Origin of the sequence: Fodinibius salicampi (assembly GCF_039545095.1) — a bacterium.
GTDB lineage: Bacteria > Bacteroidota > Rhodothermia > Balneolales > Balneolaceae > Fodinibius > Fodinibius salicampi.
In genome coordinates, this window is record NZ_BAABRS010000001.1 from 1,211,103 (window position 1) to 1,268,773 (window position 57,671).

A 57,671-nucleotide genomic window follows, 5' to 3' on the forward strand; every position below is an offset into this window, starting at 1 on the left:
AAATCTGCAGATTACTTTTCTCTTGGTTATGTATTTTTGATGCACCTCTCTATTTAACAAGAGTAAATAACAGGTAAAATGTTACAAAATATTATGAAATATTAGAGTACTTTAATAATAGGTCCTGTATAATAGACTCAAATAATCCGCATAACCTCCCCTCCCTAATGCAAATAATACAAAGGTAGAATCTTAGTCAGATGTGTAACTTTCAACGTTCTCTTCCGACAGCTGCAGCCGCCCCCATTCCCAGCGTTTTGACGTTCACAGGTGTTGAGCTTAATGGACTGCATTCCCTGGATGAGCTGAAATACCGAACCGCTGGTAGTCCAGCTCCCTGCTGCCTTGCTGATGGCCAGCAGCGATACCCCTCCCGGTTGATACCGCTCCGGTTGCGAAGGGTCTCCATGGTATAGCTGCGCCCATGATGCCGAGCCACCATTCGCAGACAGGCCTGCTCTCCATAGTTTTAACGACGAAGGGTGGGGCCGCAGTCCATGGCATCGTGTTGGCGATAATAGGGAAACTTAATCATATCGAAACAGACCTTTATGAAGTTATCGTTCTGTCAGGTTAATGCTATATTTGACAACTTTGCTTTCCCAGTTTTCTGTATCATTGCTGTCGCCTGAATCAAAATATTTTGTGTAAAGGTACCCGTTTTGAATATCGCAGATCGTTTCATTATCGGGAATAATAATCTTTGCGAGGAGTTCTCCTGACTCTGCGAGCATCCACCACTCGTAGGTCGCTGGGTATTCGACCATAACAGATACCCAAATCCTGTTTTTATCATCCACCATTAAATCCTGTATTACAGAGAACGATTCTGGAATCTCAATATTAGCCTCCTCTAATGCATTCTTCAAGGCGTATTGAGACAACATCGGGCCGGATTTCCTTTCAATAAAGGATTCCATATCGAAGGGAGGACCCATTACCGGGTAATAAAATGCGAATTGGTAGGTGCCCTCGCTGTCATATTTTTTTATCAAAAACTCATCGGTCCGGGCCGTATAGAATTCATCATCATTGGTAAGTCCATATAGTATAGAACCCAAAAACGGCAGTGGAATTCTTGCTGAAACCGGAAGCATAAAATCACCCTGACTGTCATTTGCAATGTAAAATGGAGATGGCAACTCTATCAGCGGCTCAGGGTTTAACGCATTCCCATCCGTGTCAACAAGCATAAATTTTGTATTCCCGGTTCTGCCGGAACCGGTCGGGTACCCCTTGAATATGGACAACAGGTTGCCGTCACTCCTGGCATAGAAACCGCTCAATTTCATGTTCCGGACCGCATCAAGGTCTCTGACGTCCCAATCCTCAAGTCTTGTTGCTTTTTCAAATGAGTAATCATCGGTAGTAAACAGACTAAGACGTTTGATTGATTCGTCATGCAGAAAAATCTTGCCAGTATTGATTTGAAAGTTTGATGATATGAATTCGTATTCACCGGGTCCCCTTCCGATTCGGCCGATTTGCGTACGATACGTCCCCTCGGGATTATAGACATGAAGCTCGGTTTTGAAATCGTTTTTCAATCCCCTGATAATCACCCGGTCATTGTCATCCACCGCACAACCGGCAATAGCCATCCAATAGGGCTTGCCAGATCCGCCAAAAGACTGCTCTTGGATAAGATCCACCTCATAGGTCGGCTCCGAGTCGGCCGGGTATACCGTCAGGCTGTCAAGCTCCTGAATATATTCTGCTTTTTCTGATGTGGAATTATTGGAACATTGAATTAGGAAAAAACATAGTAGTATACTCAATAATAAACTTTGGGAATGTTTCATGTATTTCTTTAGATAGCTTTAATTTTCCAGTTTATCCATATGCTGAACCTCACAGGCGCCGTGTTGTCGGAAAACTTGAATCTATTCATACAAAACAGTCCGTTAAATTTTTACCTCATATTGATCTCATACCTTACTACTCTCTCTAAACCTGTCTTTTTGTTTACCTCTATGGTATACACGTATCCATTTTTTATTACTTCTATCTCTCTGTTCCTCGGCCAGGTGAACCGGGCCAGCAACTTTCCATTCTCCTCCAATACCCACCATCGGTACACGTCTAAATCTTTGACAATAGTCGAAATCCATAACCGATTTTGATCATCAATCAGCATTTCATCCAGAGCAGGCCAGGTTGGTGGCAAGTCCATATCTTTTATCCTGTCGTGCATGCTCGGTATATCGGTATATTGATCCAGGTAGGTATCCTCATTAAGTGGCGTATTCTCAAATGGATAATAGAACGCTTGCTGGTAGTTTCCTTTTGGACCGTATATCTTGATGAGAAAATCCTCGGTCCAAGCGGTAAAAAAACGATCGTCAACTCCGATGGCTACCAGGGGATGCCGGAATACCGAACCCGCCTCGAAAAACTTGGGAGCATCCAGTTCAAGAATGTTCCCTGATAAAAACTGTGCCTCCTTGTCAACAAGGAAGTAGTATAAGCCTGGATTATCAAAATCAAAGATAGGAGGAATAAAAAATGCAACAAGAAATGTGTCACCCGCTCTGACATCATCTATCCCTTGCATAGCCATCTCAATTCCCCGGATATCAATATCATCAAAATTGCGCGGCACAAGACTGTACGTAGCCGTATTGGAGAAGTTCGCCAGCGAAAACACTGATATTCTTTCTAACTCACTGCCCCAGACATATAAAAGACTGTCCCTTACGGTAAACACATTTCTTGAAAACTTGATAAATTCACCGGGTCCTTTCCCCTCCCGCCCGAAACGGGTAATATACCTCCCATCCGCATCAAACACATGAATTGTGTGCTGGTCGGCATCCGCCAGAAATACGCGATTGCTATCATCAACAGCTACGTCTGCTATGGTTCCGAGCGCCAATGTGTCATTCTCACTGAAGGTCTGCTTACGTTGCAGAATCATATCGAAAGTTGGTGGTTCATCGGACGAGTATATGGTTAGGCTATCTAGCTTCTTTATATGGTCGGGGATTCCAACTTCCGGTTGGCTTGAGCAGCCTACATATAGAATTGATACAATTAATAATGATGGAAGGTGTCCCAATAATCGTCTCATACTCCCAGCTAATTTTTTTAGAATTTATCTGGAGCTTATATTTACCCGGTAACGTACCACTTGTTGCTCTTCAGTTTCATCAAGGGTTTCGAGTGCATACAAATACCCGTTTTTGACTACTTTTATTTCCTTATTTCGCGGCCATTTGAAACGTGCCAATAGCTCCCCATGCTCGCTTAGCACCCACCATTGGTAGATCTCCATATCATCGACAATTGTGGATATCCATAAGTGATCTTCATCATCAATTAACATTTGCTCCATTACCGGCCAGGTTTCCGGGAAGTCAACTTTGCTCACTCCCTGCCGAAAAGATCCCTTAGGATACCTGCTAATTAATTCCTCCTTATTTAATGGACTTCTTTCATAGGGATAATAAAATGCCTCCTGATAGTCTCCGGCCCGGTCATGAAGCTTTATTAAAAATTCATCCGTCCTGGCTGAATATAGATTGCCTTCAGAAGAAAAAGCTAGTAAAGGTTTTATCGCGAATGGTAACGTAAAGACAATGGGGGTCTGTCCTTTTATCCTTGTTGGGGCTGCTTTTTTTTGTTCAAGTAATTTTTCGGATATCATCTTACCATCCGAATTGATCCAATAATATTTAAGAAACTGGTTTTCAGGATTTTTAAATTCGTTGATCGCTACAAGAAACCTATCATCGCTTAACGGATAAAAGGTGGAAACTGAGTTTACCCCTGCCGGATCTTCAATATTCTTCCAGTTTCTGGGATTCAAGTCAATTTGAGCCATATACTCTTGAGACAATAAAGAATAGATGTTGATTATTTGGGATTGTCTTGCATGTGCATATAACTGATCTGATACTATATTTATATTTCCAATATTTCGAAACTCACCCGGCCCATCCCCTTCTTTTCCCAATGAAGTCAAATAAGAACCGTCTTGCTGATACGAATGAATTATATTTTGATCGCCATCAGCTATGTAAACTTTACCGTTTGTATCAACCGCCACATCAACCATATTCCCCACGACCGTTGTATTGGTTGAGCCAAAAACTTGATCTTGCACCAAGGTAACCGTATCTGGATTTTGTGGTATTGAATTTACCGTCAGGTTATCCAGCTTTTTGATGTGGTCAGGGACTTGCTTCTCTGACTGGTTTGAACAGCCCATGACCATTATAAACAAAGCAATGATTAATGAAATATCTCTTGATTTTAGGGTCATAGGCATTTGTTTTTATCCAAGCTTAGGATTCCAATATTTCAATTCATCTCAATGCGATACCGCTTCACTTGCTGCAATTGGGTTTCTTCATGAGTTTCGAGTGCATATGCATAGCCGTTCTTCACCGTCTCGACAATGAGGTTATCCGGCCATTGAAACCGGGCAATTAATTCTCCATCAGATTGAAGTACCCACCACTCGTAAACTCCATCTTTGTCTATATTCGTCGATATCCATAACCGGTTTCTGTCGTCAGCCCTCATTGAATTGATGACAGGCCAGGTTTCTGGTAAGTCTGCATGTTGGACTAAGTCCCAATTCCATCCATCGTCTTTATTAAACAGAGAGGTAACCTCATCTCTTACTAAAGGTTTATTCTGAAAGGGATAATAAAAAGCATGAAGATAATTGCCGTTCGGATCATAAGCCTTAATTAAAAAGTTTTCGGTCCAGTTTGTATACGTATAATCGTCATCAGAAATGGCTATTAAGGGCCGATCGAGAAAGGGAAAAGGCGCCAGATTAAATAGGTGCTTTCCATCTACATCTGTCACCAGGTCCTCTCTGTCTTTTAATTCAAAGATTTTATCGGAAATAATCTTCTTCTCCTGATTCATAAAGTAATGCTTAATGGGGCGATCCTGGTTGAGATTATATGTGGGTGCCCCTTTCCTTGCATCCGTCGGGTGCTCCATAAACCCTACAAGCAATGTTCCATCGTGCCGGAGCATTCGATAGCTTGAAAACCAGCCCGACAACTCCTCAAATTCATCCAGGTTCACCGGATCGGCTCCAACACCTGCAACCTCAGTGAATTCCAGAGACTCCAACGAATACTTAACTATTTTGGATCGCACATAGTCAAAGACAACAAGGGAATCTGTAACGATTTGCATATTACCTATTCCACCGTATTCTCCCGGACCATAACCTTTGCGCCCCAAACTTCTCAGATAACTCCCATCTATATCAAACACATGAATCCCGTAAGCACGGCTATCTCCCACGAAGATCTTCCCAGACTCAGTGATTTCAATACCGGTCAGCCACAGACTATGCGGGATATAATTGCCATACCAGTTCCGCGAAATACTATCCGGAACCTCTAAAGTAACTTCGTGAATCAGTTCTATTGATGAGTCCGGTTCTGTATCTTCGGAATACACCTTCAGGTTATCGAGGTTACGGATGTGTTCCGGAATTTCGACCTCTGCCTCTGCTGAACATCCGAACATGAATAAGAGCACAGCATAACAAAAACCGCTTTTAAAAACCGTGTTTATAAGCTTCATTAGCTGTCTCATTAATTTTGATTACAATCAAAACAATTAACGTTCTGCTGCCACCCCGGTTAGAGTATCAGACCAGGCCGAATCGGCAGAAAACGTACGAAGCATGGTCCTGAACTGGCGTACAAATCGCCGCTTGTCATATTTGGGAGCAAATTGTCCGAACTCCAGCAGGAACAGGCGATCATTTTCTTCATCGTAGACGGTCATATTCGCAAAGGGTCCCCCCATTGCATCATGGGTCATCTGCCAGGTGCCCAGCGTTTCATATGCCGGGTAGCCATTCAACTGGAAAGATTCGGTTTCAACGGCCCGAGCGTATTCGGTGGTCACATAGGAACTGTCCCGTGTTCCACGGATCCATTGCCTGGTCAGGGAATCGCGTTTTGCGTTAATCCAGTCACTATCCAGAAAAGAAATATCCTTAACGTCATTTTTCCACCATGCCCAAAACCAGCGGTCATTTTCCGGGAGTGGCCGCCGCATTGTCAGGAAGTGTTGCTGCTCTCCGTCTTTGGTGTATGTAGTATCAATCCTCCGTTGCCAGTCGTGCTGAACCCGGATCTTCCATCCGTGGTTGGCCCATATGCTATCTGCCAGGGCCACCTGTTCACCCTGCCCGTAAATATCTTCTTTCCAGCGCTCGAACTCTTTTCGGAGTAGGTTATCCGTCAGCGTCTGCTCCGAGTTATGAATTTGCTCGGCCAGGGCCGAATCACTGGAAGCCGTCAAAATCATCGTCCACTGATCCTGGTACCATTGGTTCTGCATTGGAAAGGCGAACGACTCGCCATTACGCACCTGTTGTTCCACCTCATCGCTTAGCAAGGCACGTATCCACCGGGCCGTATTGGTGGAGTCGTCAATAGGTGCCGCTATAATCAAGTTTTTGTTTCTCTTGAGCTGTTCCAGCTGGTCGTCATTATTAAAATCGGTGAACCGCAGATCATACAGGGGTTCCGGAGGCCGAGTCGGCAGCGTCGCAATATACCGACCATAGGTTTCCTGAATAGCCTGAACGGTTTGACTCTTTAATTCAGAAGAATCCACGACTACCGTTACTTCACCAAAACCGCCCCGGGCATTCGCTCTATAATCTCCCTGACAACCTATCCAGATCGTCACTAAAATCAACAACCCACTCACTTTTAATAGTCCTCTCATATCCATAAATCTTTCTTTATAGTTTTATTTATTATTAAAATCCCTCAACAGACTTTCACTAACTATCCAATAATAAATCTGTCCCTTATCTATGCTGACCTACTACTTAAATTAATTCCCAGTGGCTGATGAGCCTCCGGAATTGCCCAGCTGCAGCCGCGGCTCCACAATTTGCAGGTGACTCAATGAAAAATGACGGTCAATGGCAACGGTGTCTCCCGGCGCAACATCCTCGTGATTTACAATAGCCCACTCACTGTTTTGGCTCTCCGGCTCCACATACACCCATTCCACTTCATTATTTTCCGTATTCAGCTTGAACAGGAGTGTTCGTCCCCCATCACGTGAAAGAATGGCTGAACGCGGTACTCGGGTTTTCCCCTCCTGCCGCAGTGTTTGAATGCGTCCCTCTACCGTCATGCCCGGCCTCAGGAGTCGCTGACGGTTATCCGCCTGTACAATAACGGTACCGGTCTTGGTTTCGGCATTTACCACCGGCTCAATAGCAACTACTTCCCCTTTCAATTCCTCTCCACCCGGGGCGTATAATCGTACATCCATTCCCCGCTCAATTTTTCCGAGCTCCGACTCCAGCACATCAAATCGAATGCGTACCGTACGGTCATCCACCAGCGTGCCCGCTTCGGTACCGGCACCGATATAGGTACCCGGTGCTAACCGTTCCTGAGTGGAAAGTACACCAGAAAAAGGAGCGGTCATCACCGTATAGGACAGATCCAACTGGGCCCTTTCCATCTTTAATTTGGCATTGGCCAGTCCGGAATAAATGCGGACCAAGCTATCATCTCTTGCAATAACCTGATCGCTACTGCTCAAGCTTTCAATAACACCCTGTGACCGATTCTCTATCTTATACTCACTGACTGCTTGTTTGTAATTATTTCGCGCCTCTTTTAGGGCATATTCCCACTCCTTATCTATAAAGGTCAGAAGGGTATCTCCTTTATTCACTGGTTTGCCTTCAACTATTCTTGACCTTTCAACATATCCGCTTATTTTTGGCTTCAACTCAACGGACTTATTGGCCTCTACCACTCCCTGGCTCTCTACATATTGATAAATAGGTTCGTCGTCGGCAATTGCAAAAAGAACTTCGGGATATACTTCAGCGGATTCCTGCTCTTCTTCGGAAACCGGTTCCTCTTCTGTATTGCCTTCCGTCTGGCAACCTCCAAAAAGCAAACCTCCCAAAAGTATGAATAGCGCTATTTGATGAAATGGTGCTGGTATTATTTTCATGATGATGTTTTTCTGTTAATAACCGTTCTCTGTAGTGTCTTTTATACTTTATAATCCCTTAATTTTTGCACTTAAAGTTTCAATGCTGCTCTCCCTTCAAGTGGAACAAAACTAAAATGCAATGTATTGAGAAACATGTTTTAGGGCAAATCATCTATTTACTAAATATTATAATTATAGCGAATAACGGAAGGGAGTCCCTCAGCCGTATCCTGAATACCGTAGGCCCTTCCCTCCGTTACCTCAAAAAGGGTTACGTCGGCCGGCAGCTCAAATTTCCATTGCGGAGCTCCATTGGAATCCAAAACCTGCCAAACCTGGACTTTCTTCCCCGGATGGTGTTGCTGTACCCAGTACCGTCCGGATTCATCTACTGTAAAGCTCTGGAAGGAGGGCCAATAATCCGGCTCTCCCGCTTCATTGACGGCTTTTTTAAAAGTCGACATTCTATCGTTAGCCAAACTATCAAGATCAGAAGAAGTAAAGGGAACCGGCCTGCTTATGCCCTTCGGCTCCCCGATCAGCTCCCCATCCTGATTGTACTGCTGAAAATTAAGGCTGTCGCTTTTACCGATATATAAATTACCTTCCCTGTCTGAGGCCATTTCAATATCCGGGTAAAATTCGGTCGTAAAAACAGTCATACTATTTGACTCAAGATAAACAAGTTTTTGATTTGAAGGGTAAAGCTCCGGCAGCTGCAGTATCTTCAAATCGATAAAGGTACCGTAAGGATTAATTTTAGAAACGGTTATATAATGAGGCTCATCGCCCTCTTCGGGAACCCGGAAGTAGGGGTTGGAAAATGAAACCAGGATATCACCGTTTGGAAGCGGAAACATATTTTGAGGACTTCCGATGGATCTATTATCAAGTTCTGCATCCTTAATATTTACCGTGCGGATATGCTGATTTGAATTCAGATCAAAAAGATCAATTTCACGGGCGTTATTTTGCAGGACATACAACGTATCTGATTTAATTTTGATATTCGAATTAAGCCCTTCGAACTCTTCCGGTCCTTTTCCTTCACGTCCAATAGACTCCCGGTATCTGCCTTCGGATGAAAATTGGTGGATCTTTTGAAGCCTCGTATCAGCTACATACATATTCCCACTTTTATCAACTGATAGTCCTTTGAAATTTCCGATAAGGACATCATCACTCTCGGCCGGTATAACCAAGTCTTCTGTAAGTACTATCGATTCCAGGTTATCTATCCCGGAAGATCCATCGTTTGAAGTGCAACCAACCATTAAAAGCATCAAAAAATAAGCGGGGAACGATCGTTTTATATTTATAAAGGTAAAAGGAAATGATAACCCGGAACTGTTATTCATGATAAAATTTCTGTTCATTAATGTTATTTACGCGTTTAGTGTTTATAAACTAGGTCCTTGTCATCCTGTCCAGATGCCTGTCTTTTTAAGGCCGATTTTATTAGGTTTTTAAAGTTAATAGATCTCTTGTTCATTTTTTTAATCAATAGTATTGTTCCTTTTTGTGTGAACAAAAACGAACCCAAAAAACCACCGGCGATGAAAATGTTGCTGTCGTTTAGGGGCCTTCGTTAAAATCATTTAAAACTCCTCCCGTTGGTCGTCAAACAAAAATGATTTTTTAACACTACGGCCCATGCACTTTTACCAGCAACATATTCAAAGGCCGGATGGGCAATTTTGAAAGCGACACAGCCCACCCCGGACCATTTCTGTGTGACGAAGGGTGGCCCGGAGCGGGAATCAACGTTTCCGGGCGTTGTCCACCCTGAGGAGTTAAATGGTCCTAGAGCTTTTACGAGCCTTTTGGGGCAATGCCAAAAGGCGGATAAGAATTAAAGAACAATTCATTTGTGAAAACCAATGGTTCGTTTCCATATTGGTAAGGTATGATCAATTAAAATTTTATCCAGAACTAAAAAAGCTATCCGCGGAACGCTTTATTACTACCAAAATAGTAATATATATGACTTTTCATAAAATCAATTCTCCATTTAGTAATTATTGAGAAAAAATTATCCTTGTTGGATGGATACCTTATACAACTACTAATGGCAAGGCAAATGCATAAACTTTTAAGATTATCTTCTTTACTCCTGCTCTCCCAGTTTAATATCGTACCGCACAACCTCTTCCAGCCCGGTCTCTTTATCCCTCTCGCGAGTATAGAGCTTGCCACTTTTTATCACTTCGATCTGTTTTTCCTTCGGCCATTCGAATCGGGTCAGCAATTCTCCATTTTCAGCATCCAGCACCCACCATTCATACATCTCCAGGTCATCGGTATAGACAGAAACCCATAGACGATGCTCATCATCCGGTTTTATTGTGTTGAAGGCCGGCCAGGTTTCGGGAAGCGTGTCATTTCGTATAGCTTTTACTACGTTTTCGTCTGAATTTTGATACCGGGCTAGCGCATCTTCCAACTCCAGGGGAATTTCAGGATCCGGATGGAAAAAAGCCCGCTGATATTGTCCCTCTTCATTATATGTCTTGAAATGCAGATCTTCCGTCCATCCATGTATCAGCTCTTTCCCCGAATAGGCGAATCGAGAACTCCGTTTATAGGGTACCCTAAACATTACAGTTTCTCCCTCTTGATCTATAAGTGTTTGTCCTGTCCACGCAAAAGAAAGGAGATCATGCTTCAGGTATTTTTTCTCTAAGAAATCATACAGTGATACTTCGTAAGTACGTCCTTCCACATTATCCACCACCGAACTGACTGCCTCATCACCAAAAAATATCAAATAATTGCCGTCTGAACGGACATAGAAATCAATGGGTTTGTAAGACAGCTTTTTTTTGCGGGTCTGGTCTAGCCAAGATGGAGGAGCATCCGTTTCTTCGTTAAGAGAAAGAGATACATCTCGAATATGATCCATCGCTTGAAGGTCAAATACCGACATTTTCTGATACATATAATCCAGTACATGCAGGTTGCCATTAGCAACTCTGATCTTCCAAATCATCTGGAACTCTCCCGGTCCCCGGCCTTGCCGCCCAATACTATCGAGATATGATCCATCAGCATTATAAGCATGAACGACTTTCGCCTGATAGTCGGGAATATAGACCCTTCCCTGCTCATCTACCTCTACATTTATCAAAATGCTTCCGCGTATCACTTCTGCGTCCTCATAAGTAACCTCCTCTTCCAATACAATCTCCCGGGTCGGTTCCATATCCGGGGAATGCACCGTCAGGTTATCGAGGTCTTCTACATGTTCAGGAATCTCAACGTCTTTTTCCGCCGCACAGCTATATATTACAGCCAGACAAGCAACCCATATCCAAAAACGACTATGTGATATTTCTCTTTTACATTTTTCCATCCTTATTTTCCCTTGGTTTAAATTTTGTTGTTCCATTTTATCCCTTATTGGTTGATCTTGAAAATTTCCTTTAGAGGAAAGCGGTAAATGTACCCTGTAACCCCAGAGGTAACATAAACGGTATCGTCTTTGACAGACATTGCCGTTGGTGGAACTATATTGTTGTCCAATACTGCAAACCATATATTTATAAATGTGAGAACATGGCGCTAAATAGATGCGTGAAGCAAATAATCTAAGATTTATTATAATTTATAAAGGCCATTCCGCCCTGTAAATCACACCCTCAAGTGTACTTGAAAAAAAGATATCGGAATCTTCAGATATCGCAAATCTAAGGGGTACCGGAGAAGGGTTTTCAAGATCCCGAAAAGTAATAACAGTTAATTCTTCACCATCATTGGGAACCCAAGCTATAGTTACAGGACGATTTTCTCGAACATTAAGTAAAACACCTACTCCTTTATTGTTTGCCGAAATGCCAAAAGCATATGCAAACTGCAAAAGGAATTCTCCACTATCTATTCGCGATTTGTTTTCCTCAAATAAATCTTCAAATAACCCATCAATCGCAGGGACTTTTAAATTCTTTTGCCATAACAATGCCCCTGAATGAGAATACTTCTCTAATATGGCTGTTGTTTGCTGGAATGAGAAAAACCCTGATTCATTACTGCTTAATAAAACATTATTTTTATATATAGCCGGGATATTACCTGAATATATAGCCTGACGCCTTTCATCTGGAGACTGAGTAACCATATACTTTTCACTCACCGCATCTCCGACATACTTTTTGCTTTCGGATTCTATATCTACTAATGTTAAAAGAGAACCATCCTTTCCACCGGAGGGCATAACAAATTGACGTGAATTTATGGCTTCTATCCCTGATGGCATACCCGGAAAATCAACGAAGCCCAAGGGTATATCTTTGATTAGATTTCCAGCATAATCATACGTAATTAATTTTTGGCCGTTAATATCATATACAAGAAAAATGTTATCGAACTTCCAGAACTCACCTATGCTCTGAAATTCCCCCGGACCTCTGCCCGAGCTACCAAAAGAAAACGACTTTTGTCCGTAAAGATTAAATTTAGCAATTTCGTCAATTCCCGCATCATAAAGGAGGAAACCGTCAGATACTGATTTTATCCATGCAGGACTGGCAATCTCATTGGTAGTATCTGCATTTAAAAGAATTGAGACTTCCTCGACTTTTTTTTCGTTAAAAGATATATTTTTCTCCTCCTTCTCAGTAGAGCAATTGACAAGAAAGATCAATAAACAAACATTCAAGTATTTAATCATCGTAGTAATAATTTTCATGAGCTAAGTAAAGCATAACTAATCCACCTTTTTACCATTTTATTTTTCTCCATGAGAAATCATTTATTTTCTATTATTTCGACGTTATAGCGCACAATCTCCTCCAGGCCGGTCTCTTCTTTGGTTTCCCGGGTGTACAGTTTTCCATCTTTTACTGCTTCGATAGGTTTATCCCGAGGCCAAGTAAAACGGGCCAGCAGGCTCCCATCAGTGGCGTCAAGTACCCACCATTCATAAACATTCATATTTTCTACTGTCGTGGCGATCCAGAGCCGGTCTTGATCATCGATTTTCATTTCCGTAAGAACCGGCCATGTTTGCGGGAGGTCCATTGATTGCATGCTTTTGATATATATATCCGGAACTTCAGCTTCAATAGCGGATTTTCGCGTTAAAGATATTTTCTTATGTGGATAATAAAACGCATGCTCATAGACTCCATTCGGGCTATATGCTTTAATCAAAAAAAGGTCCGGTTCTGCCAAATAAATCCCATTGTCACTTGAAAGGACCGGCAATGCATTTCCAAAAAAGTCTTCCACGTGATAACCTAATATCGCGGACGATGAAGATGTCCCAACATTAGTCCCTGTAGCTACCTTAAGATCAAGTAGCTTCTCTGATGCTATTTTTCCGGTGCTATCCAACAGGTAAAACAAGCCTTTAATTTCAAAATTTTGCCATATTTTATTTGTTTTAGAGCTATCCGATTTAAATTTGGCAAGATAGGTATTGTTATTTCTTACATATAATTGGTCTATACTGGGATAAGCTCGATCCAGTGCCCGATATTTTCCCCTGTTCTGGGCAAGTAAAATTGTTTGATCACCGGCCAGGGTATCGAGCGTAAACACACTTACTTTATATTGATTAAAATCATAGACATATAAACGATTCTTACGGATCTGCAAGCTTTTAATAAAACCAAATTCACTGGGTCCCCGACCTTCTCGTCCAAGTTGAGTTATAAACCGACCATCGGGATGAAAGACATGAATGGACTGGTTTTGTACATCTGCAATAAAAACTCGTCCCGAACTATCAACGGCTATATCGCCCATCCTTCCAACTAATATTTCCTCTCTACTTCCAAACGTTTGCTCGCGTTCTAATTGAATCTTCCTCGCTGGCTGAGGATCCGTTGAATAAACCGTCAAATTATCCAAATCCTTGACATGCTCGGGAACCTCAACCTCCGGTTCTGAGGTACAGCCGAATACCAGTAAAAGCGCGGCGCAATAAATCCCCTTTTTTATTTTAGAATAGTTTCCCATGGGTTCTATTTATCAATGGATTCATATCGTAACAGATCAAATCCCAATCCCGCTAATTAACTGTAATTAATTCAAACTTTTCTCACTTAGCAAGTCGTCCTATTACATTTGGATGCGGTATTTTATCAACTGCTGGACTCCTGTTTCCTCATTCGTTTTGACGGCATACAGATACCCATCTTTAATAACTTTAATTCTTCTTTCTTCGGTATTCCTGAACAAACGTCTTCCGGGCCACTTGAATATTCCCATTGGCTTTCCATTCTCATCCATAACCCACCATCGGTAGTAATCTGAATCGTCTGAAATGGTACACACCCACAGTCGATTTTCATCATCCAGTAGCATGTAGTGTAAGGCAGGCCAGGTTTTTGGAAATTCGGTATTATGAACGGCTTGCTTCATCCGCCGGGAATAGTTTTTATAGCGGGCAAGAATGTCCTCTTCCCTTAATGCACTTCTGGTATAAGGATAGTAAAATGCCTCAAGGTATTTTCCCGCAGGATCGTACTTTTTAATTAGAAATTCCTCCGTCCAGGCCGAAAATATATGACCATCGGTTGAACTCACCATCAATGCATTCCGGTGAAATGGCAAAGTAGGTGACTTTGCCAACTGAGGACCGGGCATACCCGTCCCCTGATGTAAATTGACATCTTTTTCCTTAAATATTTGATCAGAAATAATATTTCCTTCCCAATCCAGAAGATAATATCGACGATATCGGTTGTTTGGATTATCAGGTCGCAGGGGTTCGGCAAATCCAAATAAAAAAGTACTATCATTTCTGACAAAATAATGGCCCTGATCTGGGTTGTATCCGCTTAGCTCTTCGATATTATCCCAACTTTGAGGATTCAATTTTACCGTACCAGTGGAAGAAAGAGATCTGAGCGAAAAAACATTTATCCTTTGTAACTTATAGTCATAGGCGTACAAATGATTTGACTGTATCTGAATGTCAGAAAGTATTTGAAATTCCCCGGGACCTGCTCCCGCTCTTCCCATAGTCGATATATGGCTGCCGTCAGGTTCAAAAACATGAATTGTTTGCCTGTTACTTTTTATTCCTCCTTCCGCAATATAAACCCGGCCTTGTTCATCTACGGCCACAGTCCCCATTGATCCGATACCAACACTATCCGTAAACATGGCCTCCTTTTCAAATCGAATGGTATCTGTCAACTCCTTATCCAGTGAATATACAGTAAGACTGTCAAGGGCTTGGATATGTTGTGGAATATCCAAACGATCTGCTTTATGCGTCTGCTTTTGTCTATCTTTTTGATGGGTAGAGCACCCAATGATAACTAATAAGCAACCATAAACGCTGACATATGCTATTATTTTTAGGATTTTCATCTTCCCTCCTCAAAGCCTGATTAATGAATAATTAAGTCTATATACATCAACGGGTAGTGACCGTCGTGTTTAAAGTCTATGCCATATATCTTTTCGTCCCACATTGTTAGCTGACTGAGTTCATGAGGAGCGTTGAAATAACTCACGGCTTCCGAATCCGTTTCCATAAAAATCTAATGCTGCAAACATCCTGAATATGGACTTCATCCGAATCAACTTGTGCTCTTTTAAAGGCATATATAAAGCTTAATTACAATGATGATCTGTTATATTTTATATCCTATTCTAAATCAAACCGGTAAATGTACTCCTCAAAGATGGACCCAAAATAGACCTGGTTTTCATCCTGATCGATAATAAAATTAGAAACATTAATGCCATAAGGCCGTTCTTCACGAATTTTGGGATCATTGTAGGTGAAGAATTTTACCCATTCCGCTTGATATTCTTTTTCATCACTGTGATAACTCAAATGATAAAGTTTACTGCCATGAGAAAAATATAAATCACCATTCTCTGTCAGAAAAGATTTCCCGATCAGTCCCTTCACCCCAATAGACTCCGAAGCTGTTCGTGCTGGTTTATCGACCGGCTTCAACGGCGGATTGTCGGGTAAATCTTTTTCGGGGACCTTCACATAGATCACATGATATAGTTGATGACTATTATCATATAGAAAGATATACGGAAGGCCTGTATATGAAACAGCTACCTCGCCCCGACTGTTTGTATCCATGCTATAATTATTGTAGGCTCCCGGTTGCATCCCACCGGGAATCAGGCGCGGATGAAAGCTCCCCGAAGAATCAAAGGGCGGTGCTGCCTGGTAAAAAGAGATCAAATCTTCCGTAGGGTTCATCGCCCCAGTTGAAAGATACAATAAGGAATCTGTAATACTCATTGATTTGGTACCCGTTAGTGCAGTACCGTAAATTACCCGATTGAACGTTGTTTGAAGATTAAAACTGTAATCAAATATCTGTATGCGGGCATTCGAAATATCGGCGGTAAAAATATGATCTGTATTTCTCATCAATCCAATTAGATCGCTGTATTCACCCGGACCCCGGCCACTGCGGCCTATTTTCCGACAGATCGTCCCTTTCTGGTCGATAACCCAAATACAGTTCTGCTGTCCATCGGCCACATATAAGCTGTCCCCTATTTTTATCAATCCCGCTACTCGTCCCAATCGACCTGATGGAGACAATGAATCTACGCTGCTATCGGCCATCACATGTTCTGGTTCGGCGTAAAAGGTATCTATCGGGAGCTCAGCCAGCGGGACAATGGAGTTCGGGGCCGATTCCAGCAGGGCATTTAAGGTCTCGCTTTCAGTTTTCGGAATTTGGGGTGCATGTTCTGTGCAGCCCGACAATATCAAAATACAGGCCATCAGAAACCATCCAGCGACAAAGGGTATGTTATTATTCATGTTTACTGACTTGTTTTGTTAGACTTATCCATCTTCTTTTGATACTCAGAGTAACAAACTTATTCCTGCATACACTGCAATTCTTCTTTGAATGAAGGTAGCGGAGCCGGCAAGGAGTAAAACTCACTTGTTTTATGATCCGACGATATCCTTGCTGAAATCGAAGTTTCAAAACAATCATCACATCCTTTTTTATAGCTGACTGCTCCCCACAGGTCCCATGCCTTAATATTACCGAGCGTTTGGGCATTAACCTCTTTTGCTCCAAACCAGGAATCGTCTTCCAGCACTAACTGTATCGGAATATTATTTTCCCGGGCATAGTCGTACCATTTCAACAGTGATTCCTGGCACCGGGTACAGTCCTCTTCAAAAACGCCCTGTCCAAAATAAAAGGACACCATCTCATCTCTACATGAACCGATATCTGATAATAAGGTTGTTTGTATATCTGTCCCATCCATCGTATAAACGGTATCTCCATCAACAGCCAGAAGTTCTCCATTCGACAACGCACCTCGTTCCCGGAAACGATCGGTTTGGATGTTATAGGAAATAAGTACATCCCCTAGTTTATAGGAATGCACCTGCACGTACAGCATGTGGTCTTCAAGATAAGCCGATGTAATGAGTATATACTCCGGCATGATTTTTTCCTTCCAGAAAATTTTTGCAATCGGCCGTTCTAAGGAATTGGTATTCTTGGTAATTTCCCTTCCTAACGCTAATTCTTCCACCCCGGGAATACGCCGCTTATACAACGAATCGCCATTGAAAAGAACAAATCTGTTTATTCCCTCTCGTGTAATAAGAATAAAATCCCCGGAGGCATATATTGCTTCGGAATCATAAAACGGGTTCATGGGGCTCTCATCCCGGATATTAAACAATGATGCGCCGGGATCTTCAAGCTTGTCAACGGGACGAAATGCTTCAATCATCACCCCTGTTTCAAAAGGATTTGTTTCTTCAAAATCCATTACGAATCCATAGGGGATGCCGCTATAATTTATTATATGAGAAGCTGACTTCTTTAGTTTTTTCCGTTCTATGCTCAGAAATGTGGTTTTATCCAGGGTGGTAATATGCAATGCCCGGTTATCCAGTACATATAAGGCGGTGTCGATGAGCGCCAAATCTAATCCGTCGGTCAAAAACTCTCCCGGTCCCCTTCCCTTTTGCCCAAAAGATGCTAAGACGTTCCCGTCCTTATCCAACTTTACCACTTGGTAATGGTCGTCTGCAACGGCGTAGAAATACTCCCCGTCATACTGCACGTTACTGAATCTCCAATAATCCTGCGCTTGTAATGGATTGATACTTAGCCCCACACATACTATCAGAAGTAGCAGATACTTTGGATATTCCAAACATACCAGCTGTAGTGTTTTCATTAGTTTCCGGGCTGTAAAGTAGTTCATGTTTATCCTCTTATTCTAAATAAAACTGGTAGATATGCTCCTCAAAGATGGACCCGAAGTAGACCTGGCTTTCATCCTGATCGATAATAAAACTAGAAACATGAATGCCATAAGGCCGTTCTTCACGAATTTTGGGATCACTATAGGTGAAGAATTTTACCCATTCCGCTTGGTATTCATTATCACCACTGTGATAACTCAAATGATAAAGTTTACTGCCATGAGAAAAATATAAATCCCCGTCTCCCGTCAAATTCACTTGGCCGATCAGCCACTTTACCCCAATAGCCTCCGATGCCGTTCGTGCTGGTTTATCGACGGGCTTCACTGGCGGATTGTCGGGTAGATCCTTTTCGGGGAACCGTACATAGATCGCATGCTGCAGTTGATGAGCGCTATCATATAGAAAGATATATGGCAGGCCTGTATATGAAACGGCTACCTCGCCCCGACTGTTTGTATCCATGCTATAATTATTGTAGGCTCCCGGTTGCATCCCACCGGGAATCAGTCGCGGGTGAAAGGTCCCCAGGGAATCAAAGGACGGTGCTGTCTGGTAAAAAGAGATCAAATCTTCCGTTTGGCTCATCGCTCCGGTTGAAAGATACAGCAGGGAATCCGTTGCACTCATCAATTTATCAGTCGTAAAGGCATTACCGTAAACAACATGATTGAATGTTGTTTGAAGATTAATCTTTTGATCAAACTTTTGTATACGGGAATTAGAGATATCAGCGGTGAAGACATGTTTCCTGTTTTTCATCAAACCACCTAAATCACCATATTCGCCCGGACCATGACCGCTGCGGCCTATTTTCCGACAGATCGTCCCTTTCTGGTCGATAACCCAGATACAATTTTGCTGTCCATCGGCCACATATAAGCTGTCCCCTATTTTTATCAATCCTGCTACTCGTCCCAGACGGCCTGATGGAGACAATGAGTCAACACTGCTATCGGCCATCACATGATCCGGCTCGGCGTAAAAGGTATCTACCGGGAGTTCAACAACCGGAACAATGGAGTTCGGTGCCGACTCCAGTAGGGCATTTAAGGTCTCGCTTTCGGTTTTCGGGATATTAGGGGCTTCTTCTGTGCAGCCCGACAATATTAAAATACAGGCCATCAGAAACCATCCAGTGACAAAGGTTATGTTATTATTCATGTTTACTGACTTGTTTTGTTGGACTTGACTGCATTTTGGTTCTGGCCTATAACTATTGCCTCTCCTCAAATTCAATGCGGTATTTCACAATACGATCTATCCCTGCATCCATATTTTGGTGGTGGCTATACAAATATCCATCTTTGACAATTACCTCATATGAAGAGCCCATAACACTTCTCTGAGACCGTTCGCCCGGCCAGCTAAATTTGGCTATCAGCTCCCCGTCCTCTTCCAAAACCCAACCCTCGTAAGTACTATCGCTGTCGGTAATGGAAAATACCCACAGCCGGTTTTCATCGTCGACCTCTATGGCATGCAGCGCCGGCCAGCTGTCGGGCACTTGACCCTTATTTTCACTGATTAAATCCATTTTCGACTCACTTAATTTTGCCTCAGACAATGTAAGGGAACTATTATCGTACGGGTAGTAAATAGCTCGCTGATAGTTTCCATCTTCATCATGGACTTTAATTAAAATATCTTCGGTCCAGGCGGTATAGATTGGTCCGTCATCCGAGATCGCTACCAGGGAACTTCGTCCAAAAGGCATCGTTCTGGGCATCCTTATATACCCCTCTGAACTTCTCTCGGTGTCAGGGAAATAAAAGCGAAATCGCTCCAGCTCCAGGACTCGTCCGGGCATTAATTCTCCCTCATTAGAAACCCGGCTGTATAACACCGTTGGAATGTCTGCTTCTTTGTTTAATGCTAAGTTACGTTGTTTTAATAAGAGGTTCCCATCATTTGTTGCATGCAGCTCGTCGCCTTTTAGCCGGTACGCCAGCGTATCTTCATGCTGTACTTTATCCCGTTGAATTAATTCTTCATCAAGGAGAGAAAAATCCTCCAATGAAAAGACCGAAAACTTTTGCAGCCTCGGGTCAAAGACAAACAGCTTTTTATTTCTGATATCCAGTGAACCGATCGCTTCAAACTCTCCCGGTCCCCGGCCAAAGCGGCTGAATGTCGTCAAGTGACTACCGTCTGGATTAAAGACATAAATTCCAAGAGTACCCGGTACAGATCCTACAATAAAAATACGACCTTGATTATCTACTGCTGTTTCACCGATATATCCTTTAATAAACACTTCTTCATTGCTCTCAAGGACCTGTTCTTGTTTAAAGGTGACGGTATCATATTCCTGGGTATCCGGGGAATAGACCTTCAGGCTGTCCAGTTTTTTTATATGATCAGGGATATCTGCTCCTTCAGCGGCAGATGTTTGGGAAGATTTTTCTTCTGAACAACCTATGAGCAAGGCTATAAAGAGTAGCCCGGTTTTTAACAGTCTCACGATGCCATCCCTTTTTATAAATTTACTACTCCTATAGTAGATAAATATTGTCAATCCCGCAAGTTGCTGCCGGGCATATCAGAACGCCCTATCCTTTTTTCAAGCCTGGCCTTAAAAAAAGACATATACTGAGAAACCGATTCGGTTTATTCTTATAAAAGTGTGGAATACTATTACTTTATTTGATATTCGGCATCTTTATTCCTTTCCCTTATTCTTTGTCGTCTTTTGACATTTCACATAGCACTTTTGGTCGCCAAAAGTGCTACAAAAACGACCGGCGAACCGGCTTTGGCGTTCGGGATCACTCGGTACGGAAATAAATGAAGATATTGTTTGTTAGGTAGCCCCAACAAGGGGATAGCTCGGGAGCGTCCCCTGCTTTTATCCTGGCGTTCCCCATTTATTTCTCTTTCGTACCTCCCGCTCCCTTTTCACGCCTCACCTGCTAAGGCCGGCGGTTTGAAATAGTACCCCAAAAAATCCCCTCTCGCCTTGAATAGAGAATGAGTCTGCCCTTGTGAAATCCTTCGATGTCCCCGAGGGCCGCCTATGAGGATTCCAAGGGCAAGCACTTTTTTCGTCTATTTTTTGGTGACAAAAAAGTGGACACTATTATTTGATTTATTGAAAGGTCTTTCTTCAAATGAAGTTGCACCTTAATTCTTTCCCGCCTTTTGGCATTGTTGAGTCGTTAGGCGGGAGAACTTTGACAATAAGGGAATAATTTAACCCTTCTTTCCTTATTACTTTTCCCATTGATGGAAAAGTAATCAAAAGATCTAGGACCATTTAACTCCTCGGTGCTGACTTCATCCCTATACGTTGATCACGGCTACAGCCAGCCCCTCCTCATACAGAAATGGTCCCGGATGGACTCTGTCGCTTTCAGCATGACCTATCCTTCCGGCCTTTGAATATGTTGCTGGTAAAAGTGCAGGGGCCGTAGTGTTAAAAAATCATTTTTGTCTGACGACCGGCAGGGAGGAGTTTTAAATGATTTTAACGAAGGCTCCTAAACGACAGCAACATTTTCATCGCCGGTGGTTTTTTGGGTTCGTTTTTGTCCACACAAAAAGGAACAATAACCTTTTAGCGTAGACGCAAGGAACAGCAGCAACAATTTATCCAGTCGGCCTGAAAAGTTAGACAAACGGAGGGGTGAAGCAGTTGCTCAACCGTTTTATTCAACCGCCTTCCGACCCTTTATAAGGGATGAATTTTCCAGATGTCCCAATTCCCAATTAACCCATTCCTAATTCTTAATTTTCTTCCCTTCTACCCATTGGAAAATAATTGGCACCAAATAAAGCGTCAACAGAGTACTGGTCACCATACCCCCCATCAGGGCCAGGGCCAGCGACTGGCGAAATGCATATCCGTCTCCAAAGGGCAGCAGCATCGGGATAAGTCCGAAGATAGTAGTGAGACTGGTCATAACAACAGGACGAAACCGGTGCAGCCCCGCCTGCGTAATCGCCTGGTGCAGGTCGCCGGTATCGGCGAAGTAGCGTCGCATAAAATCTACTTTCAGGATGGAGTCATTGACGGCGATACCAGTCAGGATCAGGATTCCCATAAAAGATAACGCATTAAGGCTGATGCCGGTTATCCATAAAATAAAGACCGAGCCTACCCACGCAAAAGGTACCGCGGCCAAAATAATGAGCGGGTGACGTAAGCTCTCGAACTGCACTGACAAAATAATATAGATAATCACCACGCTGATGAGCAGCAACAAGCCCATGTCCGACAACAGAGAGGCAATACCCATAACGGCACCCCCCATTTTTACATCCGTTCCGGTTTCACGGGCAAAATCGGTGAGCGCCCGACGTACGTCATTGCCATACCACCACCAGTCAGTAAACCCGATATCTCCCATATAACTGAGCACGGGCGTCTGGTTAACCCGTTCCAGCTGCTCTGGTTCGGAGGTACGTTCAATGGAAGCCAGTCTCGTTAGCGGGACCTTCCGGTCGTTCAGATTCAGCACAATATTTTCAGGCTCATAGATCTGCCGGTCATACCCTACCAGGCGGATGGGAACGTTTTCATCCTGACGATTCCAGTCGGTAATCCAGCTTCCGCGGGTGAGTGATTCCAGGTATTGAATTACTTCCCTCTCGTCAATGCCCAGCTGCAGTAGGTTCTGGGTCCTAAACCGAAGCTGATAGGTGTCTAGCTCCTGCTCATACTGCTTGGCAAGGGCGATATCCAATCCCGCTGACCGGAGCTTTTCCTGCAGTCGACCCGCAAGTCGTTCGCTCTGCTTCCTGTCCTCATCCACCAACCGAAAAAGTACCGGCGGTTGACTAGCGGACGGCAATACATCCATAGCGTTCTGTACCGCAAGAGGCTGGGCGGTCCATCCCGGCTGCTGTTGGAAGTAGTCCTCCATCTCTTCCCGCACCCGATCGGCCATATCGTATCCATCCACCGGAATGCTCATCGTAAATTTATTGAGTCCCTCGTCGGAGAGGTTCGAAAGGTTTGTCTGATCGGTATAGCCTCCCAATACCCGGATGGACTGCCCCTCCTGCTTTACACTGCTTAATCTGTTGATGAGACTTTCCGCCGATTCCTGCGTGGCGTAAAGGGAGGTATTGCCCGGCAACCGTACCTGGTAACGCAGCTGTTGGGGTTCGGTCTCGGGCAGCACACTCTTGTGAACCAGCATAAAAAGATAGATCGCTGCGACTAGTAACACCGACATCACTCCTAAAAACAGGGCTTTACGGCGGAGGGCCCACTGCAGACTTTGCTCGTAACGATCACGCATCCGGTCAAAAAAGCGGTTAAAGCCAAACATAGCTGATTTTTCCTCTCCCTTTTTCTGAAACTGGGTGATCAGCACCGGCAAAATCATCAGGGCCACACCGAGTGAGGCCAGCAGGCTAATGGAGAGCGTCCATGCCTGGTCACGAAAAAAGGCCCCTTCGAAGCCGCCTAAGAATATCAGTGGCAGAAAAACGGAAATGGTGGTTAGTGTAGAAGCGGTCACGGCCAAGGCAATCTCCCGCGTCCCCAGATCTGCGGCTTCAAAAATTGAGTCCGTTCCCGAACGATGCCGGTTGATGTTCTCCAGCACGATAATGGCATTATCCACTAACAGTCCGATGCCAAGAGTAAGTCCGCTGAGAGATACAATATTAAGCTGAATGTCGGAGATGAACATCACAAAGAAGGTGAGAAAGATACTGACCGGAATGGCCACGCCAATAGTAAACGGAGTACGCCAGTTGTCCAGAAAGAGGAAAAGAATGATAAAAGCCAGCAGCGCACCGTACAGCAGGGTCTGCAACAGGTTGTTAATGGCATTGCGTATAAAGCTGGCATTCTCCTCAAGTACGGTGATGCCGATATTGGTATTTTGGCTCCGTAATTCCTCCAGCAGTGGAAGCAGGGTATCATAGGCTTCCACGGTGTTGGACCCGTACTCTTTCTTGACCAGCACGCTCAGCACTTCATGGTCATCCACCAGCGAAAAGGAAGTGGGATCGGCCTCGTCCAGTCGTACCTCTGCTACATCACTGAGCTTCAGGACCCGTCCCGTACCCAGTGTTTTCAGCGGGACATCCTTCACATCTTCTATCGACTGTATTCGACTCTGAATTTTCAGGGAATAGCGGTACCAGCCCTCGCGCAGCTCCCCGGTGGCGGTAAAAAGGTTGGCCTGTGAGACCAGGCTTTCTACCTCGCTAAGGGAAACACCATAAAGGTTCAGGGCCTCGGGACGAAAGCGAATCTGGACCTCCGGTTCTACGGCCCCCACCATCACGGTCTGGGCGATGCCGTCGGCCTGCTCCAGACGGCGGGAAAGCACCTGCTCGGTCCACCGCTTCAGGTTGAGACGGGTATTAAAATCGGGATTGCTCTCATTCAGACTGGTAATCCCCAATACGGCAATGGGTTCGTCGGACGCGGTATTCTGTACCAGCTGGGGACGGTCGGCCTGCTCGGGCAGGCTAAATCGAATTTGATCCAGCTTTTCGCGGACATTCAGAAAGGACAAATCCATATTTTGTCCCCATTTGAACCGCAGTGAAATAATACTCTGCCCCTGGCGCGCAAAGCCGTGAACGTTTTCAAGTCCCTTCACTGTACTGAGTACCGCTTCCATCGGCTCGTTGATGCGCTGCTCAATCTCACGCGGAGCCGCGCCGCTCCAGTCCGTACGCACCATGAGTGTAGGCGAATCCACCTCCGGTAACAGATTTACGGATAGCTCGCTCAGGGCGATCGTCCCGAAGATGAGCGTCGCCAGGATGAGCATGAATGCGGTTATGGGGCGTTTTAGCAGCAAAGGTATCTGATGAAGTTTACAGTTACTATACGAGTATTATAGTAGAATGGTCGATTATTTGCAATTGGAAGTTATATTCAAATTGGAATCTATATATCTACCAAGCAGTAAGCGTCAAAAAATCTCCCTCATAGCCTCATAGGATGATCATTCTTTTAATCGCATAACTATAACTTAACTACTCTTTATTTCCTTTTCGAAACTGTCGTTCTATCTTCTTCAGACTTTCTGCCATTGACTCATGGGCTATAACAAAACGATAGATAAACCATAGAACCACTCCAACCACAAGAAGGTAAATGAACGATGAAAGTATAGCTAATCCGGTAAAGTGTTGAATCATTTTAAAAATATTTCTGAGTTACGTTTTCGGTGTCGGGAAAATCTTAAAGCGGATTTCATTATAACTATTTAGCAAATATTAAAAAATATTCCCGGATTATTTCGATCGTTCTCCCATTGGACGGGATTGTTGATAATATAATATCGAATTCGTTCCAGTGAATGTATATCACTAATAATACATTCGTAATAATTGCGCTGCCATACCTTCTGGCCAGGGATCTTTTTCTATTGATTTGGGCAGTTACCTCCGATTTATATCCCCGCACGATCGCCCCCAATGTTTTGGATGGGGAACGAAATTCACCTTGGTGGCTGACATTGTTATTTGATGGGGGCGTATTGCGATCATAATGGGGTGCATCCCGCCGCAGGGGCGTATTGCAATACGCCCCTGCGGAATAATACGTACCGGAACCGGTATTTCTATCGGAATGGGTGATCCGTATAATTCCGTGTACGTGGTTGGGCATAATCACAAATGCATCCAATGCCACATTATCCCGGATGGATTCCGTTTCCAACCATTGGTTACGGGCGATTTGCCCCCATTCATTTAACACCATATTTCCATCGTTGATCTCCCCGAACAGGCACAACCGATTGTGGGTGCACATGGTCACAAAATACCGTCCCAAGGATGAATAGTCGTATCCCTTCAGCCGTGTCGTACGGCGATTGTATTTTTTGGGATTATACCCCATTACAATCTCTTTCTTAGTTGTCTCCTGATCATCACCCACAGGGTGATATGCTACTAGTGCTCGGTCCCATCTTTCTAAAACTGGTTGGGATGACCTTCCCTCTAGCAGCAGGTATCCAAATCGAAGGAACTCAAAGCATTGTTCAATAAATATTTACCGGCTCATTACCATCGTTTAAAAAATTGTTATTGGAACCATCAAAGGTTTTAATAACCTTGATGTTATCTTTCCATACATAAATATGACCGATGTTATTAGAAAATTTAGTCATCTCTCCGGTATCACCATCAATCAAAAACGTATTAATTTGAGGGTGAATTTTTTTCAGATCTTCTTGCAATTTCGAACGTTTTTTATTCGGCATTGCAATCCTGTTCTCAATTTGCAGAAAAACATATTTTTTATTTGTAGAGGTAAAATGTGTGATTTCGTTAAATGGTTCCTTACTGGACGGGTATCTTATTGAAGCCTTTGCCTTCATACCCTCTTCTATGATGGGCTTATATCTATAATCATCAACGACTGAAGTCCATTTTATCTTTCCATCAGGTTGATAGCCGCGCACAAAGGGAAAATTGGTAAAGACACCTACAATAGTATCTGTGCTTTCATTGCAAGCTAATTTGGTATCCGACAATCTCCCAGAAAAGACCGGCCATTGTGAATTTGACTGATATATCTTCCCGAATGTGTTGAGGGGCTTGCCATTGGTTGAGTTAAATTGATGAATAGGGTTGGATATATTCAATACACTACCCCCTCTTTCTTCACCACTGGCAGAATCAGGTCTCCTTACGGTATAACCTGACACAAAAATTGACTCCCTGAATGTACACAAATCTACAATATGACTTAAGCCATGTTCAAAGGGCCTGGAATACGTAAATTGATTCTCAGAATATTTAAATACATCAATCTCTGTACGGTCCAATACATACAAGTTCCCTTTTTGATCAGTATCAATTGCCGTTGGATATAAAAATTCTCCAGGTCCCCGACCTTCCTTTCCAATATCAGAGATAAAAGAACCTTTTCTACTAAAAACCTTTATAGTTTTTTGTTGATACGGTAAAATGAATATATGTCCGTGGGAGTCAATTGCTACATCTTTTATTGAAAATAAGCCCGCTTTATTTCCCTCATCTATACTACCAACTGGTTCCCTATCTAAAAGCTCATCAATATCTTTAATTGAGAAGATACTGGTATCATCCGGCAAGTCTTTAAATGAAGGAGCAGAAACAATTTCATCTCTCTTGGGGATATTCTCTTCAGTAGGATGGCTCACTCTTACTTTATTATTCTCACATGATATTAAAGTCATTAATAGAAAAACGCTAAGCGTAAATACCGTTATTAGGCGTTTTAGCAGCAAAGGTATCTGATGAAGTTTTGGTTACTATACGAGTATTATAGTAGAATGGAGATAAATTAACAACTCCCGGTTTTATAGCAGATGAAAGGATACAGCTAACAAATTAAAAATATGGGTTCCAAATCTCTTACAGGGCAATTGTTTCCTCTCACTTAAAGGCATAGAAAGTTATTATTTCTTCATTGTACATCTCCATAATCAAACTTATAAACAGCATCGTTTTCCGTATTATCCCAACCATAAAATCTTTGATCCTCCTCATCTACCATAACCATATCTAAACTATATTTCGCTGGTATTTTGAATTCCCGGATCGGATTAGCATCCCAATCTAACACTTGAATACGTGTTTCATGCGAATTATAAAAGTCTTCCTCTTGTATTCCTGCATATAAGAGGTATAAGTGCCGATCGGTTGAATAGATAGATTTATAATACGTCATAATTTTATCTTCTTTGAAATCCTCCAGATCAAAGGTGTGTTTCGGGGGAGCATCTGCCAATAAATAACGAGAAGGGTCAGCAGTAGAATCCAGATGAACAACTTCTAACCCCGGATAATGCACCATAAGAGAGGCGATCTTATTGCGGTCAGGAGAGATAGTCGTTATTCGGGCGTTTAAATTTGATGCCGGGTTCATTTCATAGGGCTCTATCCTGAGATTATATAAAGAAAAAGTCTCAAATTCCCCCGATTTCGGATAATAATAGAATCCTCCCCGTTTTTCATCCAGCTGCTTTGAAAAACGATCGTCATACACCCCTGTAATCATGGTGCTGTCTACATAAAAGATATCATCAGCCCCTGTTCCTGTTAGCTCTTTTGGTAGCTCATATTTCCTGTTGATGATTACCTTGTTCGAATCTATCGAAGCCGTTAAATCAATGCTATTCAATGTCAGCGTCGGTCGGTCATAGGCAAATATTGTTAACCCTGACTCCGATTGAATACCATCTACAATCATCGGAGGCTGGCCGAATTCACCCGGCCCCCGTCCTTCTTTTCCCAAACTACCAATAAAATTCTGATCCTTATCGTAAATTTGGAGATAAGGTTCGTTCATTGTGCTGATAACCATCAACGAATCAATCCGCTTGAGGTACATAACCCCCATTTCATTTTCGAATACGCGCGTCCCCTCCAGTTCTATGGCGGGACCAAAATTATTGACTACTTCTCCGTTAAATTTGTCTTTTTCATTAAAAGAACAGGCACTTAAAATTAGCAGGAGAATAAAAAAACCTTGATGAAGTTTCATTTTAGAAATTATTTTTGTAGTGGTAATTTTTTTGCAGTAATTAGTACACCTCACTTATGTCCTGCGACTTACATAAATATTATCTGTGATCTATAATATTTAATATTCAAATCCCTCCTTTATTTAGAGATCTCCTGATTTTTATAGGATCCGGACAACTTAAGTACTGGTGACCTGCATTTCACATCACCAATAAATCCTACCTCAGTACTAATATCCCTATATTTACCTGCAAATTATGAAAATAGCAAGTCCATCAATTATTTTAGTAGTATATTGAAGTCGATAAATAAAGAAATAACCCCTTCCTCTGGATAATTGGTAATATCATGATGGATTCGTTCCAGGGATTTTTTATCACGGATAATATGATCGTAATAATTGCGCTGCCATACCTTCTGACCGGGGTTGTTTTGTTTTTTATTAATCCGGGTGGTTACTGCCGATTTATAGCCCCGTACAATGGCCCCCAATGTTTTGAGCGGGGAACAGAATCCGGGTTGATGGTTATGGGTGTATGATGTAGGTGAGTATTTTGATTTTGTTGGGGCGTATTTCGATTTTGTTGGGGCGAATCGTTTTGTTGGGGCGTATTGCGATACGCCCCAACATCATACGGTCCATCATTATCCACCTCAGTATTTCTATTGGAATGGGTGATCTGTATAATGCCATGCACGTGATTGGGCATGATCACAAATGCATCCAATATCACATTATCGCGGATGGATTCCGTTTCCAACCATTGTCCGCGTGCAATCCTTCCCCATTCATTTAACACCATATTTCCATCGTTGATCTCCCCGAACAGGCATACCCGGTTGTGGGTGCACATGGTCACAAAATACCATCCCGGGAAGGAATAGTAGTATCACAAACAGTGCCTCTCCCCTCCGGTCAGGCTGTCTTTCCCTTCCAGTAACCGTAGCACCATAACGACTCCCCTATGGTCGTAACCGTACCCTTATGATGAGAACAGCCCTATCACCTGAAGTTAGTACCATTGACACTGGGAGCCAGTGCTGTTAACACCAGGAGTTAGTGATACTATCACCAGGAGTCATTGCCGTTAACACTGCCAGTCAGTGTCACTGACACCGGGAGTCAGCGTCACTGGCACTAGGAGTCGGCACTACTGACATTACGAATCAGTATTACAACTACTGTCGGGAACGGAGTGAGATTGCTAATCAAAAAATACAAACCTAACTATTGTACTATTCTGGTCGTGCTAAGTCCTGACGCTTTACTGGACGGGATATACTGTAAACAAAAAAGGCACAATCGGAATGCTCCAATTGTGCCTGTGGCGGAGGGAGGGGGATTCGAACCCCCGGTATCCGGTTGGGATACACACGCTTTCCAAGCGTGCGCCTTCGACCGCTCGGCCACCCCTCCAAAGAAGATCGCAAATATAGGCTATTTTTCAGGGGTTCGCAACGTTTATAGCAGAAAAAAAGCAGATCAAAACCCAAAGGTAAACACCTGTTCAGAATAGGCGCGCACCGGCTCTCCCCCTTCCCGGGCGGGCTGAAATTTCCACTGCAAGGCGGCTTCACGGGTCTCCTCTTCCAGTCCGTATCCGATGCTGTCCACAATCTTATAGTTCCCGGAGCCTCCATTTCCATATAAACGGATTTCCAGGATGTTGGCCTCCTCAACATTGCCATCCCGATCCACCAGAAATTGTACCATAATTTCGGCTTTGATATTGGCCCTGCGGGCCGATTCTGTGGCGGTGGCTTCTACGATGCGCGTCACCCGGGGTGGTTGCTGTGGATTTCCAGCAACAGGACCTTCTTCCTCCCCCTGCTCTCCTATCCTGGATTCGGAAAGAGGGTCTGGATTTTCTGAATATTCAATATCATCGAGCTCCGTGAGTTCTTCCTCAATTATTTCATCGGTCGGCTCGGGAATGGGCGCAGTCGGCTGAGGTGGCGGGGGCGGACTGCTGGACTGTCGCGTAATGATGGCCTCCTCAAATGTAATAGCATCTTCCTGCAGATCGCTGGCGGAAAACCGATCATCGGGTAACGGCTGGGCGGGCCAAAATTTGATAATCCCAATGATCAATAGCTGGGCCAAGATGATGGACATCATTATACGAAGCCGGTAATAAAACCGTTCCCTGCTGTTATATTTCGGGTCTTTTGTCAAAGATGCTCTCTGTTAAGTATACGTACTATAACGATTTCAGCTCATCATTCATTAAAGAATAGGCTTCTTGTTTCATATCAGCAACAGAATCGTAATCCCCACTCTTCATAGGGTCCAGAATGGATATCCTGAATTCCTGCTGTGGCGATACCTTCCAGCTACCGGGCGGCATGGCTTCATGGCCTCCTTTCAAAACGACCGGCAGGATATTAAAATTATATTTTTGGGCTAGTTTAAAAGCCCCGTTTTTAAATGACTGAATCTCTCCGTCGGGACTTCGCGTTCCTTCGGGAAAAATCATAGCCGGTATTCCGGCCTGTACGGGCGCTACCAGGGTATCAATTTTCTTCGCGGAACTCATGCTCCTGCGATCGATAGCAATCTGTCCGCTCATGTAGACCATCCACCCAAAAATTGGAATCTGGAATAGCTCTTTTTTTGCTACCCATCTCATCGTCCACGGCAAATGGTATAGCAGCGGCAAATCCAGGAAGCTCTGGTGATTGGCTATGACAATGGTAGGCTGATTAATCTTTTGGATATCAGCCCCCTTTATTCGAATTGACCACCAGGGGTTCAGCTTCATCATTGCCCATGCAAGTCCCCGTATTGCTTTATTGGGAACCCGGTTAAAGCGGTCAAAAGGCAAGGTTAACAGATAACTTATGGTGACCACCAGAAAGCAACTGATGATACATATCGCCCAGTATATCCAAATGAAAATACTGAAAATCGTTTTCATTATCTGTATTTACCTGTTTATTTCCTGCAGTACTCTACGTATAAAACCATCTTTCTGCTGCAATTTCTCCCGGGCCTCGGACTTACCCAAACCAGTAAGCGCCATTACGAGGGCCGTCTTAACATGTCCGTCGGCCTGTTCCAGCCACCGGCCGGCCTCTTCGTAATCGGCATCCGTAAACATCATGATAATACGTTTGGAGCGCTCTTCCAGCTTTTGATTCGATAGCTGCAGGTCTACCATCACATTCTCGTACACTTTGCCCTTGCGGATCATCGCCCCGGTGGTTAGCATATTGAGCACCATTTTTTGGGCCGTGGCGCTTTTCATGCGGGTGCTCCCCATAATCGCTTCAGGACCCACGGGGATGTCGAGCAGTACATCCACCTCAATGGTTATTTGTGAAGCGGGTACAGTCGTCACAAACAGCGTATGGCAGCCGGTTTCTTTGGCCTCCTTCAGGGCCCCGTGCACATAGGGAGTGCGTCCGCTGGCTGCAAGTCCACAGACAATGTCTTCTGCTTGTAAATTGATTTCCCGCAGGGCTTCTCTCCCGTTGGATTCGTAATCCTCGGCTCCCTCCTGGGCCTCAAACATCGCCTCTTTTCCCCCGGCAATCAGGCCAATAACCTGTCCGGGATCGGTACCAAATGTTGGCGGACACTCGGCCGCATCCAAAACGCCCAGCCGACCGCTGGTTCCGGCACCAGCATAAATCAGTCGACCACTATTCTCAAAGGCTTCCTTTACTAAATCAATGGCTTCGGCAATGGCCGGGAGTTTTTTTTCTACCTCTTGAGCTACTTTTTGGTCTTCTGCATTGATAAGACGTGCAATTTCATGGGAATCAGCCAGGTCAATGGCCTGCGTATTGGGATTTCGCTGTTCCGTATCCAACTCTTTTAGCTGAGAAAATAATTGTTGCTTATTCTTTTCCACTTTAGGAAGCGTTTAGATGATTGTGCTAACTCCTATGCAAGGTAACAAATTGAACACTCATTTTTTACCGATCCACCCGAGGTGCGTATGCTTAAAAGAATCAGCATATTTTAAACCGTATCCAAAAATACGGTCCATTGCGGCATGCCCCAATATGATAATGCCTGCCAATTCAATTACCGGCATCGACCATGTATAGCCGACCATATATAATACGACGGCTACGGCCTTGTGATGAAATATATTATAGAGTACCGAACCAGCTCCGGGATTAAAAAGATATCCGGCCATGCTTATATCCGGTGCAAGCAATAAGAGCGGAAACCACCACCAGTCAAAAGTTGTTTGTGCAAAGAGAAAAATGGCCAGCGCAAATATACCAATCTCTTCAATACGTAATAGCGTCTTCATCTGATTTGGATCTTTAATTATTTACGGCTGTTCCACCACTCTGAAACATTCCGTGAAGCTGTTTTATTCGTGGTACTGTTTTGAGAGGTCTCACTTCCACCTTCCCCGGAAATTTTTAATAGGCTGGCGGCCAACGCCTGAACTTCTTTATCGATATCCTGGAATTCATCCAGTTTCTCGGTGCAAAAATGATCCCCTACGAAGTGAGTATCATAATTCCCGGTTGCAAAGGTCTCGTGGCTCAACACATATCTGCAAAAAGGAATAGTAGTTCGGCAGCCGGCAATCTCATATTCTTCCAGGGCACGCAGCATGCGGCGGATAGCGTGGTTTCGATCGTTCCCATAGGCACATAGCTTGGAAATCATCGGATCGTAATTAATGGACACTTCCTGTCCCTCCTCTACTCCTGCATCCACTCGAATACCGTTACCTGACGGAATGCGGTGTTTGGTCAGCGTACCGGTGCTAGGCAAAAAATTATCCCTTGGATCTTCTGCGTAAATTCGGCATTCAATGGCATGTCCCTCCATTTCAATATCCTGCTGCTCAAAAGGAAGCTCTTTGCCTTCCGCAACCAGAATCTGCAGTGCCACCAGATCTAATCCTGTTATCAACTCGGTAACCGGGTGCTCAACCTGGAGACGCGTATTCATCTCCAGGAAATAGAAATTACGGTCAGCGTCTACCAGGAACTCTATGGTCCCGGCCCCCACATAATCTACTGCTTGGGCTGCCGCTATTGCAGCATCGGCCATCTCGGAGCGAAGCTCGGGCGTTAAAATAGAACAGGGTGCTTCTTCAATGACTTTCTGATGGCGCCGCTGTATGGAGCATTCCCGGTCAAAAATATGGAGTACCTTGCCGTGCTTATCCGCCATAATTTGAAATTCCACGTGCCGTGGCTCTACCAGATATTTTTCGATATAGACGCGATCGTCTCCAAAAGAATTGCGGGCCTCTGATTTTGCCGCCTTGATACCTGATCGGAACTCATCTTTGTTTTCTACAATGCGCATGCCTTTTCCTCCGCCCCCGGCAGCCGCCTTAACCAGCACCGGGTAGCCGATTTCGTCGGCGATGGCCTCGGCTTCTTCAATATCCTTGAGTTCTTTTTTGGTCCCGGGTGGAAAAGGAACGTTGGCTTTGCTCATTAATTCCCGGGCCGCCGTTTTATCTCCCATCGTGCTTATAGCCTTGGGATTGGGACCTATAAAGATAACGCCTTCTTCTTTACACCGCCTGGAAAACTCCGCATTTTCACTCAAAAAACCATAGCCGGGATGAATAGCATCGGCCCCGGTTTCTTTAGCAACTTCAATGATTTTATCAATGACCAGGTAACTCTCAGAGGAAGCGGCGGGACCGATATGTACCGACTCGTCGGCCTGCAACACATGAGGGGCATCGGCATCCGGGGTAGAATATACAGCTACCGTCTGCTTGCCCAGCTCCTGGCAACTTCGGATGATGCGAAGAGCAATTTCACCGCGATTTGCAATCAGAATTTTAGATATATCAGCCATCTTATAAATCCAATTTATATTATATGCGTTTTGAGCATTTGAGGCCACTGGTCCCACTCGTGGGTTGTTTCTAAATTCCAAATATCCAGCTCGTGCTCAATGAACTTCATGCTAAATATATTACTTAGGCGCCGGCCATACTCGCGCCGGGGATCTTCTTCATAACTTACCAGCCTGAAGTCCACATTCCGGATGTCGTTTAACAGCGATTGCTTATTGATATTGGGGACAAAATCCATAGGATTGTTATAATATACATCATTCTCATAATAGTCATCCATGAACCGCTTGATATCATAAACGCCGCTCATACCAATGGCTCTGTCAAATGCAGTCGGATGTTTAAGTGCCGTGGTTATGGCATGGTATCCTCCCAAATCGGTTCCGGCTACGATAGTATAATCAATCGGATTGTGATCCTTTATATAGGGCACCACCTCATCCACAAGGTACGACTCAAATTGATTATGCCGTACTAGTCGCTGTGATGGTGTAACTTTATCGTTCAGGAAGCTTTCTTTATCTACTGAGGAAATACAGTAAAGCTGATTAAAGCCATTTTTAAGCTGATAGGAAATGGCGTTCACCATTCCGAATTTCTCCCATTGATGACAATTTGCGCCTCTGGTTGGAATTCCGATCACCGGCGTACCAGAGGAGCCGTAAATAACAATCTCCATATCCTTGCCCAGGCTAGGGCTACGCCACTGTATTTTCTCCTTATCCATTACATCCTCTTAATAGTTTATTGGCCTTCAGATATTTTTAAAGTGGAATATAACAGATACTATGCTTTAGTGTAAATTTTGTTCCCGGATCAATATGATCCTATTCAGGAATTGGCCATCTTAGTTTGATAAAAGACACGGGGAATGATCGCAAGTTTTTCAGTGGTATTAAGATAAGCACGCACATCAAAAACGTTGTAGTTGTTCTTTTCAATTTTATCCAGAATACGACTGTAGTTATAACGAGCTAAATAAACCGGGAGCCGACTATCTCTGGCAAGTAAAGAGACTCCCTTTTCGGAACGGTCATAGTACCGTCGAGCCCGGTCAATCTGGTAGGCCAATAGTTCTTTCACGGAGGGTGTTAATGAGTGAGAAAAAAGATCCTCTTCCGAAACTCCGAACTTGGCTAATTCATTTTGCGGTAAATAAATCCTCCCCTTTCGCAAATCCTCACCTACATCCCGTAAAATATTGGTCAGCTGCATGGCAATGCCCAGATCTACCGCATAGCCTAGCGCCTCCCTGGACTCATAACCGAACACCTGGCTCGTCATTAATCCAACAATGGATGCTACCTTAAAAGAATAGTCATAAACCTCATCAAAAGTTTGGTATCGGCTTTTATAGAGATCCATGCATACCCCCTCCATGAGCCCAAATGGTAGCTCTATAGGGATATCATATCGCCTTAACACATCAGAAAAAGCCGTAAGAATCGGATCTTCAAAGGAACGTCCCTCGTAGGTTTCTTGCAGGTTCTTTTTCCACCTTTTCAGTCGTACTTTTACATCTGAAATATCCAGTTCCTCCTTTGCGATCAGATCTTCCGCTTCATCAACCAGGTCATCCACATAGCGGCATAAGCTATAAATGGCAAAGATTCCCCGCTGTTTGTGATTGGGTAAAAAACGCGTGGCCATGTAGAACGTTTTGGCATGCTCCCGGGTTATCGCCCTGCAGCGAGCATAGGCTTCTTTGAGGTGCCCTTCATCAAGCTCATCAATAACAGAACGATGGAAAGAAGTACGACGGTACAAAGGCCTTATAAAGTTATACGGAATGCGCAAAAGGTCATTCATAAACAGAGCCACTATTTGATAAAGCGTTCACTATATCAACATGATGGGATATTTAAATCATTCCCATGCTCCATACTTTAGTTTTAAAGATTTAGAGAAAACTGCAGGAAAATTTCAATTCTTCTTAACTTTTTTCGATTTTCTAAATGACTTAAAATTTTAGCTAACTATTTGAATCGTGGGAAACTACTCAATTGATAAACAAGATCTCAACAATTGTATCACCCAAACAAATGTACCCGCTGCGGGTACCCCTTATCGCGGCAAGGTACGGGATGTCTATTCTCTGGGAGATAATAAACTGGGTATCGTAGCCAGTGATCGCATCTCGGCTTTTGATCATATTATGAAACAGGCAATCCCTTATAAGGGGCAGATTTTGAACAGCCTTGCCGCCTTTGCTTTTGATAAAGTGGACGACCTGGTAAATACACACATTATTGACGTTCCCCATCCCAATGTTACTATTGCTAAAAGATGCGAACCCATTCCTATCGAGGTTGTTATCCGTGCCTGCCTGACTGGCCATGCTGCGCGGGTTTATAAATCAGGGAAGCGCACTTTATGCGGGGTTGAGTTGCCCGACGGAATGGTTGAAAATCAGAGATTTGAAGAACCCATATTGACTCCCGCCACAAAAGCCGAAGAGGGACATGATGAGGATATTTCTGAAAAAGAAATCCTCGACCATGAAATTGTTGAGCCCGACCTTTGGGAAGAAATCAGGACGAAGGCTTTTCAAATATTTGAGCGGGGACAAGAAATTGCCAATAAACAGGGACTCATTCTGGTAGATACCAAATACGAGTTCGGGCTTTGCAATGGTGAGCTAACACTTATAGATGAAGTGCACACTGCGGATTCTTCCCGGTACTTTTATTCTGAGGGATATGAACAAAGACTAAAAGAAGGGAACCCTCAAAAACAACTCTCAAAAGAATTTCTGCGAGAATGGCTTATGGAGCACGATTTCCAGGGCAAAGAAGGGCAAACGCTTCCCGACCTGCCGGACTCCTTGCGGATCAAGGTATTTGAGCGTTATTCCGAGCTATTTGAGAAGCTGACGGGTAAATTTTTTGAGCCCACGCCTATTAATATCAATGACCTGAATAATAAGTTGCAGGAGATATTTACTCAATATCAATAGCGGGTTCTGAGGAATAGCTGCTCTTCTTCCCAGAGGTGTTATATTTATCAGCCAGGCGGCTAAGGGCTTTTTTTCCCAGCATAGCTTTTCGTGCAAAATTACGTTCTTTATCGTTTTGGGAAAGATAATCCTCGAACGACTCCTGCTCTGCACGATTTAAATTGCCATCTATATAATCAGTTAAAAAATCGGTGAGTGTTTCATCACGATCAAATTCGGTAATATCCATAAGTGAAAAAATAAGGGTAATAAATGATTTAACAAGTTCATTTATTACCCTATACCGAATTTATGCGGTAATTGTTCCCGGAAAAACGTGATCTTCTAAAAGTTCCTGTAATTTTGCCCGCCCGCGGTTAATACGCGACTTAACCGTACCCATGGGCAGATCAGCAATTTCGGAAATTTCATCATAGGAAAGCTGCTGGATATCCCGCAGAACAACCACCTCACGGAAATCTTCGCTGAGCTCCATAAGGGCCTTTTCCAGCTCATCCATGCACATTTTTTCGTGTAAAACATCGTCAGGAAGGATATCTGGATCCTCCAGCTTCATAGGACGATCTTCGGAATCGTCGGGATCCTTATGGATGGTGACTTTTGTCATCCGTTTTTTCTTTTTGTACAAACTTTTCGCCAGGTTGATGGCGATAGTGTACATCCAAGTAGAAAATTTAGCTATACGCTCATAGGAATGCCGACTGCGAAAGACACGAAAGAACGTCTCCTGTACTAAATCTTCACAGTCGTTGTGATTGTGCGTATATCGATATAAGAAATTGTGCAACCGATCTTGGTAGCGTTCGACTAATAAGTTAAAAGCTTGCTCGTAACCAGATTGAAAATGCTCCATTAAGTCTTCATCAGATAACTGCTGAAGTTCTGCTCTGGATAATGCTTCCATAAAAGTAGACCCACTTTAATTTGCGATTGACAATGTTTAGAATCATCAACAACCGCTAATGGGTATCAGTTGATGATTCTCTTAATCATCAGGAGAAGTATCGTCGAGGGGTCCATTGTTGAAAAACCTTTTGCCGCTCTATCGGCATCCAGTAATGTTTCAAAAATTCTGGGCATCTCCGAAAGCTTAAAAGCTGAAGCGTCTTTCCACAATTTGTTAAAGTACCAGTTGTTACTGACACCTAAGGTTTTCTGAACTTGTTTTTTCGAATTACCCTTTGCGGACAGACGCTGAATCTGCCAGATGTTTGAAAATACATTGTAAAAGAACCCCACGGAACGAATAATTTCTCCCGTGTTCGCTTTAGAGTGTTGCAACATCTGTTCCGCAATAAAGAGGGACTCATCAAGATTTCGCTCAAATAGGGCATCTTTTAGCTCAAACACCGAATATTCGCGGTAAAGGCCGATTATTTTTTTTATATCCTCTTTTTTTATCGCATCGGAAGTGTCCACAAAAGTACACACTTTATCTATTTCTGTGGACAGTAGCTGCAAATCGCTCCCTACATATTGTGCCAGCATCTGTGCCGCCGGTGGACGAATAGTCTTGTTATGCTGGTTTTTTACCCAGTTCATAATCCAGTCGGCCAGCTTATAATCCGGTACCTCTTCAAATTCCTGATAACGGACATGCTCTCCTTTTTTTATAGCCTTCCCGAGTTTTGTACGTCCGTTTGGCTTTTTTGAATCTATGCAAACAAACAGCGTTGTTGGATTGGGATTTTCCAGGTAGGGAATAAAATCATCAGTTTCTCCCCCGTAACTACTCTCTTCGCTATAGCTGCTAAGCTTACTAAAATCCCGAAGGATAACCACTCGTTCATCCGCCATCATAGGATAGCTGCGAATGATGGAGAGTACCTTCTCAGGGGTAACATCGCGACCGTAGAGAAGATCAAAGTTAAAATCCTTTTGATCTTCCGGGACCAATCCTTCCACCACATCCTGGAGCTTATCCAGGAAAAACTTTTCTTCACCGCAAAAAAAGTACACCGGTTTCCGGTCTCCTGACTTTAGTTCTTTCAGGAGATCAGAATAGTGATCAATACTGGTCTTTTTGGCCACGTTGTTATTGGTTATCGATTATATATTAAATAACAATTCATTAAAAACTATGGAGTTAATCTACCCATCATACGGGGGAATGGGATAGTCTCACGAACATGATCCAGTCCACACAGCCATGACACTGTTCGTTCCAGTCCCAGGCCAAAGCCCGAGTGTGGTACGGTTCCATACTGTCTCAAATCAAGGTACCACTGGAAAACATCTTCTGGCAGGTCGTGTTCGGCAAGACGTTTTTTGAGCGTATCCAGATCGGCTTCACGCTCGCTCCCTCCGATCACTTCCCCATAACCTTCCGGGGCCAGCATATCTACCGCCAAGGCCAGATTTTCATCCTCGGGATCGCGCTTCATATAAAAAGCCTTGATTTCTGCAGGATAGCGGTGAACAAAAATGGGTGTATCATACTGCATGGTGAGCAACGTCTCGTCACTGCCTCCGAAATCTTCGCCCCAAGTAAAGTTAAGTGCCGATTCGCGCCAGTCCGGTATATTGCGAAGATCTTCTTCAATTTGATCGATCCTTGCTCCGATCTCTTTTATCCGCTGATCTATCTGCGCTTTACGCCATTTTTTTGCCTGTCCACGTTCTTTCTCGATTTCATCCTGCTCTTCCTTCAATTCAGTTTTTTCCTGCTTACGGTCTTCCACCATTTGATCAAGCATATCTGCCATTTCATCGCTTTTGAGTCGTTCTACAGCCTCAGTATAAGATATACGGGGAAACGATTCTTCAACTGTTTTCTTGAGAGTAGTGGTATCTCTTTCCAGAATTTCCAGCTCGTTTTCGCATCGCTCCAAAACCTTTTTGATCACGAATTTGGTAAAATTCTCCGCAAGATCAATATTCATATCCAAATCATAGAACGCCATCTCCGGCTCAATCATCCAGAACTCGGTTAGGTGGCGGCGGGTTTTGCTCTTCTCCGCCCGGAAAGTAGGACCAAAGGTATAAATGAGTCCGTGTGCCATTGCCATTGCCTCCCCATAAAGCTGACCTGATTGCGTTAAATATGCCTCTTCGTCAAAATATTCGGTTTCAAAAAGATTGGTCGTTCCCTCGGCCGCATTACCGGTAAAAATCGGGGCATCCATCTGCACAAATCCACGCTCCTGGAAAAAAGTATGGATGGCATATATAATAGCATTGCGTACACGCATGGCCGCCCACTGCCGGCGGCTGCGCAACCAGAGGTGACGATTTTCCATCAAAAAGTCCACTCCGTGTTCCTTTGGCGTAATGGGATAATCTTCGGCTACCTGTATTACCTTTATATCAGTAACCTGAAGTTCGTACCCTCCAATACTTCTCTCATCTTCTACCACGATACCGATAACTTCGAGCGAGCTTTCCTGTCGCAGAGTGTCGGCGGAATTCCACACTTCTTCACTGACCGCATCTCTGGCCACCACACACTGGCATATACCGGAACCATCACGCAACTCCAGAAAATAGAGATTTTTACTGCTTCTATAATTGTATACCCATCCTTTGAGCGTTACCTCTTCATCGACATGATCTGATAAATTTGTTATATAAACCATCAATAAGGCTTTTTCTTGATCTGATTGTTTCTTTTATACTGGCTAATAAGACTTTTAAAATCTGTACCCAAGGATAGCGGTTATTACAAATACAATCAACGGAATGAAGGGGGATAGTTTTATTAACCTGAATTGATATTTAGTACTTCCTGTCCAATAACTTTATACTTCTCTCCTCCAATTTTTAAGACCAATAACAACCGGTAGTAGAATGCTATTTCATTTTGGAAAAAGTGAAATTCTCCCTTTTTATTTAGGTTTATCCTTATTATGCTTGTGTTTATTTAAAAAATGGAAAGGCACTGTTTAACCGCTATCTATGCAAAAACGAAAGCTACGTCGAAAATTCCTGCACGACGGATCTGGTCAACTAACCTATGAAATTCGGGAAATTGTAAGTCTTGCCGAACAGTTCCGGGAACAGGGACTGTCAATTACCTGGGAAAATATTGGTGATCCTATTGCAAAAGGAGAAAAACTTCCGGACTGGATAAAGGAAATTATTGTTGACCTTGTTAAAGACGACAGTACCTATAGCTACAGCAGTACAAAAGGGAATCCACAAGCCCGCGAGTTTTTGGCGCAAAAGGTCAATGAACGAGGCGGATGTACCATCTCTGCAGATGAAATAGTTTTTTTCAATGGCCTGGGAGATGCCGTAGGCAAAGTATTTGGATACCTTAAGAAAGAGGCACGCGTTATTGGTCCCTCTCCCGCTTATTCTACGCATTCCTCCGCCGAGGCCGCGCATTCCGGATATAAACACCTGACGTACAAGCTTGATCCGGACAATAACTGGCTCCCCGATATCGATGATCTCCGCAGAAAAGTAAAATACAACGATTCTATTGCCGGATTGCTTATTATCAATCCGGATAATCCCACCGGAGCCGTTTATCCTCAATACATTCTTGAAGAGATGGTTGGCATCGCCCGGGATCACCGCCTTTTTATGATATGCGATGAAATTTACGGAAATATCATTTATAACGGATCTGATACGGCAGCACTCAGCCAGGTCATTGGAGACGTTCCGGGAATTGCTCTTCGCGGTATTTCAAAAGAATACCCATGGCCGGGTGCTCGCTGCGGATGGATGGAAGTATATAACCAAGACCACTACCCTGCATTTAAGACCTACATAGAGACACTTGTCAACGCAAAAATGCTAGAGGTTAGTTCAACAAATCTGCCTCAGCTCTCTATTCCCCGAATCATGGGTGATCCGCGATACCAACATCATTTGGAAGCACGTAAAGAGATGTTTGCGGAGCGAGCTGCTGAAGCTTATAAAATATTTTCTAGCGTAGACGGTATAAAGGTCATAAAACCACAGGGCGCTTTTTATATGACGGTACTATTCGATGATGGGGTATTGACCAAAAATCAAAGACTTCCGATCCCCCAAGCTGATATTAAAGCCCTTTTGCAGGAGAATACGAGTGAGATTACACTGGATAAGCGCTTCGTCTATTATTTATTGGCTTCCACCGGAATCTGTGTTGTACCTCTTACGGGATTTGCCAGCGACAAACATGGTTTTCGCCTTACCCTTTTGGAAACCGACGATAAAAAAAGACGACAGACCTGGCAAACAATCGCCCACAATATCGAGAAATACCTGCTCTCTTAAAGCCCTCCTTTCTAAGGCCTAATATTGCCTAAATCATAACTACACCCCTTCTATAACTTTCTAATATTAGGCACTACATATCATATACCTACTATTTTTACGATTTAATATTAATTTCTTTAATTATTTAATTTAAACAGTAAATAAAAATAATTATTTAAGTTGTTTATTGTTTTAATACGAAATACATTAATGGCGTTTGGCTTAGGGCTCAATATTCTTAGGTCAAATAGAATAAAAACTTAAATAACTACAAGTTATAGAAATGAAAAAATACAGCATTCTAACTTTGGCTTTCTTATTTGCGGGAGTAGCAGATGCATTTGCAGCTGATTCAGCAGCAATGCAAGACGCTGTTGCAACCCAAACAAACCTTAATTATGTGTGGACAATATTTGCCGCCATTCTGGTTTTCTTTATGCAAGCTGGTTTCGCCCTACTTGAAACCGGATTCACCCGGTCAAAAAATGCGGTCAACATTATCATGAAAAACTTCATGGATGTTGGTGCCGGCGGACTTGTCTTCTTCGCTGTGGGCTTTGGCCTTATGTTTGGTACCACTGCGGGAGGATGGATCGGAACCGATGGCTTTTTCCTAACAGGAATTGAAGGACAGGAAACCACTTGGACATGGGCCTTTTTCGTTTTCCAAGCTGTCTTTGCAGCTACAGCGGCAACCATCGTTTCCGGTGCCGTTGCTGAACGAACAAAGTTTACCGGTTATTTACTATTCTCTATTGCCATTACAGCCTTCATTTATCCGATATTTGGCTCCTGGGCATGGGGAGGTTTGTTTAATGGAAGCGGATGGTTAGAAGGCCTTGGCTTCATCGACTTTGCAGGATCTACCGTTGTTCACTCAGTCGGAGGCTGGGCTGCACTGGCCGGAGCCTTAATTGTTGGTCCACGTGTAGGTAAATATGATGAGGAAGGAAAACCTAATCATATTCCGGGTCATAGTTTGCCCCTAGCTGCTTTGGGTGTATTTATTCTCTGGTTCGGATGGTTTGGTTTCAATGCCGGCTCTACCACTGCGGGAAGTACTGATATTGCTTTAATTGCCATGAACACTTTCCTCGCGGCAGGTGCCGGTGCTACTTTGGCTATGATTGTTACCTGGTTAAAAGACGATAAACCGGACGCTCCTATGACGCTCAACGGCGTACTCGGTGGTCTGGTTGCCATTACGGCCGGATGTGCTAACCTGACGCCAGGCTTAGCAATTATTACCGGAGCTATTGCCGGTGTTGTTGTGGTTTACGCTACCGAATTCATTGAAAAATTTGTTGATGATCCAGTAGGTGCCATCGCTGTACACGGAGTTTGTGGTGCCTGGGGTACGTTTGCTGCAGGACTTTTCGACTCTACCAACGGATTGTTTGGAACCGGAGCCTTCGACCCCTCTATTCTCGGTGTTCAACTCCTTGGTATAGCAGCAGCATTCGTATGGACCTTCGGAGTCAGTTATGTGTTGTTCAGTATTATTGATGCTACTGTGGGGCTTAGAGTCAATGGTCAACTCGAAGCGAAAGGACTTGACCTCCACGAACATGACAACCGAGCTTATCCGGAGTTCGTAGGTACGGATGAGTTTATCCCGGGAGAAGTATAACGATGCATATCCTCTCCTATTTTTTCACTAAATAAAATGGCTGACGGGAGCACTTTAGCGGGTTCTACCCGTCAGCCCAAAACAATGCCTAAACAATTCAAAAGAACCGCCTAAACACTAAAGAAATATTATGACAAATTTTACGAAGATCAATACGATAAAATACTTCTTAACCGCACTTTCAATTCTGTTCGTAGCCACAGGCTTTCAAACGGTTAAAGCCCAGGATGATGGGGAAGTGAATGTAAGTACTGGGGTCGATATATACAGCACCTATGTATGGCGTGGTGTCGCTTACGCCGGCCCTTCTTTACAACCATATGTTGAACTTGGCGCTGGTGGATTTACACTGGGAGCCTGGGGATCTCAGGGAATTGATGGCCTTATAACTTCCGGGACGGCAAGTAATGGCTTTCAGGAAATGGATCTCTATACTGCATACAGCTTCGACTTTGGACTGAGTCTGGGAGTTACGGACTATTATTATCCCGGGACGCTTTTTTTCGAGGAAGACAGCCATGCCTTTGAGTTAAACGGCGGATATACGGTTGGAGATCTCTCCCTGTCGGCCAATTATATTTTTGCAGGCGGAGGTTCGGTCGGGGACGATGTTTACTTCCAGTTGGGATATGACGTTGGTCAGGCCAATCTGTTTATTGGAGGCGGCGATGGATGGCATTCCACTGATACTGAATTCACTATTGTGAATATTGGTATCGGCACAAGTAAAGAGATAGAAATTACCGACAGCTTTTCACTTCCGGTGAGCGGAGCAGTTATATTAAATCCTGATACGGAACAATTTTATATAACGGCGGGAATTTCTTTATAAAGAACTACCAATCCCTACTGGTCCTTATCTATCCCTACGTTAGTGGACCTGAAAGCATCCGTCATGAATAATGGCGGATGCTTTTTTTATGGAAGGTACAGAATTTTATTTCTCAGGAGTTAATACAGCTTCAGAAAAAGTATTTTTGCTAAAGAACTCCCGGGCAAACTTTTGCACTTCATCTGCCTGCACTTCGTCAATATTTTCTACCAGCTCGTCAAGCGTAATGTAACGGTTGAAATAGATCTCACTTTTAGCCAATCGCGACATACGGTTGCTCATACTTTCCAAAGATAGCATAAGCTTTCCTTTAAGCTGAGATTTTGCCTCTTCCAGTTCTTGTTCAGGTATGGGCTCCTCAATCAGCTGGTCCAACTCCCGGTTGATAAGCTCCCGTACGTGATCTAGATACTCTTCGTCTGTACCTACATAAATACCATAGAGTCCGGTATCGGTATAGGACTGGTTAAAGGAAGTAATGGTATAGCAATATCCGTATTTCTCACGCACATTCTGATGAAGGCGTGAGCTCATTCCGCCTCCCAATACCGTATTGGCCAGCAGCAAACGATACTTATCGTCATGATCGTAATGCAAGCCGCGGCGTCCGGTGATAAGATGTGTTTGTTCAATGGGTTTGGTCAACTTAAGCTTCTCTACCTGGTATTCCGGCAGTGTCTGGTCCAATTCCTTAAGTTCTTTATTTTCAATATCTCCAAAGACCCTGTCAACCAGCTCAACCACCTCCTCATGCTCTACATTACCGGCAACTGCCACCAGTAGATTCAAAGGCTGATAACGCCCTTCCATGTACTCATAAAGATTATCTCTGCTGAAGGAAGAAACGGTTTCTTCATATCCCAAAGTTGGTCGTCCCAATGGATGTCCTTCAAATATCTTGGCACCAAACTTCTCAAACAGATAGTCATTGGGACTATCACGGTACATCTTCATTTCCTCTATAACCACTTTCTTTTCCTTCTGGATTTCTTCTTCGGGAAAAGAGGGATGCAATACCATATCTGACAGCACATCCAGCGCTTTATCAAGCTGAGTATTAAGGCAGCGCGAATAGTAGCATGTATATTCTGATGACGTAAAAGCGTTTAAATAGCCCCCTACTGATTCCATACTCATTGCTATGTCATAGGAAGAGCGCGTTTCTGTACCTTTAAACAGCATATGTTCCAGAAAATGAGTAACTCCAGACAAATTCTGACTTTCATTTCTGCTTCCGGTCTTCGCCCAAATACCAACAGAGACACTTTTTACGCTGGGTACACGCTCCGTAACAATCTTCAGACCATTATCGAGTATGGTCTTCTTTACCGAATTCAGTTGTTCCTGCTTTTCGTTATCCATAGTAACATTCTTTTCTTTTGCTCTTGACATGATAAAGAAAGCGCCACCCCGAAAAACGAGATGGCGCTTTATCATTTTTTAATGCACTGCCCTAATTGAGACTGTCAATTTTCATCTTCGGGGAGCAATGCTTTGCGGGAGAGACGAAGCTTTCCGCCATGCTCTACTTTCAGGAGCTTAACATCAATTTCGTCTCCAACTGAAAGCACATCACTTACATTTTTCACATGACTGTGATTGATCTCAGAAACGTGCAGCAATCCATCTTTGCCCGGTACAATCTCTACAAAAGCACCATAATCTTTAATGGCTTTTACCGTTCCGTGATAGGTTGCACCTTCTTCCAGATGCCCGACAATACCTTCAATACGCTTCTTAGCTTCTTCAGCTTTTGAGAGCGCATCGGCGGTAATAGTAATTTTACCTACCTCCCGCTCTTCATCTTCTTCTACCCAAATTTCGGTATCCGTTTCTTTCTGAAGGGTTTGAATCACTTTTCCGCCCGGTCCAATAACCGATCCGATTTCATCAGCATCAATTTCCATATTGATAAACTGCGGAGCAAATTCAGAAATCTGCTCACGAGGCTCGGATATGGTTTCAGCCATCTTATCGAGAATATGCAGGCGGCCTTTGCGCGCTTGTTCAAGAGCTTCTTCCAGCTTCTCGTATGAAATTCCACTTACCTTCATATCCATCTGGCAAGCGGTAATTCCATCACGGCTTCCGGCCGTCTTAAAGTCCATATCTCCCATAAAGTCTTCTTCTCCACGAATGTCGGAGAGTACAACAGACTCATTCTCACCGACAATCATTCCCATCGCAATTCCTGCCACGGGTTTTTTAAGAGGAACTCCGGCATCCATAAGCGCCATTGATCCCCCACAGACCGAAGCCATCGAAGACGACCCATTAGATTCTGTAATATCGGAGATAACCCGGATTACATATCCGAACTCATCAAATGATGGCATTAACTTGCTGATAGAACGTTCGGCAAGGTGGCCGTGCCCAATCTCACGTCGGCCGGGGCCGCGCATAAATCCAGCTTCTCCAACGCTGTAATTTGGGAAATTATAGTGCAAAAAGAACTTCTTATCTTTTTCTTGTAATAGGGTATCAATTGACTGAGCGTCTTTCTGTGTTCCCAGTGTTACAGAAACCAATGACTGGGTTTCGCCGCGAGTGAAAATAGCAGAACCATGTGTGCGTGCCAGATAATCAACTTGCGTCCAGATATCCCGGATATCCTCAGGAGAACGTCCGTCAATACGACGTTTCTCCTCCAGTATCATAGCCCGAAGCTGGTTCTTCTCTATCGTGCTAAGAATGTCTTTAATATCATCTTTGGCATCCTCATATTCTTCTTGCCCTGTTAGCTCTTCAACGACCGACTCTTTTAGCCCATCCAGCTTTTCGCTGTATGCTTCTTTTCCGAGACCAATATGAACGATTTCTCTTACTTTCTCTTGAGCAAGTTCCTTCACTTTGGTTTCGAGATCTTCGTCAACAGGCTCCGGCTCAAATTCCCGCTTGGGCTTACCAAACTCTTCGCGCAGCTCTTCCTGAAAAGCACAGAGCTTTTTGATCGCTTCATGGCCAACTTTAATAGCCTCAAGCATTTCCTCTTCGGAAACTTCATCCATTTCACCTTCCATCATGGAAACACTCTCTGCAGTTCCACCAATAATCATATCGATGTCACTGCCTTCCATCTCACTGATGGTAGGATTTACAACAAAATCTCCTTCAATACGTCCTACCCGAACCTCTGCAATAGGTCCCGCAAATGGGACATCGGAAATATGCAGCGCAGCGGATGCACCTACAGCGCCCAGCACATCGCCGTCATGTTCACCGTCGGATGAAAGCACTGAACAGATAATTTGGGTTTCATGGGTGTATCCATCCGGGAATAAAGGGCGAAGGCATCGGTCAATCAGCCGGCTGGACAAAATTTCTTTATCATTCGGGCGGCCTTCTCGCTTTATAAATCCACCAGGAAACTTACCGCCCGCAGAAAAGCTCTCGCGGAGGTCAACAGTCATAGGGAAAAATGGCTTATCGGAAGCTTCCTTGGAGCTTACCGCCGTACAGAGTACCATCGTATCTCCCATGCGAACAACAACGGCTCCATCAGCCTGCTTTGCAATACGACCGGTTTCAATGGATAAGCTTTTACCCGGCGCAAATTCAATACTTCTAAAGTCTTCTTTCATGGTCTATTTTCTCTTCAATTCAAATTTTACGTCAATGTATGCGCGAACGATAATCAAATCACCAGGCAAGTATAAGATGAGACGGGCTGCCTTGATTCCAGATCGCACGAAAAGTGTAGCTAAGCAATCATTAAAAAAGGCACGTTCTTAAAACGTGCCTTCTCATGCATTACTTACGAATTCCTAATTCGCTAATAAGCTCACGATATTTCTCAATATCATTCTTCTTCAGGTAGTTTAATAATTTCCTTCGTTTACCTACCATTTTTAATAACCCTCTCCTCGAGGCATGATCCTGCTTGTGATCTTTCAAATGCTCCGTTAAATCATTAATCCGCTCAGTTAAAATAGCGATTTGAGCTTCTGTGGATCCCGTATTCTCTTTGGATCCGCCAAATTTTTCAACAATTTCTTCTTTGCGTTCTTTTGTTATCGACATGTGATAATTAAATTCTGAATTTTCTTTTCTGCAACTACGTAGTTTTAATCTTATTAGCCGTCAAAGATAAACTATTGAGTAATTTTTTGCAATATTTATTGTTCCGCAAGCAGCTGCCTTGCTTTTTTTTCGTCGTCCTTAAGCTGTTGGATAAGTTCATTGATACCGTCAAACTTTACTTCATCCCTTATCCGGTTAAAAAATCGAATTTGGATTTCTTTACCATAAATATCCTGATCAAAATCAAATATATTGACCTCCAAAGTTCGAATAGATCCATCGAAAGTGGGACGTGTACCTATATTCATCATCCCCTTAAACCAATGATCCATAACCCGGATACGTACCGCATAAACTCCATCTTTGGGTATAATTTTCTGGGGATGTTCGGCCTTGATATTAGCAGTCGGATAACCGATCTCCTTCCCCCTTTTGTCTCCATGAACAACCGTACCGTTCAACCGGTAAGCGCGCTCCAACAGCTTAGTCGCTAATTCGACATTTCCCTCCTCGCTTAAGATATTTCGAATGGAAGTACTGCTAACAGCCTGATCCCCCACTTCCCGTTTTGATACCACATAGGTTTCAAAACCGAGCTCAGCACCAAGATCCTCAATAGTTTCTATAGAGCCCTCGCGATTCCGGCCAAACTGGTGATCATAACCTATTACAAATTCACTGACACCAATTTTTTCATAAATGATATCCCGGACAAATTCTTCTGAACTGAGGAGGGAAAAATCGCGATCAAAGGGAATTACAATCATTTCATCAATACCCAGTTCCTGAATAATCTCTGAACGTTCCTGAATGGTCGTCAATAACTTAATACCTTCCTCACCGGGATTAATGATATCCCTCGGATGAGGATCAAAGGTAACCAGCACACTGCGTGCATTACGTTTTTCAGCTTTTCGAACGACCGTATCTAAAATTGCCCGATGGCCTGTGTGGACTCCATCAAATGTACCCACCGTCAATACCGTATTAGAAGTGCGGTCTGCTTCATTGAGCAAAATGTATTCTGCCATTACTAAAAAAGATCTGGGTTAGTAAAAAACCGTTTGCAACAACAAAAGAAGTTAATAACAGTGAAATTAACGCCCACAGAAAGAATCCAAAAAAAGGCTATTCCTCTTCATTATTTTTTTCGCGTTCTTTTCGCTCTTTACGAATCTTTTGAAACAACCCTTCCATCTTCTCAACGTATTCGGCTGTTTGATCATTAATTAAATGAAGTTCCGGTATTCTTCGAACCTGATGACGAATTTTATCGGCTAATTCTTTTCGAATAGCTGCTTTGTTATCTTCCAGATGAGCAAAAAGAGCGTCTTCATCTTTTCCAGGGGCATATACACTCAAATGCACCTTGGCAATCATTAGATCCGGCGTTACTTCCACCTTCGTAACGGTAATAAATGAACCACTGCCCTGATAACTTTTTTGAATGATCTTTCCTAAATCCCGCTGAATTACGGCACTTAGCCGTTCTGTACGAATACTCATAATATTATTTCGCTTTGGGCTTTTAACGAACGAGACTAGTCATTATCGCTATCGCTTTTAACATCTTCGAGGCTACGCCGTGACTCAACGATTTCATAATTTTCAATCACATCGCCCACTTTAATATCATTATAGTTGACAATACTGATACCGCATTCATACCCGGTCTTCACTTCTTTGACGTCCTCTTTAAATCGCTTAAGCGAATCAATCTCACCTTCATAAATAACCACTCCATCGCGGACAATGCGTACCGGGTTATTTCGGTTTATTTTGCCCTCAGTAACATAGCAACCGGCAATGGTTCCTACTTTAGAAACCTTAAATATTTCGCGTACTTCTGCATTACCATACAGTTTTTCACTTATCTCTGGTGAAAGCATACCTTCCATTGCATCCTTAACCTCATCCACGGCATCGTAGATGACACTAAAGAGTCGAATATCAATTTCCTCCTCTTCGGCAACCGACCGGGCATTCGAAGTCGGCCGTACCTGGAAACCGATTATAATAGCATCTGATGCTGAGGCCAGCAATACATCCGATTCGGTTATCGCACCCGCGCCGGTATGAATAATATTAACTGAGACTTCATCATTGCTGAGCTTTTGCAGGGCTCCCGAGAGCGCTTCAATGGAGCCATCCACATCAGCCTTGATAATAATATTCAGATCGGAGACCTCGCCCAGTGCCAGTCGACGGGAAAGGTCATCAAGTGAGAGGTGCTTGGATTTGCGCAGCTCTTGCTCGCGTCGAATTTGTTGACGCTGGCTGGCAATATCCTTGGCTTTTTTCTCACTTTCGATAACCACAAGCTTGTCTCCCGCTTTCGGAATATCATCAAAGCCGGTAAGCTGTACCGGCTCAGAAGGTCCCGCTTCCTCTACTTTATTCCCGAGTTCATTCTCCATGGCTCGAACGCGTCCAAAGCAAGAACCCGCTACGTAAGGATCTCCAACTTTAAGAGTACCATTTTGTACCAAAATATTTGCAACAATCCCTTTCCCCTTGTCAACCCGGGCTTCAAGTACAACTCCGTCTGCCCGACGATCGGGATTCGCTTTCAATTCCATGAGCTCAGCTTCAATAAGTACCTTATCGAGCAGCTCGGGAATACCTTCCCCCGTCATTGCGGATACTTCGGCTGCCTGATTCGTTCCGCCGTACTCCTCTACAATAACATCGTGTTCGGCCAGCTGCTGCTTTATCTTATCAGGATTAGCTGCGGGCTTGTCCATCTTATTAATAGCCACAATGATGGAGACACCTGCAGCCTTAGCGTGGTTAATAGCCTCTACCGTCTGAGGCATCACGGCATCGTCGGCCGCAACAACCAAAATAACGATATCGGTTGCCTGTGCCCCACGTGAACGCATTGCTGTAAATGCCTCGTGGCCAGGAGTATCCAGAAATGTAATCGGACGTCCATCTTCAGTTTCCACCTCATAAGCACCAACGTGCTGAGTAATTCCGCCGGCCTCTCCTTCGGCTACTTGTGATTTTCGAATATAATCAAGCAGTGAAGTTTTACCGTGATCAACGTGGCCCATTACCGTAATAATAGGAGCACGGGGCTGGAGATCTTCCGGATCGTCTTCTTCCAGTTCAATTTCTTCAATAGCCTCTTCGGCATCTACAAACTCTACTTCATAGCCAAATTCTTCGGCAACTAACTCAATAGTGCTGGCATCCAGGCGCTGGTTAATAGAAACCATCATGCCCAGATCCATGCATGTAGTTATAACATCGTTGGTCTTCACGTCCATCAGGTCAGCAAGGTCACTTACCGTAATAAATTCCGTGACCTCAATAATATCTTCTTCAAGTTCTTCGAGTTCTGCCTGTAACTGCTCTTCTTCCTCGCGCTCTTCTTTTCGCTGTCTACGACGTTTTTGTCGACGGCTACCTACCGTTTCAGAGGACTGCATTTTACGCAGTGTCTCCTTCATTTTTTCTTCGACATCCTCTTCATCAACGCGATTATGGCGACCTCGACGTTTTTTCTTTTTCTTCTTTCCCTTGTCCTTGTCTTTTTTCTTACTCTTGGACTTCTTCTGCTTATCAGATTTATCAGAATCCTGACCCTTTCGATCTTTTTTCCGCTTACGTTTTTTACGGCGCTTGGGCTTACTCTCGTCAATCTTAACTTTTCCAAGAACCTTTGTCCCTTTTAACCGACCGGCACGACCACGAATAACTCCTTCTTCCGTTTCTTCTTCATCTTCGTAGTCCTCTTCATCCTCGTAGTCATCCTCATCCTCGTAGTCATCCTCATCCTCGTAGTCATCTTCTTCCGAATCCTCTTCCTCCTCATCATACTCATCATCGTCTTCTTCATCCTCTTCATCTTCTTCATCCTCATCGTCTTCTTCGTCAGATTCGTCTTCCTCTTCTGCTTCTACCTCTTCGACCTCCTCGGCTTCTTCATCCTCACTTTCTTCAATATCATCATCCGTATCGTCTTCTGATTCTGATACGGTTTCTTCTTCCTGAAGCTCTTCGGTTTCTTCTATTTCCGTTTCCTCAATATCCTCGTCTTCTTCATCTTCCTCGGGCTCCTCTTTCAGGGTCTCATCTTCTGTTTCTTCAGAAACGACTTCTTCATCCTCAGCAGGTTCTTCTGCCTCTTCTTCAACGAGATCTTCTTCTGTATCTTCCTCAACCTGTTCATCATCCAAAGGTTCGAGTCCCTCAATTTCTTCTTCGGGCTCCTCTTCAGGTTCTACCTCTTCCTGAGGTTCAATGGGCAGCTCTTCTTCGAGTGGTTCAAGCGTATCTTCAATAGAAACACTCTCGTTACGGCTGGCACGAATTTGATCGCGGCGGCTGGCATACTCTTCCTTTGCTTTGGCGTGTTGTTGACTATTGGCTTTATCAACGCCGTATACCTCTTCCAGCACCTCATACATTTCAGATGTAATTTTGGTATTGGGCTTATTGGCTACCTCAAAGCCTTCATCCGAAAGCGAATCTACAATAGATGTAGTAGACACGTTAAATTCGGATGCAACTTTAAATAACCGTTTTGGCTTATCCTTTGGCGACATATAAATCTATTTCTGAAAAGTGCGTTTCTTATTTATTTAAAAACAGCCGTTTAACGTACTAAGTATAAGGGAAAACTCGCTGAAGAGAAATGTAAGTTTATACTTAATCATTCATCTTCAAACTCATACGCAATTATATCTATAATACGTTCAGCTTCATCTTCTGTAATCTCTCCTTCGGTTCTCCGGACGATTTCTTCTTCATCCAGATCCAGCACCTGACGGGCAGTATCACACCCAATATCATGAAGCTGCTGGATAACCTCCGGACCAAAATCAATTTCAAATTCCTGAAGATCGATATCATCTTCTTCTTCAACCTCTCGATAGACATCAATTTCACAATCTGTCAGTTTAGATGCCAAACGGATATTTACTCCGCCCTTACCAATCGCTTTAGATACCTCATCAGCTGGCACAAGTACTTTGGCAAGGCTTCCGTCTTCACTAAAATCAACACTCAACACCTCTGCGGGTTGAAGTGCTCTTTTAATAAACTCATGTTTATCATCCGTATAATTGATTACATCAATATTTTCATTCTGGAGCTCTCGCACAATGGCATGAATCCGGATACCTTTCATACCCACACACGCTCCTACCGGGTCGACACGTTCGTCGTGCGACATAACAGCCACTTTTGATCGGTCACCGGGTTCACGGGCAATACGGACCAGTTCAATAATTCCATCAAATACTTCAGGAATTTCATTTTCAAACAACCGCTCTAAAAATAACGGAGATGTTCGGGAAATAATAACCGATGGATTACCATTATAACGCTTCACCTCTTTTACTACAGCCCGTATAGTATCGCCCTTCCGGTATTTATCCTTATAAATCTGTTCTGACTTGGGTAAGACCAGCTCCACTCCGTTGTGGTTGACCAGCATTTCGCGGCTGCGGATCTGATACACATCTCCCAGCACGATTTCACCTACGCGGTCAGAATATTCTTCAAATATATTATCTTTCTCAATTTCGCGAATGCGCTGAGCCAATTGCTGCCGCGCCATCATCACGGCACGACGTCCAAAATCCTGAATGGAAAGTTCCTGTGCAAATTCGTCGTACAACTCCAAATCAGGATCATGCTCTAAGGCCTCATCTATGGTAATCTCCTGCACTTCATCGGTCAACTCTTCTTCCGGAACAACTTCCCGAATATGAAGAATCTGAATTTCTCCCCGATCAGCATTTAAAATTACCTCAAAAGCGTCGTCAGAACCATACTTCTTACGAATCATCGTTCTGAAAACATCTTCCAGAATAGATAATAATAGCTCTTTTTCTATATCCTTATCTTTTGCAATTTCAGCAAAAGACTGAATAATTTTCTTGGATACGTCGTTTGACATCAGTTAACTCCTGTATGCTTAGAATTATTTAAAAGAAGGAATAATTTTAGTTTCCACAAGATCCTCAAAAGGTAAATTGACTGTCGTTTGTTCATTGATCTCTACAGCAATACCTTTTTCGGTTACTTCCTGCAAAATACCTTCTACTTTAAGATCTTCTCCGTCTTGTTCATATTTTACCTCAACCTTACGTCCCGCGTTCTTAGGGTATTGGCGACGATCAATCAGTGGCCGATCCAGTCCGGGTGAAGACACGTTGATGCGATAATGTCCGGAAAAAAGCTCGTGGGCATCCATTAAAAACCCCAGCTCATTGCTTATTTCCGCACATTCGTCCATATTTACTCCGCGATCTTCGCCATCGACGGAGACCCATATCTCGGGAGTATCCCCGCCTTTTATTTCAACATCAACAAGGAAAAAATCGGTCGTTGACAGCACCGATTCAGCCAGCTCTGATATTTTATTTATAACGCTATTCGTCACAATTTCCGTAATTACAGGTACAAAAAAAAGTGAGTACCTTGCGGCGCTCACTTAAAGCAATCAAAGATACCGTTAATACTCTTAAAAAACAACTCCCTCCCAATCCCTCTTTCATGCTTTGACCCCTATTTCGAAATTATATTTCTACATTTTTATTTTTTAGAAAATCTTGTACCATACTCTTTCGAGTTTAAGGTCTATTGTAAAAGAAGCGTATTAAAATCATTCTTTCAATGTTAAAATTTATATTTACCTATCTTCTCTTTCTGTTATTCACAGCTCCCACCCTAGCTCAACAAATTGATATCAAGGCTACCTCTGCCGGGGAAAGAGCCCAGTCCATTGAGCAGCGCCACCAAATGCGAACCAACTCCATCTTTAAGGAATATCCCGTGCGCAATGTCGGACCGGTCGTAGTCGGGGGACGGATTACGGACCTGGCTGTTCAAAGTGAAAATCCCAGAAATTTCTACATTGCCTTTGCTTCGGGTGGGGTTTTTAAAACCCATAATAGCGGCAACACCATGGAACCCATTTTTGACCATCAGGGAACGCTTACGATTGGAGACCTCGCCATATCACAAGCGGACAAGGATATTATTTGGGTAGGAACCGGAGAAAACAACAGCAGCCGATCCAGTTATGCCGGAACGGGGGTTTACAAAAGTATGGACGGAGGAGAAAGCTGGGAATTTGTAGGGCTACGGGACTCACAGCACATCGGGCGTATTATTACTCACCCTACAGATCCGGATATTGCCTGGATAGCCAGTATGGGTCCCCTTTACTCCGCCAATGAAGTGCGAGGGATATACAAAACAACCGATGGCGGGAACAGCTGGACCCAAACCCTTACCCCGCCCGACAGTACCGGGGCTATTGATCTGATCCAACATCCCAAAAATCCTGACAAGCTTTGGGCCACCACCTGGGAGCGCTACCGCCAGGCGTGGAACTTCGACGAAGCAGGACCAGGTTCTGCAATTTATGTCTCGGAAAATGGAGGGGAAAGCTGGCAGAAATCAATGAAAGGATTCCCCGATAAGAAATACGTGGGACGAATCGGCCTGGATATCAGCCAAAGCAACCCGAATATCCTCTACGCTTTTCTCGACAACCAAAAAGAAACCAAAACAAAAAAGGAGACCGATTCGGATGAACTGACGCAAGCCGACTTTATTGAAATGGAGCGGGAGGAGTTTCTAAATCTTGATAACGAAAAGTTAAATGACTTTTTGCGCAACAATGACTTTCAACGGGAATACACTGCTGAAAGCGTAAAAGAGGATGTCCGGGCGGGCGAATATCCTCCGAAAGCCCTCGCCGACTATCTGGGTGACGCCAATGAAGCCCTTTTTGAGAGTAGTATTGAGGGGGCCCAAGTCTATCGCTCGGAAGATGGGGGAAAGACTTGGAATAAGATTAACAGCTATCCACTCGATAATCTTATTTATACCTATGGATACTACTTTGGTGAGGTGCGGGTATCCCCAACGAATCCGGATGAACTCTATATTCTGGGTGTTCCCCTGCTAAAATCTACCGACGGGGGAAAGACCTGGAAAGCCATTGCCGAAAACCAGGATGTACACGTTGATCATCACGCTATGTGGATCGATCCCGAGGATCCGGAACACTTGTTTTTAGGTAATGATGGCGGACTTTATGAAAGTCATGACGGAGGTAAAAACTTCATCCATCATAACAATGCCCCGGTCGGACAGTTTTATACGGTTGCCGTGGATATGGAAGAACCATATAACATCTATGGGGGACTTCAGGATAACGGAGTGCTTACCGGCTCTTCCCAAGGTTCCCCCAACGACGGCAATGAATGGGAGCAGCTGTTTGGCGGGGATGGCATGCATATAGCCGTTCATCCCGAAGATAGTGACCGTATCTATATGGGATATCAATTCGGAAATTACTTTCGGCTCGACAGGTCCGATAGCCAATACGAACGCATCACTCCCAAACATCATATTGGAGAAGCTCCCTATCGCTTCAACTGGAACACGCCCATCGAAATGAGTAATCACAATCCCGATATTCTTTATTTCGGTTCTCAAAAAATCAACCGGAGTATGGATACTGGAAAAACCTGGAAAACTATCAGTCCCGATTTAACTCATGATCTTCCGAGCGGGAACGTTCCCTACTCCACTCTCACCACTATCTCAGAATCTCCCCTCGATTTTAGTGTTATCTGGGCAGGAACCGACGATGGTAACATACAGGTCACAAAAGATGGAGGGACCAGCTGGGATTTGGTATCCGATGAATT

The 57,671-nt window shown here is 43.7% G+C and carries 47 protein-coding genes and 1 tRNA gene (1 of these 48 only partly in view); 5 read left to right on the plus strand and 43 right to left on the minus strand.

The window, feature by feature from the left end; all coding sequences use genetic code 11:
* Positions 1–211 precede the first annotated feature (211 nt).
* The 31 genes from ABEB05_RS17100 to ABEB05_RS05095 all read right to left on the minus strand — a co-directional run bounded on the left by ABEB05_RS17100 (position 212) and on the right by ABEB05_RS05095 (position 36,171).
* Positions 212–442, minus strand: a complete 231-nt coding sequence (locus ABEB05_RS17100) for a hypothetical protein (RefSeq protein ID WP_265788049.1) — start codon at positions 440–442, stop codon at positions 212–214.
* Between the two features lie 115 nt (positions 443–557).
* The gene (locus ABEB05_RS04950; protein WP_265788051.1) at positions 558–1,802 is read right to left on the minus strand and encodes a 6-bladed beta-propeller; all 1,245 of its coding nucleotides are present in this window, start codon (positions 1,800–1,802) and stop codon (positions 558–560) included.
* Positions 1,803–1,912: 110 nt separating this feature from the next.
* A complete protein-coding gene (locus ABEB05_RS04955; RefSeq protein WP_265788053.1) occupies positions 1,913–3,070 on the minus strand; it encodes a 6-bladed beta-propeller in 1,158 nt (385 codons plus the stop codon).
* A gap of 24 nt (positions 3,071–3,094) precedes the next feature.
* Positions 3,095–4,264: a 6-bladed beta-propeller gene (locus ABEB05_RS04960; RefSeq protein WP_265788055.1), complete on the minus strand. Its 1,170-nt coding sequence runs from the start codon at positions 4,262–4,264 to the stop codon at positions 3,095–3,097.
* Positions 4,265–4,302: 38 nt separating this feature from the next.
* A complete protein-coding gene (locus ABEB05_RS04965) occupies positions 4,303–5,556 on the minus strand; it encodes a 6-bladed beta-propeller (protein WP_265788057.1) in 1,254 nt (417 codons plus the stop codon).
* Between the two features lie 36 nt (positions 5,557–5,592).
* Positions 5,593–6,717 carry a DUF4837 family protein gene (locus ABEB05_RS04970; RefSeq protein WP_265788059.1) on the minus strand — a complete coding sequence of 375 codons (1,125 nt, stop codon included), beginning with the start codon at positions 6,715–6,717 and terminating at the stop codon, positions 5,593–5,595.
* A 111-nt stretch (positions 6,718–6,828) separates the two neighbouring features.
* Positions 6,829–7,977 carry an efflux RND transporter periplasmic adaptor subunit gene (locus ABEB05_RS04975; RefSeq protein WP_265788061.1) on the minus strand — a complete coding sequence of 383 codons (1,149 nt, stop codon included), beginning with the start codon at positions 7,975–7,977 and terminating at the stop codon, positions 6,829–6,831.
* Between the two features lie 161 nt (positions 7,978–8,138).
* Positions 8,139–9,317 carry a 6-bladed beta-propeller gene (locus ABEB05_RS04980; RefSeq protein WP_265788063.1) on the minus strand — a complete coding sequence of 393 codons (1,179 nt, stop codon included), beginning with the start codon at positions 9,315–9,317 and terminating at the stop codon, positions 8,139–8,141.
* A 749-nt stretch (positions 9,318–10,066) separates the two neighbouring features.
* Positions 10,067–11,311 carry a 6-bladed beta-propeller gene (locus tag ABEB05_RS04985; RefSeq protein ID WP_265788065.1) on the minus strand — a complete coding sequence of 415 codons (1,245 nt, stop codon included), beginning with the start codon at positions 11,309–11,311 and terminating at the stop codon, positions 10,067–10,069.
* Between the two features lie 252 nt (positions 11,312–11,563).
* A complete protein-coding gene (locus tag ABEB05_RS04990) occupies positions 11,564–12,643 on the minus strand; it encodes a 6-bladed beta-propeller (RefSeq protein WP_265788067.1) in 1,080 nt (359 codons plus the stop codon).
* 59 nt (positions 12,644–12,702) lie between these two features.
* A complete protein-coding gene (locus ABEB05_RS04995; protein WP_265788069.1) occupies positions 12,703–13,917 on the minus strand; it encodes a 6-bladed beta-propeller in 1,215 nt (404 codons plus the stop codon).
* Between the two features lie 102 nt (positions 13,918–14,019).
* Positions 14,020–15,279, minus strand: a complete 1,260-nt coding sequence (locus ABEB05_RS05000; RefSeq protein WP_265788071.1) for a 6-bladed beta-propeller — start codon at positions 15,277–15,279, stop codon at positions 14,020–14,022.
* A 20-nt stretch (positions 15,280–15,299) separates the two neighbouring features.
* Entirely contained in the window at positions 15,300–15,446 is a 147-nt protein-coding gene (locus tag ABEB05_RS05005) for a hypothetical protein (RefSeq protein WP_265788073.1), read from the minus strand.
* A gap of 113 nt (positions 15,447–15,559) precedes the next feature.
* Positions 15,560–16,714: a 6-bladed beta-propeller gene (locus ABEB05_RS05010; protein ID WP_265788075.1), complete on the minus strand. Its 1,155-nt coding sequence runs from the start codon at positions 16,712–16,714 to the stop codon at positions 15,560–15,562.
* Positions 16,715–16,773: 59 nt separating this feature from the next.
* Complete coding sequence (locus ABEB05_RS05015; RefSeq protein ID WP_265788077.1) at positions 16,774–18,135, minus strand: hypothetical protein; 1,362 nt, start codon at positions 18,133–18,135, stop codon at positions 16,774–16,776.
* 10 nt (positions 18,136–18,145) lie between these two features.
* On the minus strand, positions 18,146–19,300 hold the full coding sequence (locus ABEB05_RS05020) for a 6-bladed beta-propeller (protein WP_265788079.1): 1,155 nt from the start codon (positions 19,298–19,300) through the stop codon (positions 18,146–18,148).
* A gap of 52 nt (positions 19,301–19,352) precedes the next feature.
* Entirely contained in the window at positions 19,353–20,600 is a 1,248-nt protein-coding gene (locus ABEB05_RS05025; RefSeq protein ID WP_265788081.1) for a 6-bladed beta-propeller, read from the minus strand.
* Between the two features lie 1,255 nt (positions 20,601–21,855).
* A complete protein-coding gene (locus ABEB05_RS05030) occupies positions 21,856–24,906 on the minus strand; it encodes an efflux RND transporter permease subunit (RefSeq protein WP_265788083.1) in 3,051 nt (1,016 codons plus the stop codon).
* A gap of 178 nt (positions 24,907–25,084) precedes the next feature.
* Complete coding sequence (locus tag ABEB05_RS05035) at positions 25,085–25,249, minus strand: DUF8066 domain-containing protein (RefSeq protein WP_265788085.1); 165 nt, start codon at positions 25,247–25,249, stop codon at positions 25,085–25,087.
* 64 nt (positions 25,250–25,313) lie between these two features.
* Entirely contained in the window at positions 25,314–25,991 is a 678-nt protein-coding gene (locus tag ABEB05_RS05040) for a transposase (protein WP_265788087.1), read from the minus strand.
* Between the two features lie 103 nt (positions 25,992–26,094).
* The gene (locus ABEB05_RS05045; RefSeq protein ID WP_265788089.1) at positions 26,095–27,240 is read right to left on the minus strand and encodes a 6-bladed beta-propeller; all 1,146 of its coding nucleotides are present in this window, start codon (positions 27,238–27,240) and stop codon (positions 26,095–26,097) included.
* Positions 27,241–27,506: 266 nt separating this feature from the next.
* Positions 27,507–28,586 (minus strand): BF3164 family lipoprotein, encoded by a 1,080-nt coding sequence (locus ABEB05_RS05050; protein ID WP_265788090.1) that lies wholly within the window; start codon positions 28,584–28,586, stop codon positions 27,507–27,509.
* A gap of 436 nt (positions 28,587–29,022) precedes the next feature.
* The gene (locus ABEB05_RS05055; RefSeq protein ID WP_265788091.1) at positions 29,023–29,421 is read right to left on the minus strand and encodes a hypothetical protein; all 399 of its coding nucleotides are present in this window, start codon (positions 29,419–29,421) and stop codon (positions 29,023–29,025) included.
* A gap of 472 nt (positions 29,422–29,893) precedes the next feature.
* Positions 29,894–29,984, minus strand: a tRNA-Ser gene (locus tag ABEB05_RS05060).
* Positions 29,985–30,050: 66 nt separating this feature from the next.
* Entirely contained in the window at positions 30,051–30,743 is a 693-nt protein-coding gene (locus ABEB05_RS05065) for an energy transducer TonB (protein ID WP_265788092.1), read from the minus strand.
* 25 nt (positions 30,744–30,768) lie between these two features.
* Positions 30,769–31,485 (minus strand): lysophospholipid acyltransferase family protein, encoded by a 717-nt coding sequence (locus ABEB05_RS05070; protein WP_265788093.1) that lies wholly within the window; start codon positions 31,483–31,485, stop codon positions 30,769–30,771.
* Between the two features lie 9 nt (positions 31,486–31,494).
* Entirely contained in the window at positions 31,495–32,424 is a 930-nt protein-coding gene (gene murQ / locus ABEB05_RS05075) for an N-acetylmuramic acid 6-phosphate etherase (RefSeq protein WP_265788095.1), read from the minus strand.
* Between the two features lie 57 nt (positions 32,425–32,481).
* Complete coding sequence (locus tag ABEB05_RS05080; protein WP_265788097.1) at positions 32,482–32,835, minus strand: DUF4260 domain-containing protein; 354 nt, start codon at positions 32,833–32,835, stop codon at positions 32,482–32,484.
* A 17-nt stretch (positions 32,836–32,852) separates the two neighbouring features.
* Positions 32,853–34,361 carry an acetyl-CoA carboxylase biotin carboxylase subunit gene (gene accC, locus ABEB05_RS05085; RefSeq protein WP_265788099.1) on the minus strand — a complete coding sequence of 503 codons (1,509 nt, stop codon included), beginning with the start codon at positions 34,359–34,361 and terminating at the stop codon, positions 32,853–32,855.
* A gap of 14 nt (positions 34,362–34,375) precedes the next feature.
* Positions 34,376–35,089, minus strand: coding sequence for an esterase family protein (locus ABEB05_RS05090; protein WP_265788101.1), 714 nt, complete (start codon positions 35,087–35,089; stop codon positions 34,376–34,378).
* Between the two features lie 104 nt (positions 35,090–35,193).
* Positions 35,194–36,171 (minus strand): phytoene/squalene synthase family protein, encoded by a 978-nt coding sequence (locus ABEB05_RS05095; RefSeq protein WP_265788103.1) that lies wholly within the window; start codon positions 36,169–36,171, stop codon positions 35,194–35,196.
* 178 nt (positions 36,172–36,349) lie between these two features.
* Between ABEB05_RS05095 and ABEB05_RS05100 the strand changes: the two genes are divergently transcribed.
* Entirely contained in the window at positions 36,350–37,318 is a 969-nt protein-coding gene (locus ABEB05_RS05100; RefSeq protein ID WP_265788105.1) for a phosphoribosylaminoimidazolesuccinocarboxamide synthase, read from the plus strand.
* On the opposite strand, the gene ABEB05_RS05105 is transcribed toward ABEB05_RS05100, so the two are convergent.
* From ABEB05_RS05105 to ABEB05_RS05120, 4 genes are all read right to left on the minus strand, one after another.
* Positions 37,302–37,547: a hypothetical protein gene (locus tag ABEB05_RS05105; protein ID WP_265788107.1), complete on the minus strand. Its 246-nt coding sequence runs from the start codon at positions 37,545–37,547 to the stop codon at positions 37,302–37,304. The genes ABEB05_RS05100 and ABEB05_RS05105 overlap by 17 nt on opposite strands.
* Positions 37,548–37,607: 60 nt before the next feature.
* Positions 37,608–38,222, minus strand: coding sequence for a sigma-70 family RNA polymerase sigma factor (locus tag ABEB05_RS05110; RefSeq protein WP_265788109.1), 615 nt, complete (start codon positions 38,220–38,222; stop codon positions 37,608–37,610).
* 65 nt (positions 38,223–38,287) lie between these two features.
* Positions 38,288–39,349, minus strand: coding sequence for a DNA polymerase III subunit delta (gene holA / locus ABEB05_RS05115; RefSeq protein ID WP_265788111.1), 1,062 nt, complete (start codon positions 39,347–39,349; stop codon positions 38,288–38,290).
* A 47-nt stretch (positions 39,350–39,396) separates the two neighbouring features.
* Entirely contained in the window at positions 39,397–40,893 is a 1,497-nt protein-coding gene (locus ABEB05_RS05120) for an asparagine--tRNA ligase (RefSeq protein ID WP_265788112.1), read from the minus strand.
* Positions 40,894–41,212: 319 nt separating this feature from the next.
* Between ABEB05_RS05120 and ABEB05_RS05125 the strand changes: the two genes are divergently transcribed.
* From ABEB05_RS05125 to ABEB05_RS05135, 3 genes are all read left to right on the plus strand, one after another.
* A complete protein-coding gene (locus ABEB05_RS05125) occupies positions 41,213–42,526 on the plus strand; it encodes a pyridoxal phosphate-dependent aminotransferase (protein ID WP_265788114.1) in 1,314 nt (437 codons plus the stop codon).
* 265 nt (positions 42,527–42,791) lie between these two features.
* A complete protein-coding gene (locus ABEB05_RS05130) occupies positions 42,792–44,138 on the plus strand; it encodes an ammonium transporter (RefSeq protein WP_265788116.1) in 1,347 nt (448 codons plus the stop codon).
* A gap of 130 nt (positions 44,139–44,268) precedes the next feature.
* Positions 44,269–44,970 (plus strand): TorF family putative porin, encoded by a 702-nt coding sequence (locus ABEB05_RS05135; protein ID WP_265788118.1) that lies wholly within the window; start codon positions 44,269–44,271, stop codon positions 44,968–44,970.
* 105 nt (positions 44,971–45,075) lie between these two features.
* On the opposite strand, the gene ABEB05_RS05140 is transcribed toward ABEB05_RS05135, so the two are convergent.
* From ABEB05_RS05140 to ABEB05_RS05175, 8 genes are all read right to left on the minus strand, one after another.
* A complete protein-coding gene (locus ABEB05_RS05140) occupies positions 45,076–46,332 on the minus strand; it encodes a M16 family metallopeptidase (RefSeq protein WP_265788120.1) in 1,257 nt (418 codons plus the stop codon).
* A 104-nt stretch (positions 46,333–46,436) separates the two neighbouring features.
* Complete coding sequence (gene pnp / locus ABEB05_RS05145; RefSeq protein ID WP_265788122.1) at positions 46,437–48,551, minus strand: polyribonucleotide nucleotidyltransferase; 2,115 nt, start codon at positions 48,549–48,551, stop codon at positions 46,437–46,439.
* A 169-nt stretch (positions 48,552–48,720) separates the two neighbouring features.
* Positions 48,721–48,990, minus strand: coding sequence for a 30S ribosomal protein S15 (rpsO, locus tag ABEB05_RS05150; protein WP_265788124.1), 270 nt, complete (start codon positions 48,988–48,990; stop codon positions 48,721–48,723).
* Positions 48,991–49,085: 95 nt separating this feature from the next.
* A complete protein-coding gene (locus tag ABEB05_RS05155) occupies positions 49,086–50,021 on the minus strand; it encodes a bifunctional riboflavin kinase/FAD synthetase (RefSeq protein ID WP_265788126.1) in 936 nt (311 codons plus the stop codon).
* A gap of 97 nt (positions 50,022–50,118) precedes the next feature.
* Positions 50,119–50,496 carry a 30S ribosome-binding factor RbfA gene (rbfA, locus tag ABEB05_RS05160; RefSeq protein ID WP_265788128.1) on the minus strand — a complete coding sequence of 126 codons (378 nt, stop codon included), beginning with the start codon at positions 50,494–50,496 and terminating at the stop codon, positions 50,119–50,121.
* Positions 50,497–50,531: 35 nt separating this feature from the next.
* Positions 50,532–53,489, minus strand: coding sequence for a translation initiation factor IF-2 (gene infB, locus ABEB05_RS05165; RefSeq protein WP_345694236.1), 2,958 nt, complete (start codon positions 53,487–53,489; stop codon positions 50,532–50,534).
* A 161-nt stretch (positions 53,490–53,650) separates the two neighbouring features.
* The gene (gene nusA, locus ABEB05_RS05170; protein WP_265788133.1) at positions 53,651–54,901 is read right to left on the minus strand and encodes a transcription termination factor NusA; all 1,251 of its coding nucleotides are present in this window, start codon (positions 54,899–54,901) and stop codon (positions 53,651–53,653) included.
* Between the two features lie 24 nt (positions 54,902–54,925).
* Positions 54,926–55,387, minus strand: a complete 462-nt coding sequence (locus tag ABEB05_RS05175; protein WP_265788135.1) for a ribosome maturation factor RimP — start codon at positions 55,385–55,387, stop codon at positions 54,926–54,928.
* 233 nt (positions 55,388–55,620) lie between these two features.
* Between ABEB05_RS05175 and ABEB05_RS05180 the strand changes: the two genes are divergently transcribed.
* A protein-coding gene (locus ABEB05_RS05180) for a WD40/YVTN/BNR-like repeat-containing protein (RefSeq protein ID WP_265788137.1) crosses the window boundary here: on the plus strand, positions 55,621–57,671 show its 5' portion. Its footprint extends 829 nt past the window's final position; only the first 2,051 of its 2,880 coding nucleotides appear in the window; it begins with the start codon at positions 55,621–55,623; its stop codon lies beyond the right edge, outside the window.

Excerpts from the sequence above, each read along its gene's own strand:
- ABEB05_RS04980 (WP_265788063.1), bottom strand. The coding sequence starts at position 9,317 with ATGAATAACAGTTCCGGGTTATCATTTCCTTTTACCTTTATAAATATA.
- ABEB05_RS05095 (WP_265788103.1), bottom strand. The coding sequence starts at position 36,171 with ATGAATGACCTTTTGCGCATTCCGTATAACTTTATAAGGCCTTTGTAC.
- ABEB05_RS05135 (WP_265788118.1), top strand. The coding sequence starts at position 44,269 with ATGACAAATTTTACGAAGATCAATACGATAAAATACTTCTTAACCGCA.
- ABEB05_RS05000 (WP_265788071.1), bottom strand. The coding sequence starts at position 15,279 with ATGAAAATCCTAAAAATAATAGCATATGTCAGCGTTTATGGTTGCTTA.
- ABEB05_RS04975 (WP_265788061.1), bottom strand. The coding sequence starts at position 7,977 with ATGAAAATAATACCAGCACCATTTCATCAAATAGCGCTATTCATACTT.
- ABEB05_RS04970 (WP_265788059.1), bottom strand. The coding sequence starts at position 6,717 with ATGAGAGGACTATTAAAAGTGAGTGGGTTGTTGATTTTAGTGACGATC.
- ABEB05_RS05090 (WP_265788101.1), bottom strand. The coding sequence starts at position 35,089 with ATGGATAAGGAGAAAATACAGTGGCGTAGCCCTAGCCTGGGCAAGGAT.
- ABEB05_RS05105 (WP_265788107.1), bottom strand. The coding sequence starts at position 37,547 with ATGGATATTACCGAATTTGATCGTGATGAAACACTCACCGATTTTTTA.
- accC (WP_265788099.1), bottom strand. The coding sequence starts at position 34,361 with ATGGCTGATATATCTAAAATTCTGATTGCAAATCGCGGTGAAATTGCT.
- ABEB05_RS05155 (WP_265788126.1), bottom strand. The coding sequence starts at position 50,021 with ATGGCAGAATACATTTTGCTCAATGAAGCAGACCGCACTTCTAATACG.
- ABEB05_RS05140 (WP_265788120.1), bottom strand. The coding sequence starts at position 46,332 with ATGGATAACGAAAAGCAGGAACAACTGAATTCGGTAAAGAAGACCATA.
- ABEB05_RS04990 (WP_265788067.1), bottom strand. The coding sequence starts at position 12,643 with ATGAAAATTATTACTACGATGATTAAATACTTGAATGTTTGTTTATTG.
- ABEB05_RS05050 (WP_265788090.1), bottom strand. The coding sequence starts at position 28,586 with ATGAAACTTCATCAAGGTTTTTTTATTCTCCTGCTAATTTTAAGTGCC.
- ABEB05_RS04950 (WP_265788051.1), bottom strand. The coding sequence starts at position 1,802 with ATGAAACATTCCCAAAGTTTATTATTGAGTATACTACTATGTTTTTTC.
- ABEB05_RS04960 (WP_265788055.1), bottom strand. The coding sequence starts at position 4,264 with ATGACCCTAAAATCAAGAGATATTTCATTAATCATTGCTTTGTTTATA.
- ABEB05_RS05005 (WP_265788073.1), bottom strand. The coding sequence starts at position 15,446 with ATGGAAACGGATTCGGAAGCCGTGAGTTATTTCAACGCTCCTCATGAA.
- ABEB05_RS05080 (WP_265788097.1), bottom strand. The coding sequence starts at position 32,835 with ATGAAGACGCTATTACGTATTGAAGAGATTGGTATATTTGCGCTGGCC.
- rbfA (WP_265788128.1), bottom strand. The coding sequence starts at position 50,496 with ATGAGTATTCGTACAGAACGGCTAAGTGCCGTAATTCAGCGGGATTTA.
- ABEB05_RS05125 (WP_265788114.1), top strand. The coding sequence starts at position 41,213 with ATGCAAAAACGAAAGCTACGTCGAAAATTCCTGCACGACGGATCTGGT.
- rpsO (WP_265788124.1), bottom strand. The coding sequence starts at position 48,990 with ATGTCGATAACAAAAGAACGCAAAGAAGAAATTGTTGAAAAATTTGGC.
- ABEB05_RS05070 (WP_265788093.1), bottom strand. The coding sequence starts at position 31,485 with ATGAAAACGATTTTCAGTATTTTCATTTGGATATACTGGGCGATATGT.
- ABEB05_RS04995 (WP_265788069.1), bottom strand. The coding sequence starts at position 13,917 with ATGGGAAACTATTCTAAAATAAAAAAGGGGATTTATTGCGCCGCGCTT.
- ABEB05_RS04965 (WP_265788057.1), bottom strand. The coding sequence starts at position 5,556 with ATGAAGCTTATAAACACGGTTTTTAAAAGCGGTTTTTGTTATGCTGTG.
- ABEB05_RS04985 (WP_265788065.1), bottom strand. The coding sequence starts at position 11,311 with ATGGAAAAATGTAAAAGAGAAATATCACATAGTCGTTTTTGGATATGG.
- ABEB05_RS05130 (WP_265788116.1), top strand. The coding sequence starts at position 42,792 with ATGAAAAAATACAGCATTCTAACTTTGGCTTTCTTATTTGCGGGAGTA.
- ABEB05_RS17100 (WP_265788049.1), bottom strand. The coding sequence starts at position 442 with ATGGTGGCTCGGCATCATGGGCGCAGCTATACCATGGAGACCCTTCGC.
- nusA (WP_265788133.1), bottom strand. The coding sequence starts at position 54,901 with ATGTCAAACGACGTATCCAAGAAAATTATTCAGTCTTTTGCTGAAATT.
- ABEB05_RS05035 (WP_265788085.1), bottom strand. The coding sequence starts at position 25,249 with ATGATTCAACACTTTACCGGATTAGCTATACTTTCATCGTTCATTTAC.
- ABEB05_RS05120 (WP_265788112.1), bottom strand. The coding sequence starts at position 40,893 with ATGGTTTATATAACAAATTTATCAGATCATGTCGATGAAGAGGTAACG.
- ABEB05_RS05010 (WP_265788075.1), bottom strand. The coding sequence starts at position 16,714 with ATGAATAATAACATACCCTTTGTCGCTGGATGGTTTCTGATGGCCTGT.
- ABEB05_RS05020 (WP_265788079.1), bottom strand. The coding sequence starts at position 19,300 with ATGAATAATAACATAACCTTTGTCACTGGATGGTTTCTGATGGCCTGT.
- ABEB05_RS04955 (WP_265788053.1), bottom strand. The coding sequence starts at position 3,070 with ATGAGACGATTATTGGGACACCTTCCATCATTATTAATTGTATCAATT.
- ABEB05_RS05055 (WP_265788091.1), bottom strand. The coding sequence starts at position 29,421 with ATGTGCACCCACAACCGGGTATGCCTGTTCGGGGAGATCAACGATGGA.
- ABEB05_RS05015 (WP_265788077.1), bottom strand. The coding sequence starts at position 18,135 with ATGAACTACTTTACAGCCCGGAAACTAATGAAAACACTACAGCTGGTA.
- pnp (WP_265788122.1), bottom strand. The coding sequence starts at position 48,551 with ATGAAAGAAGACTTTAGAAGTATTGAATTTGCGCCGGGTAAAAGCTTA.
- ABEB05_RS05110 (WP_265788109.1), bottom strand. The coding sequence starts at position 38,222 with ATGGAAGCATTATCCAGAGCAGAACTTCAGCAGTTATCTGATGAAGAC.